The organism is Tepidimonas fonticaldi (assembly GCF_001675355.1).
Taxonomy (GTDB): Bacteria; Pseudomonadota; Gammaproteobacteria; order Burkholderiales; family Burkholderiaceae_C; genus Tepidimonas; species Tepidimonas fonticaldi.
Genome location: NZ_LZDH01000006.1, coordinates 1 through 56,023, shown reverse-complemented (window position 1 = coordinate 56,023; position 56,023 = coordinate 1). Strand labels below are relative to the sequence as shown.

54 protein-coding genes and 1 pseudogene (1 of these 55 cut by a window edge) are annotated in these 56,023 nt (G+C 71.1%); 28 read left to right on the top strand and 27 right to left on the bottom strand.

Going from position 1 to position 56,023, the window contains the following annotated elements:
• The 10 genes from A9O67_RS01410 to nagZ all read left to right on the top strand — a co-directional run.
• On the top strand, positions 1-406 hold the final stretch of the coding sequence (locus A9O67_RS01410) for a DegQ family serine endoprotease (protein WP_068606655.1). 1,085 nt of this gene lie to the left of the window's left edge; 406 of the gene's 1,491 nt are visible here — the last part of the coding sequence; its start codon lies beyond the left edge, outside the window; its stop codon occupies positions 404-406.
• A 99-nt stretch (positions 407-505) separates the two neighbouring features.
• A complete protein-coding gene (lepA, locus tag A9O67_RS01405; RefSeq protein WP_068606653.1) occupies positions 506-2,320 on the top strand; it encodes a translation elongation factor 4 in 1,815 nt (604 codons plus the stop codon).
• Positions 2,321-2,331: 11 nt separating this feature from the next.
• A complete protein-coding gene (gene lepB, locus A9O67_RS01400; protein ID WP_068606720.1) occupies positions 2,332-3,300 on the top strand; it encodes a signal peptidase I in 969 nt (322 codons plus the stop codon).
• Positions 3,301-3,378: 78 nt separating this feature from the next.
• Positions 3,379-3,723, top strand: coding sequence for a DUF4845 domain-containing protein (locus A9O67_RS01395; RefSeq protein WP_068606651.1), 345 nt, complete (start codon positions 3,379-3,381; stop codon positions 3,721-3,723).
• Positions 3,724-3,738: 15 nt separating this feature from the next.
• A complete protein-coding gene (rnc, locus tag A9O67_RS01390; protein WP_068606649.1) occupies positions 3,739-4,431 on the top strand; it encodes a ribonuclease III in 693 nt (230 codons plus the stop codon).
• A complete protein-coding gene (gene era / locus A9O67_RS01385) occupies positions 4,428-5,465 on the top strand; it encodes a GTPase Era (protein WP_068606647.1) in 1,038 nt (345 codons plus the stop codon). Before rnc ends, era begins: the two co-directional genes overlap by 4 nt.
• A 1-nt stretch (position 5,466) precedes the next feature.
• Positions 5,467-6,261 (top strand): DNA repair protein RecO, encoded by a 795-nt coding sequence (gene recO / locus A9O67_RS01380; RefSeq protein WP_068606646.1) that lies wholly within the window; start codon positions 5,467-5,469, stop codon positions 6,259-6,261.
• Complete coding sequence (locus A9O67_RS01375) at positions 6,258-7,046, top strand: pyridoxine 5'-phosphate synthase (RefSeq protein WP_068606644.1); 789 nt, start codon at positions 6,258-6,260, stop codon at positions 7,044-7,046. The genes recO and A9O67_RS01375 overlap by 4 nt, the downstream gene beginning before the upstream one ends.
• A gap of 4 nt (positions 7,047-7,050) precedes the next feature.
• Positions 7,051-7,446 carry a holo-ACP synthase gene (acpS, locus tag A9O67_RS01370; protein WP_068606642.1) on the top strand — a complete coding sequence of 132 codons (396 nt, stop codon included), beginning with the start codon at positions 7,051-7,053 and terminating at the stop codon, positions 7,444-7,446.
• Positions 7,443-8,528, top strand: a complete 1,086-nt coding sequence (nagZ, locus tag A9O67_RS01365) for a beta-N-acetylhexosaminidase (RefSeq protein WP_068606640.1) — start codon at positions 7,443-7,445, stop codon at positions 8,526-8,528. Before acpS ends, nagZ begins: the two co-directional genes overlap by 4 nt.
• A 32-nt stretch (positions 8,529-8,560) precedes the next feature.
• Here nagZ and A9O67_RS01360 read toward each other — a convergent pair whose 3' ends face one another.
• The 20 genes from A9O67_RS01360 to A9O67_RS01265 form a co-directional block, all read right to left on the bottom strand.
• Positions 8,561-9,406, bottom strand: coding sequence for a GGDEF domain-containing protein (locus tag A9O67_RS01360; protein WP_068606638.1), 846 nt, complete (start codon positions 9,404-9,406; stop codon positions 8,561-8,563).
• 44 nt (positions 9,407-9,450) lie between these two features.
• The gene (gene accD / locus A9O67_RS01355) at positions 9,451-10,320 is read right to left on the bottom strand and encodes an acetyl-CoA carboxylase, carboxyltransferase subunit beta (protein WP_068606637.1); all 870 of its coding nucleotides are present in this window, start codon (positions 10,318-10,320) and stop codon (positions 9,451-9,453) included.
• 63 nt (positions 10,321-10,383) lie between these two features.
• Positions 10,384-11,229, bottom strand: a complete 846-nt coding sequence (gene trpA, locus A9O67_RS01350; protein ID WP_068606635.1) for a tryptophan synthase subunit alpha — start codon at positions 11,227-11,229, stop codon at positions 10,384-10,386.
• On the bottom strand, positions 11,226-12,533 hold the full coding sequence (gene trpB, locus A9O67_RS01345; RefSeq protein ID WP_068606633.1) for a tryptophan synthase subunit beta: 1,308 nt from the start codon (positions 12,531-12,533) through the stop codon (positions 11,226-11,228). The genes trpA and trpB overlap by 4 nt, the downstream gene beginning before the upstream one ends.
• Before the next feature lie 49 nt (positions 12,534-12,582).
• Positions 12,583-13,266, bottom strand: coding sequence for a phosphoribosylanthranilate isomerase (locus tag A9O67_RS01340; RefSeq protein ID WP_068606631.1), 684 nt, complete (start codon positions 13,264-13,266; stop codon positions 12,583-12,585).
• Between the two features lie 46 nt (positions 13,267-13,312).
• Entirely contained in the window at positions 13,313-14,101 is a 789-nt protein-coding gene (gene truA / locus A9O67_RS01335; RefSeq protein ID WP_068606628.1) for a tRNA pseudouridine(38-40) synthase TruA, read from the bottom strand.
• Positions 14,102-14,137: 36 nt separating this feature from the next.
• Positions 14,138-16,582 (bottom strand): FimV/HubP family polar landmark protein, encoded by a 2,445-nt coding sequence (locus A9O67_RS01330; protein WP_231960165.1) that lies wholly within the window; start codon positions 16,580-16,582, stop codon positions 14,138-14,140.
• A 190-nt stretch (positions 16,583-16,772) separates the two neighbouring features.
• Complete coding sequence (gene asd / locus A9O67_RS01325; protein ID WP_068606626.1) at positions 16,773-17,891, bottom strand: aspartate-semialdehyde dehydrogenase; 1,119 nt, start codon at positions 17,889-17,891, stop codon at positions 16,773-16,775.
• 249 nt (positions 17,892-18,140) lie between these two features.
• A complete protein-coding gene (locus A9O67_RS01320; protein WP_068606624.1) occupies positions 18,141-18,863 on the bottom strand; it encodes a glutamine amidotransferase in 723 nt (240 codons plus the stop codon).
• A 14-nt stretch (positions 18,864-18,877) separates the two neighbouring features.
• Positions 18,878-19,948 carry a 3-isopropylmalate dehydrogenase gene (leuB, locus tag A9O67_RS01315; RefSeq protein ID WP_068606622.1) on the bottom strand — a complete coding sequence of 357 codons (1,071 nt, stop codon included), beginning with the start codon at positions 19,946-19,948 and terminating at the stop codon, positions 18,878-18,880.
• Between the two features lie 73 nt (positions 19,949-20,021).
• Positions 20,022-20,675 (bottom strand): 3-isopropylmalate dehydratase small subunit, encoded by a 654-nt coding sequence (gene leuD, locus A9O67_RS01310; protein WP_068606620.1) that lies wholly within the window; start codon positions 20,673-20,675, stop codon positions 20,022-20,024.
• Entirely contained in the window at positions 20,676-20,804 is a 129-nt protein-coding gene (locus tag A9O67_RS01305) for an entericidin A/B family lipoprotein (protein WP_068606618.1), read from the bottom strand.
• Between the two features lie 16 nt (positions 20,805-20,820).
• Positions 20,821-22,242, bottom strand: coding sequence for a 3-isopropylmalate dehydratase large subunit (gene leuC, locus A9O67_RS01300; RefSeq protein WP_068606616.1), 1,422 nt, complete (start codon positions 22,240-22,242; stop codon positions 20,821-20,823).
• Positions 22,243-22,354: 112 nt separating this feature from the next.
• Positions 22,355-23,665, bottom strand: a complete 1,311-nt coding sequence (gene gltA, locus A9O67_RS01295; protein WP_068606615.1) for a citrate synthase — start codon at positions 23,663-23,665, stop codon at positions 22,355-22,357.
• 27 nt (positions 23,666-23,692) lie between these two features.
• Positions 23,693-23,989, bottom strand: coding sequence for an FAD assembly factor SdhE (locus A9O67_RS01290; protein WP_068606613.1), 297 nt, complete (start codon positions 23,987-23,989; stop codon positions 23,693-23,695).
• Between the two features lie 25 nt (positions 23,990-24,014).
• Positions 24,015-24,716, bottom strand: coding sequence for a succinate dehydrogenase iron-sulfur subunit (locus A9O67_RS01285; RefSeq protein WP_068606612.1), 702 nt, complete (start codon positions 24,714-24,716; stop codon positions 24,015-24,017).
• A gap of 24 nt (positions 24,717-24,740) precedes the next feature.
• Positions 24,741-26,546 carry a succinate dehydrogenase flavoprotein subunit gene (gene sdhA / locus A9O67_RS01280; RefSeq protein WP_068606610.1) on the bottom strand — a complete coding sequence of 602 codons (1,806 nt, stop codon included), beginning with the start codon at positions 26,544-26,546 and terminating at the stop codon, positions 24,741-24,743.
• A gap of 3 nt (positions 26,547-26,549) precedes the next feature.
• Positions 26,550-26,915, bottom strand: a complete 366-nt coding sequence (gene sdhD, locus A9O67_RS01275) for a succinate dehydrogenase, hydrophobic membrane anchor protein (RefSeq protein WP_068606608.1) — start codon at positions 26,913-26,915, stop codon at positions 26,550-26,552.
• A gap of 25 nt (positions 26,916-26,940) precedes the next feature.
• Positions 26,941-27,372 carry a succinate dehydrogenase, cytochrome b556 subunit gene (gene sdhC, locus A9O67_RS01270; RefSeq protein WP_068606606.1) on the bottom strand — a complete coding sequence of 144 codons (432 nt, stop codon included), beginning with the start codon at positions 27,370-27,372 and terminating at the stop codon, positions 26,941-26,943.
• Between the two features lie 152 nt (positions 27,373-27,524).
• Entirely contained in the window at positions 27,525-28,343 is an 819-nt protein-coding gene (locus tag A9O67_RS01265) for a GntR family transcriptional regulator (protein WP_143969467.1), read from the bottom strand.
• Between the two features lie 104 nt (positions 28,344-28,447).
• Between A9O67_RS01265 and A9O67_RS01260 the strand changes: the two genes are divergently transcribed.
• From A9O67_RS01260 to trhP, 4 genes are all read left to right on the top strand, one after another.
• Positions 28,448-29,434, top strand: coding sequence for a malate dehydrogenase (locus A9O67_RS01260; RefSeq protein ID WP_068606604.1), 987 nt, complete (start codon positions 28,448-28,450; stop codon positions 29,432-29,434).
• Positions 29,435-29,451: 17 nt separating this feature from the next.
• Positions 29,452-30,465 (top strand): HpcH/HpaI aldolase/citrate lyase family protein, encoded by a 1,014-nt coding sequence (locus tag A9O67_RS01255; protein WP_068606602.1) that lies wholly within the window; start codon positions 29,452-29,454, stop codon positions 30,463-30,465.
• A 26-nt stretch (positions 30,466-30,491) separates the two neighbouring features.
• Positions 30,492-33,086 carry a bifunctional aconitate hydratase 2/2-methylisocitrate dehydratase gene (gene acnB, locus A9O67_RS01250; RefSeq protein ID WP_068606600.1) on the top strand — a complete coding sequence of 865 codons (2,595 nt, stop codon included), beginning with the start codon at positions 30,492-30,494 and terminating at the stop codon, positions 33,084-33,086.
• Between the two features lie 87 nt (positions 33,087-33,173).
• Positions 33,174-34,631, top strand: coding sequence for a prephenate-dependent tRNA uridine(34) hydroxylase TrhP (gene trhP, locus A9O67_RS01245; RefSeq protein ID WP_068606598.1), 1,458 nt, complete (start codon positions 33,174-33,176; stop codon positions 34,629-34,631).
• Between the two features lie 13 nt (positions 34,632-34,644).
• Here trhP and A9O67_RS01240 read toward each other — a convergent pair whose 3' ends face one another.
• The 3 genes from A9O67_RS01240 to thiD are packed head-to-tail and all read right to left on the bottom strand — an operon-like array spanning position 34,645 to position 37,779.
• The gene (locus tag A9O67_RS01240; protein ID WP_082955267.1) at positions 34,645-35,610 is read right to left on the bottom strand and encodes a cyanophycinase; all 966 of its coding nucleotides are present in this window, start codon (positions 35,608-35,610) and stop codon (positions 34,645-34,647) included.
• Between the two features lie 7 nt (positions 35,611-35,617).
• Positions 35,618-36,913 carry a glutamate-1-semialdehyde 2,1-aminomutase gene (gene hemL, locus A9O67_RS01235; protein ID WP_068606596.1) on the bottom strand — a complete coding sequence of 432 codons (1,296 nt, stop codon included), beginning with the start codon at positions 36,911-36,913 and terminating at the stop codon, positions 35,618-35,620.
• On the bottom strand, positions 36,910-37,779 hold the full coding sequence (thiD, locus tag A9O67_RS01230) for a bifunctional hydroxymethylpyrimidine kinase/phosphomethylpyrimidine kinase (RefSeq protein ID WP_068606595.1): 870 nt from the start codon (positions 37,777-37,779) through the stop codon (positions 36,910-36,912). The genes hemL and thiD overlap by 4 nt, the downstream gene beginning before the upstream one ends.
• A gap of 62 nt (positions 37,780-37,841) precedes the next feature.
• Here thiD and A9O67_RS01225 point away from each other — a divergent pair, with 62 nt between their 5' ends.
• The 6 genes and pseudogenes from A9O67_RS01225 (at position 37,842) to A9O67_RS01200 (ending at position 45,886) form a co-directional block, all read left to right on the top strand.
• On the top strand, positions 37,842-38,018 hold the full coding sequence (locus A9O67_RS01225; RefSeq protein ID WP_082955266.1) for a rubredoxin: 177 nt from the start codon (positions 37,842-37,844) through the stop codon (positions 38,016-38,018).
• Between the two features lie 28 nt (positions 38,019-38,046).
• A complete protein-coding gene (locus A9O67_RS01220; protein ID WP_068606591.1) occupies positions 38,047-38,454 on the top strand; it encodes a response regulator in 408 nt (135 codons plus the stop codon).
• A 20-nt stretch (positions 38,455-38,474) separates the two neighbouring features.
• Positions 38,475-38,867 carry a response regulator gene (locus A9O67_RS01215; RefSeq protein WP_068606588.1) on the top strand — a complete coding sequence of 131 codons (393 nt, stop codon included), beginning with the start codon at positions 38,475-38,477 and terminating at the stop codon, positions 38,865-38,867.
• The gene (locus tag A9O67_RS01210; RefSeq protein ID WP_068606586.1) at positions 38,851-39,429 is read left to right on the top strand and encodes a chemotaxis protein CheW; all 579 of its coding nucleotides are present in this window, start codon (positions 38,851-38,853) and stop codon (positions 39,427-39,429) included. The genes A9O67_RS01215 and A9O67_RS01210 overlap by 17 nt, the downstream gene beginning before the upstream one ends.
• A gap of 283 nt (positions 39,430-39,712) precedes the next feature.
• Positions 39,713-40,918 (top strand): annotated as a pseudogene (locus tag A9O67_RS01205) (methyl-accepting chemotaxis protein); the annotation flags it as partial.
• Between the two features lie 3 nt (positions 40,919-40,921).
• On the top strand, positions 40,922-45,886 hold the full coding sequence (locus tag A9O67_RS01200) for a hybrid sensor histidine kinase/response regulator (protein WP_068606584.1): 4,965 nt from the start codon (positions 40,922-40,924) through the stop codon (positions 45,884-45,886).
• Here A9O67_RS01200 and A9O67_RS01195 read toward each other — a convergent pair.
• Genes A9O67_RS01195 through A9O67_RS01185 form a run of 3 tightly spaced genes read right to left on the bottom strand, consistent with a single transcriptional unit; the run spans position 45,873 to position 48,039 of the window.
• Positions 45,873-47,372: a cryptochrome/photolyase family protein gene (locus A9O67_RS01195; RefSeq protein WP_068606582.1), complete on the bottom strand. Its 1,500-nt coding sequence runs from the start codon at positions 47,370-47,372 to the stop codon at positions 45,873-45,875. The two genes, A9O67_RS01200 and A9O67_RS01195, sit on opposite strands and share 14 nt — an antisense overlap.
• A gap of 5 nt (positions 47,373-47,377) precedes the next feature.
• Entirely contained in the window at positions 47,378-47,806 is a 429-nt protein-coding gene (locus tag A9O67_RS01190; RefSeq protein WP_068606580.1) for a putative toxin-antitoxin system toxin component, PIN family, read from the bottom strand.
• Positions 47,803-48,039: a CopG family transcriptional regulator gene (locus A9O67_RS01185; protein ID WP_068606578.1), complete on the bottom strand. Its 237-nt coding sequence runs from the start codon at positions 48,037-48,039 to the stop codon at positions 47,803-47,805. The genes A9O67_RS01190 and A9O67_RS01185 overlap by 4 nt, the downstream gene beginning before the upstream one ends.
• An 87-nt stretch (positions 48,040-48,126) precedes the next feature.
• Between A9O67_RS01185 and A9O67_RS01180 the strand changes: the two genes are divergently transcribed.
• The 8 genes from A9O67_RS01180 to A9O67_RS01145 all read left to right on the top strand — a co-directional run bounded on the left by A9O67_RS01180 (position 48,127) and on the right by A9O67_RS01145 (position 54,606).
• Complete coding sequence (locus A9O67_RS01180) at positions 48,127-48,870, top strand: YqgE/AlgH family protein (RefSeq protein ID WP_068606576.1); 744 nt, start codon at positions 48,127-48,129, stop codon at positions 48,868-48,870.
• Entirely contained in the window at positions 48,867-49,277 is a 411-nt protein-coding gene (gene ruvX / locus A9O67_RS01175; protein WP_068606574.1) for a Holliday junction resolvase RuvX, read from the top strand. The genes A9O67_RS01180 and ruvX overlap by 4 nt, the downstream gene beginning before the upstream one ends.
• Positions 49,274-49,837 (top strand): bifunctional pyr operon transcriptional regulator/uracil phosphoribosyltransferase PyrR, encoded by a 564-nt coding sequence (gene pyrR, locus A9O67_RS01170; protein ID WP_068606572.1) that lies wholly within the window; start codon positions 49,274-49,276, stop codon positions 49,835-49,837. Before ruvX ends, pyrR begins: the two co-directional genes overlap by 4 nt.
• A gap of 18 nt (positions 49,838-49,855) precedes the next feature.
• Positions 49,856-50,809, top strand: coding sequence for an aspartate carbamoyltransferase catalytic subunit (locus A9O67_RS01165; protein WP_068606570.1), 954 nt, complete (start codon positions 49,856-49,858; stop codon positions 50,807-50,809).
• Entirely contained in the window at positions 50,806-52,137 is a 1,332-nt protein-coding gene (locus tag A9O67_RS01160) for a dihydroorotase (RefSeq protein WP_068606568.1), read from the top strand. The genes A9O67_RS01165 and A9O67_RS01160 overlap by 4 nt, the downstream gene beginning before the upstream one ends.
• Positions 52,124-52,921: a lysophospholipid acyltransferase family protein gene (locus tag A9O67_RS01155; protein ID WP_068606566.1), complete on the top strand. Its 798-nt coding sequence runs from the start codon at positions 52,124-52,126 to the stop codon at positions 52,919-52,921. The genes A9O67_RS01160 and A9O67_RS01155 overlap by 14 nt, the downstream gene beginning before the upstream one ends.
• Before the next feature lie 132 nt (positions 52,922-53,053).
• Positions 53,054-53,581, top strand: a complete 528-nt coding sequence (locus A9O67_RS01150) for a DUF2889 domain-containing protein (RefSeq protein WP_231960164.1) — start codon at positions 53,054-53,056, stop codon at positions 53,579-53,581.
• The gene (locus A9O67_RS01145) at positions 53,578-54,606 is read left to right on the top strand and encodes a DUF475 domain-containing protein (protein WP_068606561.1); all 1,029 of its coding nucleotides are present in this window, start codon (positions 53,578-53,580) and stop codon (positions 54,604-54,606) included. The genes A9O67_RS01150 and A9O67_RS01145 overlap by 4 nt, the downstream gene beginning before the upstream one ends.
• A gap of 10 nt (positions 54,607-54,616) precedes the next feature.
• Here the strand turns inward: A9O67_RS01145 and A9O67_RS01140 are convergent, their stop codons facing one another.
• Positions 54,617-55,888, bottom strand: coding sequence for a M20/M25/M40 family metallo-hydrolase (locus A9O67_RS01140; protein WP_068606559.1), 1,272 nt, complete (start codon positions 55,886-55,888; stop codon positions 54,617-54,619).
• Positions 55,889-56,023: the final 135 nt, after the last annotated feature.

Genomic DNA, 56,023 nt, shown 5'->3' with positions numbered 1-56,023 from the left:
CAACACCAAGCCGGGCACCCGTGCCGCGGTCGAGGTGTGGCGGCGCGGGGCGACCAAGTCCCTCACCCTCACCGTGGGCACGTTCGAGGACGAGTCGGCCGCCGCCCCGGCGACGGAGGAGCCCAAGACCGCCAAGGCCGGCCCGCTGGGCTTGACCGTGCGCGAGCTGACCGCCGCCGAGCGGCGCGAGCTGAAGGTGGCCGGCGGCGTGCGCGTCGCCGAGGTGGCGGGCCCGGCCGCGACGGCGGGCCTGCGGCCGGGCGATGTCATCGTCGGGCTGGGCAACCAGACCATCGCCAGCGTGCGCGAATTCGAGCGCGCGGTGGCCGAGTGGCCCAAGGGCCGGCCGGTGAGCCTGCTCATCCGCCGCGGCGACTGGGCGCAGTGGGTGCTGGTGCGGCCCTGAGCGGTGCCGTCCGCGGCCACGGCCGCACTGAACGCCTACAATCGCGGCTTTGAACCGATCGGGCGCGCTGCTTGGGGAGCGCGCCCTTTTTCTGTGGCCATGAAGCACATCCGCAACTTTTCCATCATCGCGCACATCGACCACGGCAAGAGCACGCTGGCCGACCGCCTGATCGCGCGCTGCGGGGGCTTGAGCGAGCGCGAGATGACCGAGCAGGTGCTCGACTCCATGGATCTGGAGAAGGAGCGCGGCATCACGATCAAGGCGCAGACCGCGGCGCTGCAGTACACCGCGCGCGACGGGCAGGTCTACAACCTGAATCTGATCGACACGCCCGGCCACGTGGACTTCTCGTACGAGGTCAGCCGCTCGCTGTCGGCGTGCGAGGGCGCGTTGCTGGTGGTGGATGCGAGCCAGGGCGTCGAGGCGCAGACGGTGGCCAACTGCTACACCGCGCTGGACCTGGGGGTCGAGGTGCTGCCGGTCCTCAACAAGATGGACCTGCCGCAGGCCGACCCCGAGCGCGCCCAGCAGGAGATCGAGGACGTCATCGGCATCGATGCCTCCGAGGCCATCCCCTGCTCGGCCAAGACCGGCATGGGCATCGACGACATTCTGGAGGCGGTGGTGGCCAAGATCCCGCCGCCGCATGGCAATCCGGATGGCCCGCTGCGGGCGATGATCATCGACTCGTGGTTCGACAACTATGTCGGCGTGGTGATGCTGGTGCGGGTGGTGGATGGCTGCCTGAACCGGGGCGACCGCATCCGGCTGATGGCCACGGGCGCACAGTACCCGTGCGAGAAGGTGGGCGTCTTCACCCCCGCCAACCAGCCGCGCGAGCGCCTGCAGGCGGGCGAGGTGGGCTATGTCATCGCCGGCATCAAAGAACTGAAGTCGGCCAAGGTGGGCGACACCATCACCTCGTTCAAGACCGCCAGCGGCGCCAACCTGGCCGCGGCCACCGAGCCGCTGCCCGGCTTCAAGGAGGTGCAGCCGCAGGTGTTTGCCGGGCTGTACCCCACCGAGGCGAGCGAATACGACCAGTTGCGCGACGCGCTGGAAAAGCTCCAGCTCAACGACGCGTCGCTGCACTTCGAGCCGGAGGTGTCGCAGGCGCTGGGCTTTGGCTTTCGCTGCGGCTTCCTTGGCCTGCTGCACATGGAGATCGTGCAGGAGCGGCTGGAGCGCGAGTTCGACCAGGACCTGATCACGACCGCGCCGAGCGTGGTGTACCAGGTGGTCAAGGGCGACGGCGAGGTGCTGATGGTGGAAAACCCCTCTCGCATGCCCGAGCCGAGCAAGATCCAGGAGATCCGCGAGCCCATCGTCACCGTGCACATCTACCTGCCGCAGGACTATGTGGGCCCGGTGATGACGCTGTGCAACGGCAAGCGCGGTGTGCAGCTCAACATGGCCTACCACGGCAAGCAGGTCATGCTGACCTACGATCTGCCGCTGGCCGAGATCGTGCTGGACTTCTTCGACAAGCTCAAATCCGTCAGCCGCGGCTACGCGTCGATGGACTACGAGTTCAAGGAGTACCGCCCCTCGGACGTGGTGAAGGTGGACATCCTGCTCAATGGCGAGAAGGTGGACGCGCTGTCGATGATCGTGCACCGCAGCCAGTCGCAGTCGCGCGCGCGGGCGGTGGTCAGCAAGATGCGCGAGATCATCAGCCGCCAGCAGTTCGACGTCGCCATCCAGGCCGCCATCGGCGCCAACATCATCGCGCGCGAGACCGTCAAGGCGCTGCGCAAGAACGTGCTGGCCAAGTGCTACGGCGGCGACATCACCCGCAAGCGCAAGCTGCTGGAAAAACAAAAGGCCGGCAAGAAGCGCATGAAGCAGATCGGCACCGTCGAGGTGCCGCAGGAGGCGTTCCTCGCCATCCTGCAGGTGGAGGAGTCATGAACGACCAGACCATGGGCGCCCTGACGGGCGTCGTCCTGGCGGCATTCGCCGGCTACGGCATCGCGTGGTATGTGGGGGCCATCGATGGCAACTTCGCGCTGCTGCTGCTGTTGGCCGTGGTGGTGACGGGCGCCTACTGGGTGGCCGAGCGCTGGGTGTTCCTGCCGCGCCGGCGGGCCGCCGCCGAGCGCGCCGTGGCCGAGGCCCGCCGCCGCCGCGAAGAGTTGGCCCGCCAGGGCATCACCGCCGATCACGGCGACCCGGAGGAGGCCCTGCGGCGCCGGTTCCTGGCCCAGCCGTGGTGGCTGGACTGGACGGCGGGGCTGTTCCCCGTCATCCTGGCGGTGTTTTTGCTGCGCTCGTTTTTGTTCGAGCCGTTCAAGATCCCCTCCGGCTCCATGATCCCGACGCTGCGCGTGGGCGACCTGATCCTGGTCAACAAATACCACTACGGCATCCGCCTGCCGGTGGTCAACACCAAGGTCGTGGACAACCACAGCCCGCAGCGCGGCGATGTCATCGTCTTTCGCTACCCGCCCCAGCCCAGCCTGGACTACATCAAACGCGTCGTCGGCGTGCCGGGTGACGAGGTGGCGTATCTGAACAAGCGGCTGTTCATCAACGGGCAGCCGGTGCCGCGCACCGCCGAGGCGGACTTTTACGATGCCGAGGCGATGCGCTACCGCAAGCAGTTCGTCGAGGAGATCGGCGGGCGGCGGGTGCACACCCTGCTGGACGACGAGCGGCCGGCCTTCATCCCGGCGGCGGCCGATTTTCCGGGGCGCGAGCACTGCCGCTACACCGTCGAGGGTGTGACCTGCCGTGTGCCCGAGGGGCACTACTTCGTCATGGGCGACAACCGCGACAACTCGCTCGACTCGCGCTACTGGGGCTTCGTGCCGGAGCGCAACATCGTCGGCAAGGCGGTGTTCGTGTGGATGAACTTCGGCGATCTGGGGCGCATCGGCGCGTTCGAATGAACGAACCCGGTTCGATTGGCGCTATCATGGCTCCGACCGTCGCCAAGGGCGGCGTTTGACGTCTGCACGGGGGTGAGCATGAAGCGGGGTCAGCTCGGGGTGACCGTCATCGGGATGGTGTTTTTCGGGATCGTGGCGGCACTGCTGATCGTGCTGGCGGCCAAGGTCGTGCCCACGGTGACCGAGTACCTGGCGATCCAAAAGGCCGTCAACCGCGCTGCGCAAAGCGGCACCACCGTTGCCGAGATCCGCAACGCCTTCGAGCGGGCCAAGACCGCCGATTACTTCGAGGCCGTCAGCGGCAAGGATCTGGAGATCAGCAAGGACGGCGACCGCATCGTCGTCGAATTCGCTTACGACAAGGAAATCCACCTCTTCGGCCCGGCGTACCTGCTGCTCAAGTACCGGGGCCGCAATTCGTGATCCATGACTGATTCTTTGGCGCCGGGGCTGGAGGCGCTGCAGCGCCGTTTGGGGCACCGCTTCCGCCAACCCGATTTGCTCGTGCGGGCGTTGACGCACCGCAGTTATTCGGCCGACCACTACGAGCGGCTGGAGTTTTTGGGCGATGCCGTGCTCGGCTTGGCGGTGTCCACGCTGCTCGTCGAGCGCCTGCCGCAGCAGGCGGAGGGCGAGCTGTCGCGCGCGCGCGCCAGCCTCGTGCGGCAAGATGCCCTGCACCGCATCGCGCTGGACCTTGGCCTGCCGGCTCTGCTGCGCCTGGGCGAGGGGGAGCAGCGCTCGGGCGGGCGCGAGCGGGCCTCCATCCTGGCCGATGCGGCCGAGGCGGTGCTGGGCGCCCTGTATCTGGATGCGGGTTTCGAGGCGGCGCAGGCCGTGGCCCGCCGCTGGTACGAGGGCGTCGAGCTGCGGCCGGGCCTGGGCAAGGACGCCAAGACGGCGTTGCAGGAGTGGCTGCAGGCCCACCGTCGGCCGCTGCCCGTCTACGAGGTGGTCGCCATTCACGGGGAGGCGCATGCCCAGACCTTCGAGGTGGCGTGCCGCGTCGAGGGCGCGGCGCCCACCACCGGGCGGGGGGCCTCGCGCCGCGCGGCCGAGCAGGCCGCCGCTGCCGTGATGTTGGACCATCTGCACACCCACGGCCTGTCCAGCCGAGTCCTCCAGCCATGACACCACCGCCCCCCGGCGCGCCATCTGCGCCATCCGCGCCCCCCGACGACGACCTCGAGGCCATGCTGGCGCGCGCCTTGGGCCGAGCTGCCGACGTCCCCACCACGTCCGAAACGGCCGAGTCGGCGTCGGCCCCAGCCGCCGCGCCGACCGGCCCGCAGCGCTGCGGCTTCATCGCCATCGTCGGCAAGCCCAATGTGGGCAAGTCCACGCTGCTCAATGCCCTGGTGGGCCACAAGGTCAGCATCACCTCGCGCAAGGCGCAGACCACCCGCCACCGCATCACCGGCATCCGCACCGAGGGGGCGACGCAGTTCGTCTTCGTGGACACGCCGGGTTTTCAGACCCGGCACGGCAACGCGCTCAATCGCGCGCTCAACAAGACCGTGCTCGGCGCGGTGGCCGATGTGGACCTGCTGCTGTTCGTGGTCGAGGCGGGGCGCTTCGACCTGGCGGACGCCAAAGTGCTGGCGCTGCTGCCCCCCGGCGTGCCGGTGATCCTGGTGGCCAACAAGCTGGACCGCGTGCACCGCCGCGTGGAGATCGCGCCCTGGCTGCGCAGCATGCAGGACCGCCACCCGTTTGCCGAGTTCTTCCCCATGTGCGCCAAGCAGCCGCGCGATGTGCAGCGCCTGCTGGCGTTGTGCGAGCGCTACCTGCCCGAGCAGCCGTGGCTGTACGACGCGGACGACCTCACCGACCGCAGCGAGCGGTTTCTGGCCGGCGAGCTGGTGCGCGAAAAGCTCTTTCGTCTGACGGGGGACGAGCTGCCCTACACCTCGACGGTCGTCGTGGACCGCTTCGAGCAGGAGGGCGAGCTGCGCCGCATCGCCGCCACCATCATCGTCGAGCGCGAGGGCCACAAGGGCATGGTCATTGGGGAGGGGGGCGAGCGCCTCAAGCGCATCGGCACCGAGGCGCGCCAGGAGCTGGAGCGCCTGTGGGGCGGCAAGGTGTTCCTGGAGCTGTGGGTCAAGGTGCGCTCCGGCTGGTCCGACGACGAGGCCCGGGTGCGCGCCTACGGTTACGAGTGACGTGGCCACACGCCAGCGGGTGCGGGTGCACGACGAGCCCGCCTTCGTGCTCCACCGCCACGACTGGAGCGAGTCCAGCCTGATCCTGGAGCTGTTCACCCGCCACCACGGCCGCGTGGTGCTGGTGGGCAAGGGGGTCAAGCGGCCCACGTCGCAGTTTCGCGCCGTGCTGCTGCCCCTGGTGCCGTTACGTGTGGATTGGTCGGGCGAGGCGGAGGTGCGCACCCTCAAGGCCGCGCAGTATGCCGGCGGCCATGTGATGCCGGCGGGCGATGCGCTGCTGGCGGGCTACTACCTGAACGAGCTGATGCTGCGCCTGATGGCGCGCGACGATCCCCACCCCGCGCTGTTCGACCCGTATGCCGCGGCGGTGCAGGCCCTGGCCCGCGGGGCCGACGTGGCGGTGACGCTGCGCGCCTTCGAGCTGCTGCTGTTGTGCCAGTTGGGCTGGTTGCCCCATCTGGCGCAGGAGGGGCTGCGCCTGCTGCCGCTGGCGGCGGCGCAGTCCTACCGGCTGCTGCCGGAGGCCGGCCTGCAGCCCAGCGGGCCGGACGATGCCGGCAGCTTACCCGGTACGCACTGGCAGGCGGTGCAGGCCGCGCTGGACGCGCCCGACCCCTGGTCCGCCCTGTGGGCGCAAGCGCCGACCCTGAGTACGGCGGCGATGCGCGTCGGCCTCGCCGGCCTGCTGCACTACCATAGTGGGGTGCGGTCCTTCCGGACCCGCGAGCTCATGCGGGCGCTGCGCCGCATCGGGCCGCGTCCCGCCCCGCCGCTGAACGACCCCTCGCCATGAGCCACCCCTCCGCCCTCGGTGCATCCCGCACGGCACTGTCCGTCAACGTCAACAAGGTGGCGCTGCTGCGCAACAGCCGCCACCTGGGCATCCCCAGCGTGACGCGGGCGGCGACGCTGTGTTTGCAGGCAGGGGCCGATGGCATCACCGTGCACCCCCGCCCGGACGAGCGGCACATCCGCTGGCACGACGTGTTCGATCTCGCGCGCCTGCTGCGCGACTGGCCCGACCGCGAGTTCAACATCGAGGGCAACCCGTTCCACAACCTGCTCGACGTCGCGCGCGAGGTGGTGCAGCAGGGTCTGCCGCTGCACCAGCTCACCTTCGTGCCGGATGCGGTGGACCAGTTCACCAGCGACCACGGTTGGCGCTTTCCCGAGGACGCGCAGCGGCTGCGGCCCGTGATCGAGCAGGCGCAGGCGCTGGGCGCGCGGGTGAGCCTGTTCATGGACCCCGATCCGGCCCAGATGGCCGGCGCCCGGGCCGTGGGCGCCGACCGCGTGGAGCTCTACACCGAGCCCTACGCCGCTGCCTGGCCCGACGCCGCCGCGCGCGCCGCCCAGTTGCAGCGCTACCGCGACGCCGCCGTGGCCGCCCAGGCGGCCGGGCTGGGCGTCAACGCGGGGCACGACCTCAACCGCGACAACCTGACCGACTTTCTGCGCGCCGTGCCGGGCGTGGCCGAGGTCTCCATCGGCCACGCCCTGATCGCCGATGCGCTGGAGCTGGGCTACGCCGCCACCGTGCAGGACTACCGGCGCTGCATCGCGGCTGCTGCGGGCTGAGCCCATGATCTACGGCGTGGGCACCGATCTGTGCGATGTGCGCCGCATCGCCGCCGCCCTGGAGCGGCACGGCGATCGCTTTGCGCAGCGTGTGCTGGCCGAGGGCGAGCTGGCCCTGTGGCACGAGCGGCGCGCGCGCTGGCCCGAGCGGGGCGTGCGTTTCGTGGCGACGCGCTTTTCGGCCAAGGAGGCGTTCAGCAAGGCCATCGGCCTGGGCCTGCGCGCGCCCATGACCTGGCGCGACTGCGAGGTGATCCGGCGGCCGAGCGGTCAGCCCGCCTTCCGCCTGCACGGGGCGCTGCTGGCGTGGTGCACCGAGCGGCGATTGCGCGCCCACCTGAGCGTGACCGACGAATCCGACTATGCCGCCAGCTTCGTGGTGGTGGAGCAAGACCCATGACCCTGCATGCCCCCCTCGTCATCGACGTCGCCGGCACCCGCCTGACCGACGCCGACCGCGCCCGCCTGAGCCACCCGCTGGTCGGCGGGGCGATCCTGTTCGCGCGCAACTGGCGCGATCGGGCGCAGTTGCAGCGTCTGTGCGCCCAGATCAAGCGGGTGCGCCGCGACCTGCTCATCGCCGTGGACCACGAGGGCGGGCGCGTGCAGCGTTTTCGCACCGATGGCTTCACCCACCTGCCGCCGATGCGCGACTTCGGCCGCCTGTGGCGCGAGGCGCCCGAGACGCGCCCCGGCGAGGCCGCGCTGGCCGCCTGCAATGCGGCGACGGCCGCGGGCTATGTGCTCGGGGCCGAGCTGCGTGCCTGTGGCGTGGACTTGAGCTTTGCGCCGGTGCTGGACCTGGATTACGGGCGCAGCGAGGTGATCGGCGACCGCGCCTTCGACGGCGATGCCCGCGTCGTGACGGCGCTGGCGCAGGCCCTGATGCACGGGCTGCGCCTGGCCGGCATGGCCAACTGCGGCAAGCATTTTCCCGGTCACGGCTGGGCCGAGGCCGACTCGCACGTGGACCTGCCGGTGGACGATCGGCCGCAGGAGGCGATTCTGACCGACGACGCCGCGCCCTACGGGTGGCTGAGTGCGTCGCTGGCGGCCGTGATGCCCGCACACGTCGTGTACCCGCAGGTGGACGCGCGGCCGGCGGGATTCTCGCGCCGCTGGTTGCGCGACATCCTGCGCGAGGGGCTGGGCTTTACCGGCGCCGTGTTCAGCGACGACCTCAGCATGGCCGGTGCGCGCGTGCTGGACGGCCGCGACGTCACCCCCACCGAGGCGGCGCTGGCCGCGCTGGAGGCCGGCTGCGACTTGGTGCTGCTGTGCAACCAGAGCACCGTGGACGGCGGCGAGCCGATCGACGACCTGATCGAGGGCCTGAGCCGTGCCCTCATCGAGGGCCGCTGGGTGCCGGACGAAACCGCCGACGCCCGCCGGCGCGCGCTGCTGCCCACGGCCCCCGCGCCGGACTGGGACGCCCTGATGGCCGATCCCCGCTACCAGCACGCGCTGGAACTGCTGCCCTGACGGGGGCCGTGCTCGCCGGGGCGGCCGCCGCCTCAGGCCGGGACCGGATCGGCCCGGAACCCGCCGGCAGGATCGAGGCACACGACGCGGTTGCGCCCGCCGGCCTTGGCCTCGTACATGGCCGCATCGGCCCGGCGCAGCAGGTCCGACAGGGTGGTGTCGTCGTCCGTCGCCATGGCCAGGCCGACGCTGATGGTCGGGCGGATGGTTACGCCCGGCAGCGGGATGGCCAGTGCGGCGGTGGCCGAGCGCAGCCGCTCGGCCAGATCGCGCGCCTGGGCGAGCTGGGTGTCGGGCAGCACGAGCGCGAACTCCTCCCCGCCCAGGCGGCCAAAGCAATCGCCGGCGCGCACATGCTGCGCACAGGTCCCGACCACCGCCACCAGCACCTCGTCGCCGCCCAGGTGCCCGTGCTGGTCGTTGATGCGTTTGAAGTGGTCCAGGTCGATGATCAGCAGCGCCAGCGGCTCGCCGCTGCGGTGGCGCTGCTGGAGCAGCCGCGCGCCGGTCTCCAGCAGATAGCGGCGGTTGATGAGCCCGGTCAGCGCGTCGCGCGTGGCCTGCGAGTGCAGCTCCTGGATGAGCTGCTCGTTGCGCTGGCGCAGCTCGATCGCCTCGGTGATGCGGTTGGCCCAGCGGCGCTCCTCGCTCGGCGGCGGGTCGGCCCGTTTGAAGCGCCGGTACACCCACAGATAGTGCGCGATGATGAGCAGCTCGAGCACCAGCCAGCCCAGCGCCCACGGCGTGGGCACCCAGTGCGACAACAGCAGCGCCGTGATGATCGCCAGCACCGGCGCCACATACCGGTCGTGGCGATGCACATCCACGTACAGGTGCAACTGGGCCAGCCGCACACGGGCACGCGGATCGGCGACCATCCGGGGGGCTCGGCGCAAGGGGGCGAGGGGCCGACGCCGCGGCGTCAGGCCACCGCGTCGGCGCTCTGGCGCTGCAGCATCGCCAGGACGTTGGCCACGGTGCCGCGCAGCTCGCGCCGGTCGCAGATGAAGTCCACCGCGCCTTTGCTCTGCAGAAACTCCGCGCGCTGGAAGCCCTCCGGCAGCTTGACGCGCACGGTGTTTTCGATCACGCGCGGGCCGGCAAAGCCGATGAGCGCCTTGGGCTCGGCGATGACCACGTCGCCCATGAAGGCGAAGCCCGCCGACACGCCGCCCATGGTGGGGTCGGTGAGCACGCTGATGTAGGGCAGGCGCTTCTTGGCCAGCCGGGTCAGCGCCGCGTTGGTCTTGGCCATTTGCATCAGGGACAGCAGCCCTTCCTGCATGCGCGCGCCGCCCGTGGCGGTGAAGCAGATGAAGGGCACCTTCTGTTCGATGGCGTTTTCGACACCACGCACGAAGCGCTCGCCGACCACCGAGCCCATCGAGCCGCCCATGAAGTCGAACTCGAAGCAGGCCGCCACCACCGGCAGGGTGTGCACCGCGCCGCCCATGACGATCAGCGCGTCGGTCTCGCCGGTGGCCTCCAGCGCCTCTTTCAGGCGCTCGGGGTACTTGCGGCTGTCCTTGAACTTCAGCGCATCGACCGGCAGCACCTCCTGCCCGATCTCGTAGCGGCCCTCGGGGTCGAGGAAGGCGTCCAGCCGCGCGCGCGCGCCGATGCGGTGGTGGTGTGCGCAGTGCGGGCAGACGTTGAGGTTTTTCTCGAGGTCGGTCTTGTAGAGCACGGCCTCGCAGCTCGGGCACTTGATCCACAGACCCTCGGGGATGCTGCGCCGCTGGGCGCCCGCCGGGGCGATCTTGGGCGGCAGCAGTTTTTCCAGCCAGGACATGGCAACTCCTTGCAATGGCGGCACGGCAGGCCCGCAGGGCCCGCCACGCCGGGGCGAGGGCGATTATGCGACAGCCGCGGCGGACCGGGCGGGCAGGGCGTCCAGCGCCGTGCGGATCTCGCGCAGGAAGGCCGCGGCAACCTCGGGCGCACGCTCGGGCGGTTCGTTCTCGATCAACTGAATGAGGCGGGTGCCGATCACCACCGCATCGGCGCTGCGGCCCACGGCCTGGGCGCTGGCCGCATCGCGGATGCCGAAGCCGACCCCCACCGGGATGGACACATGCGCGCGAATGCGCGGCAGCATCGCCTCCACCGCCGCGGTGTCCAGGTGGCCGGCCCCCGTGACGCCCTTGAGCGAGACGTAGTACACATAGCCGCTGGCCAGCCGGCCGACTTGCGCCATGCGCGCGTCGGTACTGGTCGGCGCGAGCAGAAAGATCAGGTCCAGCCCGTGCGCGCGCAGCGTGGCGGCAAAGGCCTCGCATTCCTCGGGCGGGTAGTCCACCACCAGCACGCCGTCCACGCCCGCGGCGGCCGCCTCGCGCGCAAAGCTGCCAGCGCCGTGCCGGTGTTCCCAGGCCTCGATGGGGTTGGCGTAGCCCATCAGCACCACCGGCGTGGTGATGTCGCGGGTGCGGAAGTCGCGCACCATCTGCAGCACCTGCGCCAGGCCCACGCCCGCGGCCAGCGCGCGCTCGCCGGCGCGCTGGATCACGGGGCCGTCGGCCATCGGGTCCGAAAATGGCACGCCCAGCTCGATCACATCGGCCCCGGCGGCCACCAGGGCGTGCATCAGCCCGGGCGTCGCATCGGGTTGCGGAAAACCCGCGGTGACGAAGGGGATCAACGCCCGGCGCCCCTGGGCGCGCAGGCGGTCGAAGGTGGCGGCAAGGCAGTGCGGGCTCATCGGGCGGCTCCCGGCGTCAGGGTGAGGGGCTGCTCGGCGGTCTTGACGGTCTGTCCCCGGCAGCTCGGGCGGCAGTAGAAATCCGCCTGCGACAAATCGGCCACGGTGCCAATGTCCTTGTCGCCGCGTCCGGAGAGGTTGACCAGCAGCGACTGGTCGGGGCGCATCGCCGGCGCCAGCTTCATGGCGTAGGCCACGGCATGGCTGGACTCCAGCGCGGGGATGATGCCTTCGGTGCGGCACAGGCGATGGAAGGCCTCCAGCGCCTCGCCGTCAGTGACGCCCACGTATTCGGCGCGGCCGCTGTCCTTCAGCCAGGCGTGCTCGGGGCCGACGCCGGGGTAGTCCAGGCCGGCGCTGACGGAGTGCGTCTCGGTGATCTGGCCGTCGGCGTTTTGCAGCACGTAGGTGCGGTTGCCGTGCAGCACGCCAGGCACGCCGCGCTGCAGCGACGCAGCGTGGCGGCCGCTGTCCAGGCCGCTGCCGGCCGCTTCCACGCCGATCAGGCGCACCCGCTCGTGGGGGATGTAGGGGTAGAAGATGCCCATGGCGTTGCTGCCGCCGCCGACGCAGGCGATCACCGCGTCCGGCTGCGCCTGCGCGCCGTTGCCGGGCAGGCCCAGGTCGGCCAGCATCTCGGGCATCTGGCGCAGGCATTCCTCGCCGATCACGCTCTGGAAGTCGCGCACCATCATGGGGTAGGGGTGCGGCCCGGCGACGGTGCCGATGATGTAGAAGGTGTTTTCGACGTTCGTGACCCAGTCGCGCAGCGCCTCGTTGAGCGCGTCCTTCAGCGTCTTGCTGCCGGACTCCACCGGCACCACGGTGGCGCCGAGCAGCTTCATGCGGTAGACGTTGGGGCTTTGGCGCTTGACGTCCTCGCTGCCCATGTAGACCACGCATTCCAGCCCGTAGCGCGCGCAGATGGTCGCGGTGGCCACGCCGTGCTGGCCGGCACCGGTCTCGGCGATCACGCGCGGCTTGCCCATGCGCCGCGCCAGCATCGCCTGGCCGACGACGTTGTTGATCTTGTGCGCGCCGGTGTGGTTGAGGTCCTCGCGCTTGAGGAAGATTTGCGCCCCGCCCAGCTCGCGGCTCAGGCGCTGGGCGTGGTAGATGGGCGAGGGGCGGCCGACGAAGTGCGCCAGCTCGTAGCGGAATTCGCGCTGGAAGTCGGGATCCTGGCGGTAGCGGTCGTAGGCGGTGCGCAGCTCGGCGATGGCATGCGTCAGCGTCTCGCTGACGAAGCTGCCGCCGTACGGGCCGAAGTGGCCCTGGGCGTCGGGATAGGCGTAAGCGGACATGGGGCTCCAATCCTGGGGGCGGACGGTAACCCGCGCGCGGCGGGGCCCGTCAGGGGTGGGGAGGGTCGGTCGGCGTCAGATCGGCGCGGCGCACCGCGGCGATGAACGCCTCGACGCGGGCCGGATCCTTGATGCCCTTGGCGGCTTCGACGCCGGAGGAGACGTCAACCGCCCACGGGCGCACCAAACGGACGCCATCGGTCACATTTGCGGGTGTGAGTCCACCAGACAAAACGACCCGATCGGCGGCGTTGAGTCGAGGGTGTGACCACGGGAAGGCTGTCCAGTCGAAGGGTTGTCCGCCACCGCCATAGCCGGGGACGTGCGCATCGATCAGCACGGCCCGCGCGGCGGCAAAACGCTGCGCGTATTCTAGGAGATCGAAGCCGGCGGCGCCAGCGCCGACCGGGACGCGCGCGGCCCGCATCCAGGGCCGGGGGCCGGCCAGGGCCGCGCATTGGTCCGGCGTTTCGTCGCCGTGGAACTGCAGCAGCGCGTTCGGTACCGCCTCCAGACCGGCGGCCACCTCGTCCGCCGTGGCGTTGACGAACAGCAGCACCGGCGTGACGAAGGCGGGCAGGCGGCGCGCCAGTTCGGCGGCGCGCCGGACGCTGACGTGGCGAGGGCTGGCCGAATAGAGCACGAAGCCGATCGCGTCCGCGCCGGCAGCGGCGGCGTGGTCCACATCGGCTTCGCGCGTCAGGCCGCAGATTTTGATGCGGGTGCGTCGCATGGCGGGGCGGGATGGGGCGCGCAGGTGCGGCCCGGGTGGGGGGCGTTCACAGGGGCAGCCAGTCGAAGGCCGGGGTGTGCCGCGGCAGCCCGAGGTCGGCATCGTACACGGGGCCCAGAAAGTACAGCCCGTCCGGTGCGAAGGTCGGCGCGGCGATCTCGCGGTTGCGCGCATCGCGCACGGTCGCCATCCAATCGGGTGGGCGCAACCCCTGGCCGACGGCGATCAGGCACCCCATGATGTTGCGGATCATGTGGTGCAAAAAGGCGTTGGCCTCGAAATCGAAGCGCCAGTAGGGACCGCGGCGGCCGATGTCGATGCGGTACAGGTGCTTGACGGGCGACAGCGCCTGGCACTGCGCGGCGCGAAACGAGCTGAAGTCGTGCTCGCCGAGCAGGTGGTGCGCGGCGCGTTGCATGGGCTCGAGCGCCAGCGGGCGAAACACCCAGCCCACGCGCCCGGCTTCGACGCTGGGGCGCACGGGCGACTCCAGCAGCACATAGGCATAGCGGCGCGAGCGGGCGCTGTTGCGGGCGTGGAAGGTGGCGGCCACGGGCAGTGCCCACTGCACCGCGATGTCGTCGGGCAGATAGCGGTTGGTGCCCCGCACCCACGAGTTCATGGCCCGCTCGACCGGGGCATCGAAATGCACTACCTGGTTCAGGCCGTGCACCCCCGCATCGGTGCGGCCGGCGCACAGGGTGGCGATGGTGGGCACGTCGGCAAAGGTGGCCAGCGCCCGCTCCAGCCGGTCCTGCACGGTTTGCCCTCCGGGCTGGCTTTGCCAGCCCTGGTAGGCAGTGCCCAGATAGCTCACCCCCAGCGCTATGCGCATCGCTCGATCGCTGCCGTGCTCGCGTGGCGGGCGGCGTCAGGCCAGCTGCGCCAGGAAGGCGCGGGCGCGTTCCTGCAGCTCGCCGCTGGCCTCGGCGACGACTTCCTCGGCCAGGGTGCGCGCACCGTCCACGTCGCCGATGGCCTCGAACTCGCGCGCCAGCGACAGCTTGGTTTCCAGCGGGTCGTTTTCCCCGAGTCCCTCGGTGATCTCCAGGCTCGACAGGTCGTCGGCCGGCGCCTCGTCGGCGGGCGCGGCCGCGCTGGCTGGCTCCGCGCGGGGTGGTTCGTCCGTGGGCAGATCGAGCGACAGGCCATCCAGCTCTGGCGGCAGTCCCGGCGCGGCGGCCCCGGTTGGCGGGGGCGATGCGTCGTCGGGTTCCGGTGTCGGGGCTTCTGCGGTCAGGTCGAGGTCGAAGTCCAGGTCGTCCGCGGGCGGGGCGGCGGCGGTGGCCGGCGCGCTGGCGGGTTCGGCCGCCGAGGTGTCGAAGGTCAGGTCCAGCTCGGGCACGATGTCGGCGTCCGGCGTGGCTGTGCCCGCCAAGCCAGCGGCCCCGGCTGCCATCGTTCCCGCCGCGGCCGCTGCGCCGCCGGCACCCGCGGGGCGGTAGAGCGGATTGTCGGGGTCGAGGGTCATGCCCAGCTCGCAGGCGCGCTGCCACTCGGGGCCCTGGCCCTGGGTCAGGGCGTGCAGCTCGCGCGCGGCGGCCTCGAAGCGGGCCGCATCCGGCCGCTGCGCATAAATCTCCAGCAGCTTGAGCCGCACCGGCAGCCGGTCGGGGTGCAGTCGCAGCGCCTCGAGCAGGATTTCTTCGGCCTGCTGGTCGCGGCCGTAGGCCAGGTACACATCGGCCTCGGCCACGGGGTCGACATCGCCACCGGCGTCGAGCTGGCTGGGCGAGTACATCATCGACGACACCGGGGCCTCGTCGTCGGTGTCCACGGTTTGGCCCACCGCATCGACATGCGGTTCGGCCGGCTGATCGTTGCCCGCCTGCCGCTGGCGTTGCCGCACGCGCCACCACGCCAGCACGGCCAACAGCACGGCCACACCACCGGCCGCCGGAAGGGTCAGCGGATGGGCCAGCAGGGTGCCCACCACGCCGGCTTCGGGCGGGGTGGGGGCCGGTGCCGGCACAGGTGCGGGGGGGGGCGGGGCCGCCGGCGCAGGGGGGGCGGGGGGTTCCGCCGGCGGGGCGGGCGGTGCCGGTGGCGACGCGGGCACCTGGGGGCCGGCTCCGTCGCCCGCGGTGGCCGCCGTGGCCGCGCCGGTCGCAGGGGCCGTGGTGGGTGCGCTGGCTGGGGCCGACGCCGCCTGGCGCAGTTGCTCCAGCTCTTGCAGGTTGCGGTTCAGCTCGGCGACGCGCTGCTCGGTCTCGCCGCGCTGGCGTGCTTCGGCGATCTGGGCCTCGGCCGGTGCCGGGGCACCGGGCTTGGTCAGGGTGAGCTTGTCCTGGGCGCTGGCTTGCGGTTTGTCTTCGGCCACGGCCGCCTGCACGGCGCCGGTCGCCGTGCGCGAGGCCGGGGGCGCCTCCTGCGCCGGGGCGGCGGCAGCCAGACGCCGGCGGTATTCGTTGAAGTCCCGCGTCTGCGCGGCGACGATGCGGCGCGCTTCTTGCGGATCGACGGCGGCCGCCCCCGCAGTGTCCGGCAGATCGATGACCGCGCCCGCGCGCACCAGGTTGATGTTGTTGCGGATGAAGGCCTGGGGATTGGCACGCAGCAGCGCGACGAGCATCTGCTCCAGCGTGACGTCGGCCGGCTTGTGCTCCGCGGCGATGCGACCGGCCGTTTCCCCCGGTTTGACGGTGATTTGCTTGGGCGCGGTGGCGGTCTGGGCGGCGGGCCGGTCGGTCGGCGCAGCGCGCGGGGGCGTGCCGGGGGCCGCCGCCGACGGCTGGGCAGGGGGCACCGGTTGCGCCGGCCGCACGTCTGTCACGATGGGGGCGGCCGGGGTAGGGGGCGCGGCCGTGACGGCCGGTGCCACCGGGGTGGGCGGGCGCAGGTTGGGCGGATCGAACAGCAGGGTGTAGCTGCGCAGCAGTTCGCCGCCCGCCCAGCGGGCCTGCACCACCAGATCGAGGAAAGGCTCGGACACCGGACGGGCGCTGCGCACCACGATGACCGTGCGCCCGTCCGTGCGCCGCTGCACCTCCAGCGACACGTCCTGCAGCAGGGCGTTGAATTCCAGATTGGCGGCGCGAAAACGCTCCGCCGGTGCAATGCCGACCTGCAGGCTGACGGCCTCGGCGTCGGTGATGGCGGGCACCTCGATTTCGGCGCGCAGCGGCTCGCCCAGTTGCGACTGGACCGCCACGCGACCCAGCGCCAGGGCCCACGCATTGCCCGCCAGGGTCGAGGCCAGTGCCGCCGCCAAGGCGATGCCCCGCCAAGCACCGCCCGCACACCACCCCCCGCCGCCAGCCGGGCGGCCGACGGTCGGCAGGGATGGCGGGCGCGGGGAGGAGCGGGGTTTCGGCACAGGGATCCTTTGTGGGCGCATCACGGAAGCGGCGTCAAAACACCTTAGCATCAATGTGTTACGGCGACAAGCTGACGGCGTGCCGCAACCGCCGCGCGCCACCCGTCGCCCTCCCGCCGATCCGCAGGGCGTTGCAGTCGAGCAACGCCCTGTGGGCCAGGCGCACCGGGATGCCCCGACTATACCGCCGTCAGGCCCCGAGCAGGATGCGCAGCATGCGGCGCAGCGGCTCGGCCGCGCCCCACAGCAGCTGGTCGCCGATCACGAAGGCCGAGACGTACTCCGGCCCCATGTTGAGCTTGCGCACGCGGCCCACGCCCACCTGCAGTCCGCCGGTGATGGCCGCCGGGGTCAGCTCCTTGACGGTGAGGGCGCGGTCGTTCGGCACCCACTTGACCCAGGGGTTGCCGCTCTTGATGATGGCCTCGATCTCCTCCAGCGGCAGGTCGCGCTTGAGCTTGAGCGTCAGCGCCAGGCTGTGGCAGCGCATGGCGCCGATGCGCACGCACAGGCCATCGACGGGGATGGTCTGCTCGGTGCCCAGGATCTTGTTGACCTCCGCCTGGCCCTTCCACTCCTCCTTGGACTGGCCGTTGGGCAGCTGCACGTCGATCCAGGGGATGAGGCTGCCGGCCAGCGGCGCGCCGAAGAACTCGGTCGGCACGTCCTCGCGGATCGCCTGCGCGACTTTGCGATCGATCTCCAGGATCGCCGAGGCGGGGTCGGCCAGCAGGTCAGCCACCGCGCCGTGGATCACGCCCATGCCCTTGAGCAGCTCGCGCATGTTGTTGGCGCCGGCGCCGCTGGCGGCCTGGTAGGTCATGGAGCTGACCCACTCCACCAGGTTCTCGCGGAACAGGCCGCCCAGCCCCATCAGCAGGATGGAGTTGGTGCAGTTGCCGCCGATCCAGTTGCGGCCACCGGCGGCCAGCGCCTTGCGGATGACGTGCGCGTTGACCGGGTCGAGGACGATGACCGCGTCCGGCTCCATGCGCAGCGCGCTGGCCGCGTCGATCCAGTGCCCCTGCCAGCCGGCGGCGCGCAGCTTGGGGAACACTTCCTTGGTGTAGTCGCCGCCCTGGCAGGTGATGACGATGTCGCACTCGGCCAGCGCGGCCAGGTCGTGCGCGTCGCGCAGCGTCTTGTGCGCCTTGGCCTGCGCCGGGGCGGGGCCGCCGGCGTTGGAGGTCGAGAAGAAGATCGGCTCGATCAGGTCGAAGTCGCCTTCGGCGATCATGCGGTCCATCAGGACCGAGCCGACCATGCCGCGCCAGCCGACCAGGCCGACCTTGTTGCCAACGTTGCTCATCGCGTGTGCCCTTTCAGTAGAGGAAGTGGGGGAAACCCTTCTGCTGCCCGGCTCGTCTGGCCGGTATGGGCGCACGACGAACCAGGCTGGAATCAGCCGGTAATGGTGGTCGTGGTTTTGGTGGTGGCGCGCGCGCCCACCGCGGCCGGGGCGGCAGCGGGGTTCAGCTGGAACGGGCAGGGCGCGGGCATGATGGACCGATTCTACCGGATGCGACCTGATGCCACGCTGACAACCCGCGCCGGCCGGTCAGCGGGCCGCGCGGGCGGCCGCCCAATCGGCAAATGCCGGCAGCAGCGCGGCGGCGTGGGGGGTGGGTTGCAGGGCGTCGCGCACGCTGGCCGGATCCATGCCGTGTTGGCGCAGCGTCTCGGCCAGGTGGTCCACATAGGCTTGCACGGCGGGCAGCGAAAACTCGGGGTGGAACTGCACGCCCCAGGCACACGGGCCGACCCGAAACGCCGCGTGCGGCTCCTGCGCATGGTGGGCCAGAGCCACGGCCGTCGAGGGCAGCCGCACCACGCTTTGCAGATGCACCATGGGGGCGGCAAAACGCGCAGGCAGTGCCCCGAACAGCGGGTCCGTCTGCGCGGCCGGATACCGTTCGACGTTCACCGTCCCCACGTCCGGCCCTTGCGGGCGGTAGCCGACCTCGCCCCCCAGGGCGTGCGCCAACAGTTGGTGGCCGTAGCAGATGCCCAGCACGGGACATTCGGCGGCCACGGCGTCGCGCAGCCACGCGGCCAGGGCCTCGCTCCACGCCGCACGCTCCGACACCATGGCGTGCGAGCCGGTGACGATTGCGCCCGCCATGGCATCGGGCGCGGGCGGCAGGCCCGCACGGGCATCATGGACCTGCACGGGAAGCGGACCGCCCGCCAGCCCGGCGGCGATCCAGTCCTCGAAATCGCCGTGCGTGCGGGCCAGATCCGCCAAGGTCTCGCCCGCCTTGATGATCCAGATCGGCTTCATGTCACCCCCGGCGGTCACCCCAGCGCCCGCACCACCGCGTCGCCCATCGCCGCGGTGCCGACGACGGCGCAGCCGTCGCTGGCGATGTCGGCGGTGCGCAGGCCGTCGGCCAGCACCTTCTGCACCGCGGCCTCGATGCGGTCGGCCGCTTCGGGCTGCTTGAGCGAGTAGCGCAGCATCATCGCCGCCGACAGGATGGTGGCCAGCGGGTTGGCCACGCCCTTGCCGGCGATGTCGGGCGCGCTGCCGTGGCTGGGCTCGTACAGCCCCTGGCCGCGCTCGTTGAGACTGGCCGACGGCAGCATACCGATCGAGCCGGTCAGCATCGCCGCCTCGTCCGACAGGATGTCGCCAAACATGTTGCCGGTGACGATGACGTCGAACTTCTTGGGCGCCTTGACCAGCTGCATCGCGGCGTTGTCCACGTACATGTGGTCGAGCTCGACGTCGGGGTAGTCGCGGTGCACCTCGGTGACGACGTCTTTCCAGAACTGGAAGGTCTCCAGCACGTTGGCCTTGTCGACGCTGGTGACCTTGCGGCGGCGCTGGCGCGCGGCCTCGAACGCCACGCGCGCGATGCGCTCAATCTCCGGGCGGCTGTAGCGCATGGTGTCGAACGCCTCCTCCGCGCTAGCGAACGGCCCGTCCGGCGCGCTGCGGCGGCCGCGCGGCTGGCCGAAGTAGATGTCGCCGGTCAGCTCGCGGATGATCAGGATGTCCAAGCCCGCCACCAGCTCGGGCTTGAGGCTGGAGGCGTGCGTCAGCTGCGGGTAGCAGATCGCCGGGCGGAAGTTGGCGAACAGCCCGAGCGCCTTGCGCAGGCCCAGGATGGCCTGCTCCGGCCGCAGCGCGCGCGGCAGCGTGTCGTACTTCCAGTCGCCCACGGCGCCGAACAGCACCGCGTCCGCCTGCTGCGCGAGCTTGAGCGTCGCCTCCGGCAGCGGATGGCCGGCGGCCTCGTAGGCGGCGCCGCCCACCGGGGCGGTCTCCATCTCCAGCGGCGGGGCCAGCGCCTTGAGCACCTTGACGGCCTCGGCGACGATCTCGGGCCCGATGCCGTCACCGGGCAGGATGGCGATCTTCATGGATGTCCTGATGTCATGGGGAAGGCGCGGCCGGGGGCAGGCCCTGCCGCGCGGGGGAGCATGGGGCGCCCGGTCAGCCAGCGAAGGTGCGCGCCAGCCACGGGAAGCGGGCCAGCCGCTCGGCCTCGAAGGCGCGGATCTTGTCGGCGTGGCGCAGCGTCAGGCCGATGTCGTCCAGCCCGTTGAGCAGGCAGTAGCGGCGGAACGGCTGCACCTCGAACGGGATCTCGGCGCCGTCGGGCTGTACGATGACCTGGCGCTCCAGGTCGATCGTCAGCTCGTAGCCGGGGAAGGCGTGCACCTCGTGGAACAGGCGGTCGACCGTGGCCTCTGGCAGCACGATCGGCAGCAGGCCGTTCTTGAAGCAGTTGTTGAAGAAGATGTCGGCGAAGCTCGGCGCGATCAGCGCACGGAAGCCATACTGCTGGATCGCCCACGGCGCGTGCTCGCGGCTGGAGCCGCAGCCGAAGTTCTTGCGCGCCAGCAGGATGCTGGCCCCCTGGTAGCGCGGCTGGTTGAGCACGAAGTCCGGGTTGGGCTTGCGCTGGCTTTCCGGTACGCCGGGCTGGCCCGGCTGGTCCAGATAGCGCCACTCGTCGAACAGGTTGGGGCCGAAGCCGGTCTTGCGAATCGACTTCAGAAACTGCTTCGGGATGATGGCGTCGGTGTCGACGTTTTCCCGGTCGATGGGCGCGACGAGCCCTTTGTGGATGGTGAAGCGCTCCATTTACTTCTTGCCAGCGTCCTGGATGACCTGGCCACCTTTCTGGATGTCCTTGCCGAGCCCCTGAACCGTGTTGCAGCCCGCAAGCAGCAGGCCCAGACAGGCGAGGGTGCAGCACAGCGCGCGTTTCATGGTGAGCTCCTGGGGGTTAGACGATCTGGCGTACGTCGACGAAGTGGCCGTGGATGGCGGCTGCCGCCGCCATGGCCGGGCTGACCAGGTGCGTGCGCCCGCCCGCGCCCTGGCGGCCTTCGAAGTTGCGGTTGCTGGTCGAGGCGCAGCGCTCGCCGGGCTCCAGCCGGTCGGCGTTCATGGCCAGGCACATCGAGCAGCCGGGCTCGCGCCACTCGAAGCCCGCGGCGCGGAAAATCTCGTGCAGTCCCTCGCGCTCGGCCTGCTCCTTGACCTGACCCGATCCGGGCACGACCATCGCGAGCTTGACGTTGCGCGCCACCTTCTGGCCGAGTTTGCGTACCACGGCCGCCGCTTCGCGCATGTCCTCGATGCGGCTGTTGGTACACGAGCCGATGAACACCTTGTCCACGGCGATGTCGGTCAGGGGTTTGCCCGGTTGCAGGCCCATGTACTGCAGGGCGCGCTCCATGGCGCTGCGCTTGACGGGGTCCTTCTCCTTGTCGGGATCGGGCACGCGCTCGGTCACGGGCAGCACCATCTCGGGCGAGGTGCCCCAGGTGACCTGAGGCAGGATCTGGGCGGCATCCAGCTCGACCACGGCGTCCCAATGGGCATCGGGGTCGGAGTGCAGGGTGCGCCAATGGGCGACGGCCTGATCCCACTCCACCCCGCTGGGGGCCATGGGCCGACCGCGCACGTACTCGAGGGTCTTGTCGTCCACCGCCACCAGGCCGGCGCGCGCGCCCGCCTCGATGGCCATGTTGCAGACCGTCATGCGGCCTTCCATGCTCAGCGCGCGGATGGCGCTGCCACCAAACTCGATGGTGTAGCCGGTGCCGCCGGCGGTACCGATGCGGCCGATGATGGCCAGCACGATGTCCTTGGCCGTGCAGCCGCGCGGCAGCGTCCCCTCCACGCGGATCAGCATGTTGCGGGCCTTTTTGGCCAGCAGCGTCTGCGTGGCCAGCACATGCTCGACCTCGCTGGTGCCAATGCCATGCGCCAGCGCACCGAACGCGCCGTGGGTGCTGGTGTGGCTGTCGCCGCACACCACCGTCATGCCGGGCAGGGTGGCGCCGTTTTCCGGCCCGATGACGTGCACGATGCCCTGCCGCTTGCTCAGGAACGGAAAATACGCCGCCGCCCCGAACTCGCGGATGTTGGCATCCAGCGTGACGATCTGCTCCTTGCTGATCGGGTCAGCGATGCCGTCGTAGCCGTGCTCCCAGCCGGTGGTGGGGGTGTTGTGGTCGGCGGTGGCGACCACCGACGACACGCGCCACGGCTTGCGGCCGGCCACGCGCAGTCCCTCGAAGGCCTGCGGGCTGGTCACCTCGTGCACCAGATGGCGGTCGATGTAGAGGATGGCGGTGCCGTCCTCCTCGGTGTGGACGACGTGCTCGTCCCAGATCTTGTCGTAAAGGGTGCGTCCCATGGCGGAGGGGATAGGCGTGGGCGGCCTGCCATTGTAGGCCTAGACCGCGACGAACGGGGCGCGTCGACGGCGGTGCCGGGGACCATCCCGCGGGCACCGCCGCCCGGGTCGATCAGCGCTGGGCGATCGGCACGACGTCGCGCTTGGCCGCACCGGTGAAGAGCTGGCGCGGACGGCCGATCTTGTACTCGGGGTCCGAGATCATCTCGTTGAGCTGGGCGATCCAGCCCACCGTGCGCGCCAGCGCGAAGATGCCGGTGAACAGATTGACCGGGATGCCGATGGCACGCTGCACGATGCCCGAGTAGAAGTCCACGTTCGGGTACAACTTGCGCTGCACGAAGTAGTCGTCTTCCAGCGCGATCTTCTCCAGCGTCTTGGCCAGCTTGAACAGCGGGTCGTTCTCCAGGCCCAGCTCGCCCAGCACCTCGTTGCAGGTCTCCTGCATCAGCTTGGCGCGCGGGTCGTAGTTTTTGTAGACGCGGTGGCCGAAGCCCATCAGGCGCACGCCCGAGTTCTTGTCCTTGACCTTGGCGATGAATTCACCGATCTTGTCCACGCCGCCCATGGCCTGGATTTCTTCCAGCATGTTCAGGCAGGCCTCGTTGGCGCCGCCGTGGGCCGGGCCCCACAGGCAGGCCACGCCCGCGGCGATGGCCGCAAACGGGTTGGTGCCGGAGCTGCCGCACAGGCGCACGGTGGAGGTGGAGGCGTTTTGCTCGTGGTCCGCGTGCAGGATGAAGATGCGGTCCATCGCGCGCTCGAGCACCGGGTTGACTTTGTACTCCTCGCACGGCGTGCCGAACATCATGCGCAGGAAGTTGCCCGCGTAGCTCAGGTCGTTGCGCGGATACATGTACGGCTGGCCGATGCCGTACTTGTAGGCCATGGCGACCAGGGTGGGCAGCTTGGCGATCAGGCGGATGGCCGCGATCTCGCGGTGCTGCGGGTTGTTGATGTCGGTGCTGTCGTGGTAGAAGGCCGACATGGCGCCGACCAGGCCCGTGAGCACCGCCATCGGGTGCGCATCGCGCCGGAAGCCACGCAGGAAGAACTGCATCTGCTCGTTGACCATGGTGTGCATGGTCACGCGCTTGCTGAAGTCGGCTTTTTGGTGTTCGTTGGGCAGCTCACCGTACAGCAGCAGGTAGCAGGTCTCGAGGTAGTCGCACTGCGTGGCGAGCTGCTCGATGGGGTAGCCGCGGTAGAGCAGCTCGCCCTTGTCGCCGTCGATGTAGGTGATGGACGATTGGCACGACGCCGTGGACAGGAACCCGGGGTCGTAGGTGAACATGCCGGTCTGGGCGTAGAGCTTGCGGATGTCGATCACGTCCGGACCCACGGTGCCGGAGTAGATCGGCAGCTCGACGCTGGGCGCGCCGTTGGAAAACGACAGCGTGGCTTTGTGGTCTTGCAGTTTCATGCGGATTCCTTGGGTCTAGCGGGGGAGCTACGGGGATGACGGCGCGTCGGCCCGCGGCGGGGTGCGCAGCAGGGCCAGCACGTCGACGACCTCGGGGGTCGCCAGCGCGCCGTCGGGCTCGCGGCGGCGCAGCAACAGGTCGAGCAGATCGTTGTCGCTCAGGTCCATCAGCGCTTCCAGGCCGCGGGCCTGCCGCACCGTGAGGGCCTCGCCGTGCCGATCGAAGAAGCGCTCGATGAACAGATCGTTTTCGAGCAGACCGCGGCGGCAACGCCAGCGCAGCTTGCTGAGCTGGCGTTCGTCGAGCCGTGCGCGGTCGTCCATGGCCGGGTTCGTGAGCGCGGGGCGGTCAGACGGCGCGGCGCACCATCAGTTCCTTGATCTTGCCGATGGCCTTGGTGGGGTTGAGGCCCTTGGGGCACACATCGACGCAGTTCATGATGGTGTGGCAGCGGAACAGCCGGTACGGGTCTTCCAGGTTGTCCAGGCGCTCGCTGGTGGCCTGGTCGCGGCTGTCGGCGATGAAGCGGTAGGCCTGCAGCAGGCCCGCCGGGCCGACGAACTTGTCCGGGTTCCACCAGAAGCTCGGACAGCTGGTGGAGCAGCTGGCGCACAGGATGCACTCGTACAGGCCGTTGAGCTCTTCGCGCTCTTCGGGCGACTGCAGGCGCTCCTTTTCGGGCGGCTGGGTCTCGTTGATCAGGTACGGCTTGATCGAGTGGTACTGCTTGAAGAACAGCGTCATGTCCACGATCAGGTCGCGCACCACGGGCAGGCCCGGCAGGGGCTTCAGCACGATCGTGTCCGGCAGCGTGCGTAGGTTGGTCAGGCACGCTAGCCCGTTCTTGCCGTTGATGTTCATCGCATCCGAGCCGCAGACACCCTCGCGGCACGAGCGGCGAAACGCCAGCGTCGGGTCGATTTCCTTGAGCTTGATCAGCGCGTCCAGCAGCATGCGCTCGGTGGTCAGTTCCACCTCCAGCGTTTGCATGTAGGGCTTGGCGTCCTTGTCCGGGTCGTAGCGGTAGATCTTGAAGATGCGTTTGGCCATGGAAAAACCTCCGGCGTGGGGACGTCAGAACGTGCGGACCTTGGGCGGAATCGACTCGACCGTCAGCGGCTTGAGGTTGACCGGCTTGTAGGTCAGGGAGTTGTCGGCGCTGTGCCACAGGGTGTGTTTCATCCACACCTTGTCGTTGCGGCCCAGCGGGCACTCGGCGTCGTCCGGGCCGCGCTCGTAGTCCTTGACGGTGTGCGCGCCGCGGCATTCCTGGCGGGCGGCGGCGGACGTCATCGTGGCCTGGGCGGCTTCGATGAGGTTTTCGACCTCCAGCGCCTCCACGCGCGCCGTGTTGAACACCTTGGACTTGTCCTTGAGCACGATGGCGCCGACGCGCTCGCGCAGCGCGTTGATCTTGCGCACCCCCTCGTCCATGCTGGCCTGGGTGCGGAAGACGCCCGCGTGCTGCTGCATGGTGGCACGGATGTCGTTGGCCACGGCCTGCGCATACTCGCCGTCGGTGCGCGATTCCAGGCGGCTGAGCCGCTCCAGCGTGCGATCGGCGGCGTCCTTGGGCAGGTCCTTGTGCTCGCGGCCGCGGTCGAGGTGGGCCACGATGTGGTTGCCGGCCGCGCGGCCGAACACCAGCAGGTCCAGCAGCGAGTTGGTGCCGAGGCGGTTGGCGCCGTGCACCGACACGCACGAGCACTCGCCGACCGCGTACAGGCCGTTCACCACCTTCTGGCCGCCCTGGCCGTCCGGCACGACGACCTGGCCGTTGATGTTGGTCGGGATGCCGCCCATCTGGTAGTGGATGGTTGGCACCACGGGGATCGGCTCCTTGGTGATGTCGACGTTGGCGAAGTTGATGCCGATCTCGTACACCGACGGCAGGCGCTTGTGGATCGTCTCCGGGCCCAGGTGGTCGAGCTTGAGCAGGATGTAGTCCTTGTTCGGCCCGCAGCCGCGGCCTTCCTTGATCTCCTGGTCCATGCAGCGGCTGACGAAGTCGCGCGGCGCCAGGTCCTTCAGCGTCGGCGCGTAGCGTTCCATGAAGCGCTCGCCATTGCTGTTGAGCAGGATCGCGCCTTCGCCGCGGCAGCCCTCGGTCAGCAGCACGCCGGCGCCGGCCACGCCGGTCGGGTGGAACTGCCAGAACTCCATGTCCTGCAGCGGGATGCCGGCGCGCGCGGCCATGCCCAGCCCGTCGCCGGTGTTGATGAAGGCGTTGGTGCTGGCGGCGTAGATGCGCCCGGCGCCACCGGTGGCCAGCAGCGTGGCCTTGGCCTCCAGGATGTAGACGTCGCCGGTCTCCATCTCGAGTGCCGTCACGCCCACCACGTCGCCGTCGGCGTCGCGGATCAGGTCCAGCGCCATCCACTCGACGAAGAACGTGGTGCGCGCGGCGACGTTCTGCTGATACAGCGTGTGCAGCATCGCGTGGCCGGTGCGGTCGGCGGCGGCGCAGGCGCGCTGCACGGGCTTCTCGCCGTAGTTGGCGGTGTGGCCGCCGAACGGGCGCTGGTAGATGGTGCCGTCCGGGTTGCGGTCGAACGGCATGCCCATGTGCTCCAGCTCGTAGACGACCTTGGGCGCCTCGCGGCACATGAACTCGATGGCGTCCTGGTCACCGAGCCAGTCCGAGCCCTTGACGGTATCGTAGAAGTGGTAGTGCCAGTTGTCCTCGGACATGTTGCCCAGCGACGCGCCGATGCCGCCCTGCGCGGCGACCGTGTGCGAGCGCGTCGGGAACACCTTGGACAGCACCGCGACGTTGAGGCCGGCGCGCGCCAGTTGCAGCGACGCGCGCATGCCGGAGCCACCGGCGCCGACGATCACCACGTCGAAGCGCCGGCGGGGAAGGTTCGCAGTCAGGGTCATGGCTTACAGCCTCCAAAGCACTTGAAACGCCCAGCCCGTGCAACCGACCAGCCAGACGAGGGTGAACACATGCAGGGCCAGGCGCAGGCCCACGGGTTTGACGTAGTCCATCCAGATGTCGCGCACACCCACCCAGGCGTGCCACACCAACGCGATCACCACGGCGAAGGTGAGGAACTTCATCCACTGCGCCGCAAAGATGCCGGCCCAGGTTTCGTACCCGATGGGGCCGGAGGTGAAGATGACCTGCGCCAGCAGGACCACGGTGAAGAGGGCCATGAGCACCGCCGTGACGCGCTGGACCATCCAGTCGCGCAGGCCGTAGTGGGCGCCGGTGACGACGCGCTTGGAGCCGTAGTTGACCGCCATTTGTCGTTACTCCGTCAGGGGGGAATCAGTACAGGCCGAACAGTTTGGCGCCCAGCACGACCGTCAGGCCCAGGCTCAGCGCCAGCGTGACGATGGCCGACGAGCGGCCGTAGGCCTTGTCCACCTTGTGGGTGGCGTCCATGATGAGGTGGCGCACGCCGGCGCAGAAGTGGTGCAGATAGGCCCAGATCAGCGCCAGCGCCACCAGCTTGACGAACCAGCCGGGCACGAACCCGATCCCCGCGGAGAACGCCGCCGTGAAGCTGCCGTAGGACAGCTCCGACGACAGCGAGGTGTCCATCATCCAGACCACGAACGGCAGCAGCAAAAACATCAGGGCGCCGCTGACACGGTGCAGGATCGACACCCAGCCCGCCGGCGGCAGGCGGTACGTCGTCAGGTCCTTGAAGGCGTTGATGTTGCGGAACTCGGGCCGCGCAGGGCGCAAGGGCGTCATGGGGTTTTCTCCTGGGGGTCAGAACGTGCCACCATGGTCGGCAAGGCCGTTGGCGGCCATGACGGCGAACTCGTTATGGTTCATCGGGTCGCTGACGGGGAACTGTTACATTCTATTGCAATGCAGCATGACGAAGGGGTGGCGGGAAGGGGCTAGCTGAGCTCGTTGCGGTAGTGGTGCCGGTCGGTGCGATACAGGCCGCGGCGCAGCTCCATCGGCACACCGTTGTAGGTGTAGGCCAGGCGCTCCACGCTCAGCAGCGGGGTGCCGGCGGGGACCTGCAGGCGCTCGGCAGCCGTCTCGCTGGCGGCGACCGCCTTGATGCGTTCTTCGGCGCGCACCATGCGCACGCCAAATTGCGTCTCGAACAGGGCATACATGGGGCCGGCGTGCTCGGATAGCGTCTCCAGCGTCAGGCCGCGAAAGGCGCTGCCCGGCAGCCAGAGGTCCTCCAGAATCGTCGGGGTGCCCTGGAAGGACAGCACGCGGCTGACTTGCACCACCGCATCCCCCGCGCGCAGTTGCAAGGCGGCGGCCACCTCGGCGCTGGCGCGCATGCGCCGGCAGCCCAGCACCTCGCGCTTCGCGGGGCCTTCGCTGTCCAGCGTGCCCACATCGGGGTGCAGGCGCAGAAAGCGGTACTGGATGTGCTGCTCGGCGTGGGTGGCGACGAAGGTGCCTTTGCCTTGCCGGCGCACCAGCAGGTTGTCGGCGGCCAGCTCGTCGATGGCTTTGCGCACCGTGCCCTGGCTGACCTTGAAGCGCGCGGCCAGCTCGATTTCGCTGGGAATCAGGTCGCCGGGTTTCCACTCGCCGGCCTGCAGGCTGTGCAGGATGAGCGTCTTGATCTGCTGATAGAGCGGGCTGAAGGCGGGCGTGGAGGTGCCGGCGGCAGGCGCGGCCGCGACGGCCGAGCCCTCCGCGCCCAGGGCGGGGGTCGGGGGGCGGGCGGACAGGCCGTCGGGTTTCATGACCGCAATCATATCTTATATAAGACATAAGACAAATTGACGCCCCCGGGTTTACCAGAGTACACTCGCGGGGTTCATCCCCACGTTCCCCATTGGAGATTTCCATGAGCAAAAAGCCCGTCCGGGTGGCCGTCACCGGTGCCGCCGGCCAGATTGGTTATGCGCTGCTGTTTCGCATCGCCTCCGGCGAGATGCTGGGCAAAGACCAGCCGGTGATTCTGCAGTTGCTCGAGATTCCCGACGAGAAGGCGCAAAAGGCCCTCAAGGGCGTGATGATGGAGCTGGAGGACTGCGCCTTCCCGCTGCTGGCGGGCATGGAGGCGCACAGCGACCCGATGGGCGCGTTCAAGGACACCGACTACGCGCTGCTGGTCGGCGCGCGTCCGCGCGGCCCGGGCATGGAGCGCAAGGACCTGCTGGCCGCCAATGCACAAATCTTCACGGTGCAGGGCAAGGCCCTCAACGCCGTGGCGTCGCGCAACGTCAAGGTGCTGGTGGTGGGCAACCCGGCCAACACCAACGCCTACATCGCCATGAAGTCGGCCCCGGACCTGCCGGCGAAGAACTTCACCGCCATGCTGCGCCTGGACCACAACCGGGCGCTGTCGCAGATCGCCGCCAAGACCGGCAAGCCCGTCTCCAGCATCGAAAAGCTGTGCGTGTGGGGCAACCACTCGCCGACGATGTACGCCGACTACCGCTTCGCCACCATCGAGGGCCAGTCGGTCAAGGCGATGATCAACGACGAGGACTGGAACCGCAACGTCTTCCTGCCCACCGTCGGCAAGCGCGGCGCGGCCATCATCGAGGCGCGCGGCCTGTCGTCGGCCGCTTCGGCCGCCAACGCCGCCATCGACCACATGCGCGACTGGGCGCTGGGCACGAACGGCAAGTGGGTGACCATGGGCATCCCGTCGCAGGGCTGGTACGGCATTCCGCAGGACGTGATGTTCGGCTTCCCGGTCACCTGCGCCAATGGCGAGTACACGGTGGTCGAAGGCCTGCCGATCGACGAGTTCAGCCAGCAGTGCCTGAACAAGACGCTGGCCGAGCTGGAAGAAGAGCGCCAGGGCGTCGCGCACCTGATCTGACCGGGACGGACGCGCGCATGCCCACGCCCCCGTCGGCCTCCTCGCGCCATCCGCGCGAGGTCTTGCTCGGGGCCCAGGCCGGGGCCGTCTGGCTGCCCGCCTGCGACCACTATGCGGGCGTCGAGGCGCGCATGCGCAAGAGCCTGGCCCTGCAGGCCGAGTGGTCCGCGCGCCACGGGACGTGTCTGTTCGACGTCACGCTGGATTGCGAGGACGGCGCCCCGGTGGGGGGCGAGGCCGATCACGCCGCGCTGGTGGTCGAACTGGTGCGCGGGCTGGACTGGGCCGCGCCGGTGCCGCCGCGCGTGGGCGTGCGGGTGCATCCGGTGGGCCATCCGGCGTTCGAGGCCGACGTGGCCGCCATCGTCGGCGCCGTCGGCGCGCGCCTGACGCACCTGATGATCCCGAAGGTCGAGTCGGTGGCCGACGTGGCGCGCGCCGTGGCAGCGGTCGATGCGGCCGGCGCGCCCGCGCTGCCGCTGCATGTGCTGATCGAGTCGCCGGCGGCGGTGCATCGGGCGTTCGACATCGCCGCGCAGCCGCGCGTGGCGTCGCTGAGCTTCGGGCTGATGGACTTCGTCTCGGCGCACGGCGGGGCGATCCCCGCCGCGGCGATGACGGTGCAGGGCCAGTTCGAGCACCCGCTGGTCTGTCGCGCCAAGCTGGAGATCGCCAGCGCCGCACACGCGCACGGCAAGGTGCCGTCGCACTGCGTGGTCACCGAGTTCCGCGACCGCGACGCGGTGCGGCGCGCCGCCGAGCGTGCCGCCGGGGCCTTTGGCTACACGCGCATGTGGAGCATCCACCCCGACCAGATCGAGCCCATCGTCGCGGCGTTTCGGCCGCGGCCCGATGAGGTCGAGCAGGCCGCCGAGATCATCGACCGCGCCGCCGCGGCCGATTGGGCGCCGATATCCCACCAGGGTCATTTGCACGACCGCGCGTCTTTCCGCTACTTTTGGCAGGTGCTGGAGCGGGCCCACGCCACCGGCGTGGCGCTGCCCGAGACGGTGCGCGGCCACTTTCGATGAGATTTCCACCGACTGGAGCACACACCATGTTGCAAGCCTATCGTGACCATGTGGCCGAGCGCGCCGCGCTGGGCATCCCGCCGCTGCCGCTGAATGCGCAGCAGACGGCCGACCTGATCGAGCTGATCAAGAACCCGCCCGCGGGCGAGGATCCGCAGTTTCTGCTGGACCTGCTGACGCACCGCGTGCCTCCGGGGGTGGACGACGCGGCCAAGGTCAAGGCGTCGTTCCTGGCGGCCGTGGCCCATGGCGACATCCAGGTCGGGCTGATCAGCAAGGCCAAGGCGACCGAGCTGCTGGGCACGATGGTGGGCGGCTACAACGTCAAGCCGCTGATCGACCTGCTGGACGACGCCGAGGTGGCGCCGATCGCGGCCGAGGGCCTGAAGAAGACGCTGCTGATGTTCGACGCCTTCCACGACGTGGCCGAGAAGGTGCAGGCCGGCAACGCGCACGCGCGCGCCGTCATGCAGAGCTGGGCGGATGCGGAGTGGTTCCTCTCGCGCCCGGAGGTGCCCAAGAAGATCACCGTCACCGCCTTCAAGGTGCCCGGCGAGACCAACACCGACGACCTGTCGCCCGCGCCGGACGCCTGGAGCCGCCCGGACATCCCGCTGCACTACCTGGCGATGCTCAAGAACAAGCGCCCCGATGCGCCGTTCGAGCCGGAGGAGGACGGCAAGCGCGGCCCGATCGGCGTGATCGAGCGCCTGAAGCAGAAGGGGCACCTCGTGGCCTACGTCGGCGATGTGGTGGGCACGGGTTCCAGCCGCAAGTCGGCCACCAACAGCGTCATCTGGGCCACCGGCCACGACATCCCCTATGTGCCGAACAAGCGCTATGGCGGCGTGACGCTGGGCGGCAAGATCGCGCCGATCTTCTTCAACACGCAGGAAGACTCGGGTTCCCTGCCGATCGAGGTGGACGTCAGCAAGATCGAGTTCGGTGACGTCATCGACATCTATCCCTACGACGGCAAGATCGAGAAGAACGGCGAGGTCATCGCCACCTTCCAGCTCAAGAGCGAGGTGCTGCTGGACGAGGTGCGCGCGGGCGGCCGCATCAACCTGATCATCGGCCGCGGCCTGACGGGCAAGGCGCGCGAGTTCCTGGGGCTGCCGGCCTCCACGGTGTTTCGCCTGCCCAAGGCCCCGGTGGACACCGGCAAGGGCTACACGCTGGCGCAGAAGATGGTCGGCCGCGCCTGCGGGCTGCCGGAAGGCAAGGGCATCCGCCCCGGCACCTACTGCGAGCCGAAGATGACCACTGTCGGCAGCCAGGACACCACCGGCCCGATGACGCGCGACGAGCTGAAGGACCTGGCCTGCCTGGGCTTCTCGGCGGATCTCGTGATGCAGTCGTTCTGCCACACCGCGGCGTATCCGAAGCCGGTGGACGTCAAGATGCACCGCGAGCTGCCGGCCTTCATCAGCAGCCGCGGCGGCGTCAGCCTGCGCCCGGGCGACGGCGTCATCCACTCGTGGCTCAACCGCATGCTGTTGCCGGATACGGTGGGCACGGGCGGCGACAGCCACACGCGCTTCCCGATCGGCATCAGCTTCCCGGCCGGCTCCGGGCTGGTGGCGTTCGCCGCCGCCACCGGCGTCATGCCGCTGGACATGCCCGAAAGCGTGCTGGTGCGCTTCAAGGGCCAGATGCAGCCCGGCATCACGCTGCGCGACCTGGTGCACGCGATTCCGCTCTACGCCATCAAGCAGGGCCTGCTGACGGTGGAGAAGAAGGGCAAGAAGAACATCTTCTCCGGCCGCATCCTGGAGATCGAGGGCCTGCCCGATCTGAAGGTGGAGCAGGCGTTCGAGCTGTCCGACGCCTCGGCCGAGCGCTCGGCGGCGGGCTGCACGATCAAGCTCAACAAGGAACCGATCATCGAGTACCTGCAGAGCAACATCGTGCTGCTCAAGAACATGATCGCCGACGGCTACCAGGACGCCCGCACGCTGGCCCGCCGCATCAAGGCGATGGAGGCCTGGCTGGCCAAGCCGGAGCTGCTGGAGGCCGACCCCGACGCCGAATACGCCGCCGTGATCGAGATCGACCTCAACGAGATCAAGGAGCCCATCCTGTGCTGCCCCAACGATCCGGACGACGCCAAGTTCCTGTCCGAGGTGCAGAACACCCCGATCGATGAGGCCTTCATCGGCTCGTGCATGACCAACATCGGCCACTTCCGCGCGGCAGCCAAGCTGCTGCACGGCCAGCGCGACATCCCGGTGCGTCTGTGGGTGGCGCCGCCGACCAAGATGGACCAGAACGAGCTGATCAAGGAAGGCCACTACGCCGCCTTCGGCACGGCCGGTGCGCGCACCGAGATGCCCGGCTGCAGCCTGTGCATGGGCAACCAGGCGCAGGTACGCGAGGGCGCGACGGTGGTCTCCACCAGCACGCGCAACTTCCCCAACCGCCTGGGCAAGAACACCAATGTGTTCCTGGCCTCGGCCGAGCTGGCGGCCATCGCGTCCCGCCTGGGGCGCCTGCCCACCCCGGCCGAGTACCACGCCGAGATGGGCGTGATCAACCAGAAGGCCGGCGAGGTGTACCGCTACATGAACTTCGACCAGATCGAGGAATACGCGGAAACCGCCAAGGCCGTGACGGTCTGACCCCGCGGCGTGTGCCCTGCCGAACGGCCCCCTCGGGGGCCGTTTTTCGTGTGTCCCCCGCTCGGCGGCGTGCCGCTACCATTACGCATGACTTTGCGCATTCCCGAACTGCTGCTGCCCGCCGGCTCGCTGGCGCACCTGCGCGCCGCGTTCGACTTCGGCGCCGATGCCGTTTACGCCGGCCAGCCGCGCTATTCGCTGCGCGCGCGCAACAACGAATTCCGCCTGGAGCAGATCGCCCAGGGCATTGCCGAGGCGCACGCGCGCGGCAAGCGCTTCTTCGTCACCAGCAACCTGATCGCGCACAACGACAAGGTGCGCACCTACCTGCGCGATTTGGCGCCGGTGGTGGCGCTGCGGCCGGATGCGCTGATCATGGCCGACGCGGGCCTGATCATGCTGGTGCGCGAGGAGATGGAGCGCGGCCGCTGGCCCGAGGTGCCGATCCACCTGTCGGTGCAGGCCAACACGACCAACTGGGCAGCGGTGAAGTTCTGGCAGCGCGCCGGGGTGTCGCGCATCATCCTGAGCCGGGAGCTGAGCCTGGAGGAGATCGCGCAGATCCGCGACGCCTGCCCGGACGTGGAGCTGGAGGTGTTCGTGCACGGGGCGCTGTGCATCGCCTACTCCGGGCGCTGCCTGCTGAGCGGCTACTTCAACCGGCGCGACCCCAACCAGGGCACGTGCACCAACGCCTGCCGCTGGGGCTACCGCACGCACGCGGCCGGCGAGACCGACGCCGGCGACGTGCAGCCGCTGGGCGCTGTGGGCTGTGGCGCCGGATGCCGCAGCGCGGCGGGCGCGGACGGCGAGGGCGAGGCCGGCCGCTTGGGCGCCGACTTCGACTTTGCGCGCGAGCAGGCGCAGGCCGAGGCGCAGTGGGAGCCGGCGCCGTCCACCACCGGCGACGGGCGGCGCCACCCGCTCGCGGACCGCGTCTGGCTGTTGGAGGAGGCCTCGCGCCCCGGCGAGCTGATGCCGGTGATGGAGGACGAGCACGGCACCTACATCCTCAACAGCCGCGACCTGCGCGCGGTGGAGTATGTGGAGCGGCTGGTGCGCATCGGTGTCGATTCGCTCAAGATCGAGGGCCGCACCAAGAGCGCCTACTATGTGGCGCGCACGGCGCAGGTGTACCGGCGCGCGATCGACGAAGCGGTGGCGGGTCGGCCGTTCGACCCCAGCCTGTTGGCGGAGTTGGAAGGCTTGTCCAACCGCGGCTACACCAGCGGCCTGCTGGAGCGCCGGCCGGCGCAGGACTATCAAAACTACGCCAGCGGCCACTCCGCGCCCACCCGCAGTCAGTATGTGGGTGACGTCGTCGGCGTGCGTGCCGACGGCTGGGCCGAGGTGGAGACCAAAAACCGCTTTGCCGTGGGCGACCGGTTGGAGGTGATCCACCCGCGCGGCAACCGCGTCGTGACGCTGGCGGCGATGCAGGACGCCGAGGGGCGCGCGATCGAGGTTGCGGCCGGTAATCCGCTGCGCGTGTGGGTGCCGCTGGAGGGGCCGGCCGACGGCGCCCTGCTGGCCCGTTTGCTCTGATGGGGCGCGCGCCTCAGCCTCGGATGGGGCCGGGGCGCACCAGCAGCTCCAGCGCCTGCCGCAGGGCCGGGGGCGGGGCGGGCGTGTCGGGGTCGGTGTCCACCACCTCGTAGCGCGTGCCGGCGGGCAGCAGGTGCACCCGCACGTCCAGCAGCGTCAGCGGCTCCTCGGGGTCCACCTCGCGCACGTTGGAGCGCATTTGCCGGCCGTCCACCAGGGTCACGGCACCGTTGCCCAGGACTTCGATGGACCGTCCGCGCTCGATCACCAACGCCGTGTCCTCGTCGATGCCCACCCCCAGCAGGTCCGGCCGCAGGGCGAGCGCCGACAGCAGCCGCCCGAGGCGGTGCCGTTCGTTGAAATGCTGGTCGATGATGGCGCTGGCGAGCAGCCCCAGGCCGATGTCGAGCGACACCGCGTCGCGGTACGGCCGCAGCGTGGGCTCGCCGATGGCCAGCATTTGCCGCGACAGCGCCGCCGCCCCCGCGCTGGTGCCGCCGATGCAGCAGCCGCGCACATGGAAGGCCAGGTGCAGGGCGCGCGCGGCCTGCGACTCCCAAAGCACGGACATCAGCCGCCGCTGGTCCCCGCCGCTGATGTAGACGCCGTCGGCGTCCAGAATGCGCTGCACCGCCGCGGGGTCGTTGGCTTCTTCCGCCGTGCGGAAGTCGATGGGCTCGACCCGCTGCGCGCCCAGCTCGGCAAAGACGCTGCGGTAGCCCTCCCAGGCGCCGGCCGGATCGCCGCTGGCCGCGGTGAGCAGGAGCAGCCGTGCCTGCGGGCCGCCGCTGAGCTCGATGAAACGGCGCAGGATCAGGCGGTCGCGCTGGCGGTCCTCGGCCCCGCCGACCGCGATCAGATGCCCGTAGCGGCGGCGGGCCGGGGTGGCGTACCCGGCGCCGGGCAGGCCCATCAGCCCGGTCAGTCCCGCAGCCAGACCGCCCGCCAGGCCCAACACACAGTCGCGACGGGTGGGCATGCGTGGCTTACAGGGTGGCCAAAACGGCGCGCGCGGCCTGCAGCGTCGCCTCGATCTCGGCCTCGCCGTGCGCGGCGCTGACGAAGCCGGCCTCGTACAGCGCCGGGGCGAAGTAGACGCCGCGCTCCAGCATCCCGTGGAAGAAGCGGTTGAAGCGCGGCGCGTCGCTGGCCATCACCTGGGCGTAGTTCTGCGGCAGCTGCGGCAGCAGGAAGAAGCCGAACATGCCGCCTTCGCTGTCGACGCTGAACGGCACGCCGGCGCGGTCGGCCTCGGCCTTGAGGCCCTCGACCAGCGCGCGCGTGCGCGCCGCGAGCTGCTCGAAGAAGCCCGGGCGCTGGATGAGGCGCAGCGTGGCCAGCCCGCAGGCGGTGGCCACCGGGTTGCCCGACAGCGTGCCGGCCTGGTAGACCGGCCCGAGCGGGGCCAGCTGCTCCATCACCGCGCGCTTGCCGCCGAAGGCCGCCAGCGGCATGCCGCCGCCGATGACCTTGCCCATCACCGTCATGTCCGGCTCGAAGCCCGGGATCAGGCGCGCGTAGAGGCTTTGCGCGCCGCCCAGCGCGACGCGAAAACCGGTCATCACCTCGTCGAACACCAGCAGCGCGCCGTGCTGCGTGCACAGCTCGCGGCAGCGGCGCATGAACGGCACGCTGGCACGCACGAAGTTCATGTTGCCGGCGATCGGCTCGATCATCAGCGCGGCGATCTGCGGCCCGTGCTCGGCGAACGCCGCCTCCAGCTGCGCGACGTTGTTGTATTCGAGCACCAGCGTGTGCTGCACCACCTCCGGCGGCACACCGGCGCTGGTGGGGTGGCCGAAAGTGGCCAGCCCGGAGCCGGCCTTGACCAGCAGCGCATCCGCATGGCCGTGGTAGCAGCCCTCGAACTTGATGATCTTGGGCCGGCCGGTGGCGCCGCGCGCCAGGCGGATCGCGCTCATGCCGGCCTCGGTGCCGGAGCTGACCAGGCGCACCATCTCCAGGCTCGGCAGCAGGCGGATGATTTCTTCGGCCAACTCGATCTCGCGCTCGGTGGGCGCGCCGAACGAAAAGCCGTCGCGCACGGCGGCCTGCACCGCCTCGAGCACCTCGGGGTGGCCGTGGCCGAGGATCATCGGCCCCCAGGAGCCGATGTAGTCGATGTAGCGCCGCCCGTCGGCGTCCCAGAAGCAGGGGCCCTCGGCGCGGGTGATGAAGCGCGGCGTGCCGCCGACGGCGCGGAAGGCGCGCACCGGCGAATTGACGCCGCCGGGGATGACGGCCTTGGCACGGTCGAACAAGAGTTGATTGCGGTCGGTCATGGTGAGGGAGAGGATTCGTCCGGGGCGTCGGCGCTGTCGTCGTCGGCCCAGAACAGTCGGTCGGGCACGGCGTGGCCCATGCCGGGCTGAAAGCCATTGGCCAGCGCCTGGTCCAGGTAGCCCAGCGCCTCGGCGCCGGCTTGCGAGAGCTCGCTGCCGTGTGCCAGCAGCGCGGTCAGGGCGGCGGAGAGCGTGTCCCCGGCCCCGATGAAGGTGGCGTCGATGCGCTCGAACTCGGCGTGGGCGAGCACGACCTCGGGCGAGGCCAGGTGGTTGTCGATGCGCTCGCCGCGCGCCTGGCCAGTGACCAGGGTGTAGGGCACGCCGTGCACCGCGGCGGCGCGGGCGATGTCGCGCGGGCCGGGCGGGCGCTCGTCGTCCCAATCGGGCAGCAGCCAGCGCGCCAGGGTGTGGTGGTTGCCCACCAGCACATCGGTCTGGGGCAGCACCAGGGCCTCGCAGGCTTCCAGGTAGGCCTCGCGCTCGCCGTCGGTCCACCAGGCCAGCTCGGGCAGGTAGGTGACCACGGGCAGTTCGTCGTAGTCGCTCAGGATGGCGCCGATGGCGGCCAGTCCGGCCGGGCTGCCGGCAAAGCCGACCTTGATCGCCGCCACGGACACGTCTTCCAGCACGGCGCGGGCTTGATCGTCGATCCAGTCGGCCTCCAGCGCATAGTGGCCGTGCAGGTGGCGCGTGTCGCGCAGCCACACGCAGGTGGCCACCGGCAGCACATGGCACGACGCACTGGCGATGGCGGTCTGGTCGGCCGCCAGTCCGCCGGCGCCGCTCGGGTCGCTGGCATTGAAGCACAGCACGCAGGGCGGGCGGGCCGGCGCTTCGCTGGCAGCGGTCGGGGTCTCGGGCATGGGGCGCGGGGGCCGTGGCTACAATGGGCCCATTCTACTTGGACGTGTCTGACCCACCTGCCATGACCACCCCGAACCGTACCTGGATGTGCCTGATCTGCGGCTGGATTTACGACGAGGCGGCGGGCGACCCCGAGCATGGCATCGCGCCTGGCACCCGCTGGGAGGACGTGCCGGTCAACTGGACCTGCCCGGAATGCGGCGCGCGCAAGGAAGATTTCGAGATGGTGCAGATCTGACACCCCGCCCCCGACGCCCGCACCGGCCATGGACCCCCGCCCTGCCGCGACTCGCAAGGTGCTGGTGGTCGATGACAGCCTGACGGTGCGGCGCAGCGCCGAGCGCGCCTTGCGCGGCGGGGGGCACGAGGTGTTGCTGGCGGCCGACGGCTTCGAGGCCTTGGCGCTGATCCACGACTTTGCGCCGGATCTGGTGTTCTGCGACATTCTGATGCCGCGGCTGGACGGCTACCAGACCTGCGCCATCATCAAGCGCCACCCCCGCTTTGCGGCCGTGCCGGTGGTGATGCTGTCCTCGCGCGACGGGGTGTTCGACATCGCGCGCGCGCGCCTGGCCGGCGCCAGCGATCATCTGGCCAAGCCGTTCATGGCCGAGGGGCTGCTGGAGGCGGTGGCGCGCTACGCCCCCTCCGGCGCGGTGGCCGAGGCGCCGTAGCGGGCGGCGGAGCGGCGGCCGTGAAGGACATCCTGGTGGTCGACGACTCGCGCACCGAGCAGGTGTATCTGCGCAACCTGCTCACGCGCCACGGCTACCAGGTGCGCAGCGCCTACGATGCCGAGCAGGCGTGGCGCGCGCTCGAGGCCCAGCGGCCCGACCTGATCCTGATGGATGTGGTCATGCCGGGGACCAACGGCTTTGCGCTTACCCGCACGATTGCCCGCCACCCGGCCTATGCCGATGTGCCCATCGTCATCTGCTCCAGCAAGCGGCAAGAGACCGACCGCGTCTGGGGCCTGCGGCAGGGCGCGCGCGACTATCTCACCAAGCCGCTCGATCCGGCCGTGCTGCTCGGCAAGATCGAGGCGATCCTGGCGGACGGCGGAGACGGCGATGGCGGCGTTGGCTGAGCACCCGGCGCAGGGGCCGCATGGCCTGACGGCGTTTCAGGCCGACCTGGCCCGGCGGCTCGCGGCCGCCGTGCGCGAGCCGGTGCGCCCCGGCTGGATGGCCTTGAGTTGGCGGGGCGTCGAGGTGCTGCTGCCGCTCACCGATGCCAGCGAGATCGTATCCCCCCTGCCGGTGCAGCCGCTGCCCCACGCCCGGCCGTGGGTGCGGGGTGTCGCCGGGGTGCGCGGGGCGGTGGTCGCCCTCATCGACTGGGTGGCGGCGCTCGGTCTGCCGCCAGCCGGTGGCGCAGTCGGGCCGGACCGGCCCGCGCCGACCCATTGGCTGATCCTGGCCCCGGCCACCGGCTTGCCCCTGGCGCTGTGCGTGGACCGGCTGCCGGGGCTGCGCGGCCCCGCACCCCTGACGCCGGCGGCTGCGCCCGCCCCATGGCGCAAGGCCTGGCGGGACGCCGATGGCCGGGTGGTTCCCCAAATGGACGCCGCCCTGATCCGCGACCGCATCGCCCCAGCGGGGCTGCACCAGCCCGCCTGGGCACCGCCACCGAGGACCGACCATGTTTGATGCCCTGCGCCAGCGCGCCGCCCCTTCCCGCGCCCCGGTCGTGGACGATGTGCCGTCCGGGCTCGACTCCACGCTGGGCGAGGCGGGCTCCACCCTGGGGGACTCCACCTACGCCCGTCCCTCCGCCGCCGCGCGCGGGGACCGAGCCGCCCGTCCGCCCGCGGCCCCGGCCGGTGCCGCTCGCCCGCGCGCCACCGCAGCCGCGCCCATCGAGGCCCCTGAAGCCGACGGGGCCGGCGGGCCGGCCTTGTGGCTGGCGGGGCTGGGCACGCTGGCCATGGCCGTGTCCGCCATCGCCCCGGCGTTTGCGGGCGACGCGCTGCCGCTGCCGCTCGCGTGGTGGCCCGCGTTGACCGCGGGGGGTGGCGCGCTCGCCGTTGCGGGTCTCGCAATGGCCTGGCGCGCGCAGCGGATCCGGGTGCGCCAGCGGGAGGCCGAGCTGGAGCGCACGCGGGCCCAGGCGCTGGAGCAGCAGCGCGAGGCCAAGCGGGTCAACGACGCCACCCAGGCCGCCATCCTGCGCCTGATGAACGAACTGCAGGCGGTGGCGGAGGGCGATCTGACCCAGCAGGCATCGGTGACGGAGGACATCACCGGCGCCATCGCCGACTCGGTCAACTACACCGTGGAGGAACTGCGCACCCTCGTGGCCCAGGTGCAGGCCGCTGCGCAGCGCGTCGCCGAGACCACGGCGCGCGTGGAAAACACCTCCATCGAACTGCTGGCCGCGTCCACCGAGCAGTTGCGCGAGATCCGCGAAACCGGCCAGTCCGTGCTCGACATGTCTGGCCGCATCACCGAGGTGGCCGCGCAGGCGCAGGCGTCGGCCGACGCGGCGCGGCAGGCCCGGGCCGCCGCCGAGTCGGGCGCGCGCGCCGTGCAGGAGACCATCGGCGGCATGAGCACGATCCGCGAGCAGATCCAGGACACCGCCCGGCGCATCAAGCGGCTGGGCGAGTCCTCGCAGGAGATCGGGGAAATCACCGACCTGATCGCCGACATCACCGAACAGACCAATGTGCTGGCGCTCAACGCCGCCATCCAGGCCGCCAGCGCGGGCGAGGCGGGGCGGGGCTTTTCGGTCGTGGCCGAGGAGGTGCAGCGGCTGGCCGAGCGCAGCGCCGACGCCACGCGCCAGATCGCCGCGCTGGTGCGCGCCATCCAGGCCGACACGCAGGACGCCGTGCTGGCGATGGAGCGCTCCACGCGCGAGGTCGTCGAAGGTGCGCGGCTGTCCGACAACGCCGGCGCGGCGCTGGCCGAAATCGACCGCCTGTCGCGGCAGGCGGCGGAGCTGGTCGAACAAATCGCCGGCTCCGCCGGTCGCGAGGCGGCGCTGGCCGGGCAGACGGCGACCAGCATCCAGCACATCCTGGGCGTCACCGAGCAGACCGGCGAGGGCACGCGCTCCACGGTGCAGCAGGTGCGCGAGCTGGCCCGCGTGGCGGACGAGCTGCGCCAGTCGGTGGCCCGCTTCAAGATTCGCTGAGACGTGGCCGAGCGCGACGACGCCCCGCCATCACCGCCCATCGCCGTGGGCGGGCCGGGGACCGATCCGGGGCCGCTGGCGTGGCTTCGGGAGGCGCTGGAGCACACGCTGGACGCCACCCTGGCCGCGGTGCGGCAGTATGTGGCGGCGCACGAGCGCTCCCGCGCGGGCGATCTGGCTGCGGTGGACGACAGCGAGCTGCGCTGGCAGGTCCAGGCCCTGCACCAGGCCGCCGGCGTGCTGGACATGGTGGAGTTGCCGGCCGAGGCCCGCACCGTCGCGGCCCTGCAGGCCGTGTTGGAGCGGCTGGTGCAGCGCCCGCTGGCGGCAGAGGCCGCCGTCCTACCGCTGGTCGAGCGCGGCGTGTGGGCGCTGCGCGATCAACTGCAGCGCCACCTGCGCCAGCAGGGGCTGCCGGGGCTGACGCTGTTCCCCACGTACCGGGATTGGCAGCAGTGGGCGCAGGGCCGCCCGCACCCGGCCGACCTGTGGGGGGCATCCCTGCCACCGGCGGTGGAACCGCCCCCGGGCCCGACCGTCGCGCCAGGGCCGCGCGTGCGCACCCACCTGGAGCGGCTGGCCCTGCCGCTGTTGCGCGAGGGGCGCCCCAGCGCGGCCGCGGCCTTGGCCCGGCTGGCCGGTGGTGTGTCGCGGGCGGTGGACGATGGGGCGCAGCGGCGGTTCTGGCTGATCGCCGCTGCGGTGTTCGAGGGGCTGGCCGCCCAGCGGCTGCCGCTGGACGTGTGGGCCAAGCGGGCGCTGGCCGCGCTGCTGCGCCAACTGGCGGCCGAGGGGGGCGACGGGGCACCGAGCGCCGACGAGGCCGCATCGGCCCGCTGGGACGCCGCCGCGCGCGAGTGGTTGTATCTGGCGGCGCGCATCGATCCGGCCCCGGACGACGCGTTGCCGCACGCCGCCGTGCTGTGGCGCGCGATGGGCTGGCAGGCCCCGTTGCGGTGGGACCCCGAGCAGCGGGTGCTCGGTGCCGTGGACCCGCAAACCGTCGCCCGCGTTCAGGCCGCCGCGGCCGATGTGCAGCGCCGCTGGGAGGCGGCCGATGCCCAGGGTGGCACCACGCCGCCGACCGCCGCCGTGGCGGCCCTGGCCGATGCCTTGGCCGACGGGCCCGATCCCTGGCCGGCCCTGGCCGACGCCTGGCGGGCCTGGGCCGCACACCCCGAGGCGGCCGGCGCACCGTCGAGCGAACCCGTGCTCGCGCTGCTGGGTTTGCAGGCGGAGCTGGAGTCCGTCGATCCCCTGGACCCGGCACAGGCCGGCCGGCTGCGCACCCTGGCGGACCGGCTGCGTGCCGCTGCGTCAGGACAGGCGCTGCCCCCACCGCCACCGTGGTTGAGCGAGCGCTACCGCGTCTGGAGCGAGCGCGAGGGCGCCCGGCGCCTGGCGGCCGAGTGGCGCCACGAACTGGCCGCGCTCGAAGCCGCTTTCGAGGCCCTGTGGCGCCAGGGCGATGCCGAGGCATGGACCGGCCTGCGGGCGGTGCCCCAGCGTCTACAGCGGCTGCGCGGCCATGCGGCGCTGATGAACATGCCCGCCGTGGCCGACGCCTTGACCATCATGGACAAGGCTGTGACCGAATGGCTGGCGCAGGGCGCCTTGCCCGCCCCGGCCGAGCGACAGGCGCAGGTCGAGCGCCTGGGGGCCAACCTCGCCGCCCTGGGGGCTTGGATCGACGTGTGGGAGCGCGAGGCGGCGCTGGCGGCGCAGACCTTCCGCTTCGATGCCGAGGCCGGGGTGTTGCGCGCGGTGCAGGCCGCCGCCACGGCCGTGCGCGCCGAACCGGCGGCCGCCGACGCGAGCGCCGAGGCCCCTGCCGTCACCGATGCCGAGTCCGACGCTCCCGACATCGACGAGCGGGCGATCTTTCTGGCCGAGGCGCGCGACCTGCTGGCCGGCATGGCCACGGCGCTCGACGCCCTGCGTGCCGCTCCCGGCGACCAGGCGGCCCTGGCGCGGCTGCGGCGGCTGTTTCACACGCTCAAGGGCAGCGCGCGGCTGGTCGGGCTGACGGCGCTCGGCGAGGCCGCCTGGCAGGCCGAGCGGCGGTTGAACACCTGGCTGGCCGAAGCGCGGCCGCTGGCGCCCGCCGAGCGGGACGCGATCGCCGCAGCACACGCCTGCCTGGTGCCGTGGGTGGACGCCTGGGCGCATGGCGGCCCACCGGCCGACGAGGCGCGGCGCCTTGCCGAGGTCGAAGCTGCGCTGCAGCGCGCCGAACCCGAAGCGGCGCAGCCCCCCGCCACGACCGAGCCGGCGCCTATTCCGGTGCCTATGCCGGCGCCGATCCACATCGGCCCGTTGGTGCTGGATCCGGAGCTGTACCAGGTCTTTTTGCAGGAGGCGGATGCGCATTCCCTGGCGCTGGAGCAAACGCTGGACGATTGGGCCGACGGGGTGGGCGGCGCCGGCGCGGCCGGCGACGTGCAGGCCGCGGCCGAGCGGGCCCATGCGCTGGCCGGGCAGGCCGCCACCATCGGGCATGCCCCGCTGGCCGCGCTCGCGCGTGCGCTGGAGGAGGCGCTGCTGCGCGCCGCCACCCACCCCGCGCCGCTGGCGAACGACCGGGCCGTCGTGGCGCGCGCCGCCCGCGAGCTGCGCGGGCTGCTGCACCAACTGGCCGCGGGCTGCTACCGCGAACCCGCGGCCGACACCTTGAGTGCCTTGGCCGACTGGCCGCCGGCGCCGACCAATATTGCTCCCGACACCCCGGCGGTGCTCGACGACTTTCGGGCGGAAGTTGCCGACCTGCTGCCGCGCCTGTCGGCCGCGCTGGCCCGGTGGGCCGACCGGGGCGACGGCGCCGCCCAGGCGGAGCTGCTGCGCTTGCTGCACACCGCCAAAGGTGGCGCGCGCCTGGCCGGTCTGGCGGCGCTGGCGGAGCAGGCACACGCGCTGGAGGCCCAGGTGCTGGCCGTGCCCGCCGACGGCCCCGTGCCGGCTGCCCTGCGTCGGGTCCTGGGTGCCTGGATGGCCCAGGCCGAACAGGCGGGCTGCGGCGACTCGGCCGAACCTCCGCCCGCTGTCCCGGCCCCGCGGTCCCCGCTTTCCGCATCTGCCCCGCCCCCTCCGTCCCCCGCGCCGGGGGAGCCCGAGCCGGTGCTGCGCGTGCGGGCGGACCTGATCGAGCGGCTGCTGGCGGGTGTGACGGACCAACTGGCCAACCGCCAGCGTCTCGGCGGGGAGCTGGGGGCGCTGCGTCGCTCGCTGCGCGACATGGCGGCCAACGTCGAGCGGCTGCGCCAGCAATGGCGCGAGTTGCAGCGCCAGACCGAATCCCAGACGCCGGCCCGCGTTTCCGGCCCCGTGCCGGACGGCTTCGATGCCCTGGAGCTGGACCGCTACACCCGCGTGCAGGAGCTGACCCGTTTGTTGGCCGAATCCATCGACGACGTGGCCACCGTGCAGCACCAGATGCAGCGCGCGGTAGCCGCCGCCGAAGGGCATCTGGCCGCGCAGGAGCGCCAGGCCCGCGTCGGACAGCGCGCGCTGCTGGAGGCCCGGCTCGTGCCCTTCGACAGCATGGCCGAGCGCCTGGCCCGCGGTCTGCGGCAAGCCGCCGAGGCCCGCGGCCGCACCGTCGAGTGGCACCTGGAGGGCGGTGCCGCGGTGTTGGACCGCGCCGTGCTCGAACGGCTGGTGCCCGTGCTGGAACACCTGTTGCGCAATGCGGTGGTGCACGGCATCGAGTCGCCCGAGGCTCGGGTCGCCGCGGGCAAGCCGCCCGCGGGACGCATCGCCATTGCGTTGCAGGTGCAGGGGCAGGACCTGAGCCTGACGCTGACCGACGACGGCGCCGGGCTGGATCTGGAGGGACTGCGCCGTCGTGCCGTGGCGGCCGGTCTGCACCCGGCGGATGCGCCGTTCACGCGCGGCGACGCGGTGCGCTGTGCGCTGGCGCCGGGCATCAGCACGGCAACCCAGGTGGACGAGTGGGCGGGGCGCGGCATCGGGCTGGATGCGGTGCGCAGCGAGCTGCTCGCGCTGGGGGGGCGGATCGAGGGCTTCGAGCCCGCCGGGGGCGGGACCGGCTGGCATCTGGTGGTCCCGCTGACGACGGCGATCACCGCCGTGGTGCTGGTGCGGGTGGACGACCGGGTGATCGGCCTGCCCGTGCCCTGGGTGGAGGCGGTGCGCCGCGTCCATGGGCCGGAGCTGACCGCGGCCGAGCTGGCCGGGCAGTGGCGCGAGGGGGCGGCGCTGATGCCCTTGTTCTGGCTGGGGGCGCTGCTGGGCGTGTCGCCGCGCCCGTCCCCGCGTGCCGATCGCCGCGGCATCCCCGTGCTGGAGTGCCACAGCGCGGGCCGCCGGGTCGCGCTGCGCGTGGACGCCGTGCTGGGGCGCCAGACGGTCGTGCTGCGCCCGCTGCCGCCGTTGCTGGCGCGCCAGCCCGGGCTGGCCGGTGCCAGCGTGCTGCCCGACGGTGGTGTGGTGCTGATCTACCATCCGCTGGCGCTGATGGCCGAGTATGGCGAGGGGGCGCGCCAATGGGCGGCCGACGCGGGGGGCACCCCGGCAGTCCAGGCCGCACGCAGCGGGTCGCCCCCTGCCGTGGCCCCCCTGGTGCTGGTGGTGGACGACTCCATCACCGTGCGGCGTGTCACCCAGCGCCTGCTGCGCCGCGCCGGCTATCGGGTGGCGCTGGCGGGCGACGGGGTCCAGGCGCTGGAGCGCCTGCGCGAGGAGGCGCCGGTCGTCGTGCTGTGCGACATCGAGATGCCGCGCATGGACGGCTTCGAGCTGGTGCGGGCCTTGCGCAACGATCCGCGCTGGACCGATTTGCCGGTGGTGATGGTCACCTCCCGCCTGGCCGACAAGCACCGCGCCCACGCCGAATCGCTGGGCGTCAACCACTACCTGGGCAAGCCCTATGCCGAGGACGAGCTGCTCGCGCTCGTCGCGGCCTATGCGCGGCTGGCGCCGCCGGGCGGGCGCGGGCTCAGCCCTTCCTGACCACGGCGTAGCGCTCCAGCGTGCGGGCGCGCGCTTCGGTATGGTCCACGATCGGCTTGGGGTAGTCGCGCCCCAGCACCACCCCGGCGGCCTGCAGATCGGCCGGTTTGGCCAGCCAGGGCGCGTGCAGCGCCTCGGTCGGCAGCGCGGCCAGCTCGGGCAGGTAGCGGCGGATGAATTTGCCCTGCGGATCGAACTTCTGGCTCTGGTTGACCGGGTTGAAGATGCGAAAGTACGGCTGCGCGTCGCAGCCGCTGGAAGCCGCCCACTGCCAGCCGCCGTTGTTGGCCGCCAGATCGAAGTCGATCAGGTGATCCGCAAAGTACTGCTCGCCCCAGCGCCAGTCCAGCCCCAGGTCCTTGGTCAGAAAGCTGGCCACCACCATGCGCAGGCGGTTGTGCATGTAGCCCGTGCGGTTGAGCTGGTGCATCGCCGCGTCCACCAGCGGGTAGCCGGTGCGCCCCTCGCGCCAGGCGGCGAACAGCGCCTCGGCGTGTTTGCCGCGCTCCCAGCGGATGGCGTCGTACTCCGGCTTGAAGGCGCGGCCTTCGCCGACCTGCGGAAAATTGGCCAGGATTTGGTGGTAGAAGTCGCGCCAGATCAGCTCGTACAGCCATGCGGTCGCGCCCGCCAGCCCCTGCCGGTGCAGCCCGTGGGCCAGGCCCGCCGCGGTCCGAATGCTCAGGGTGCCAAAGCGCAGGTGCACGCTCAGGTAGCTGGGCCCCTTGACCGCCGGGAAATCGCGCGCCTGGTGGTAGTGCTCGATGCGGGTGGCGAAATCCTCCAACAATGCGCGGGCACCGCGGCTGCCGGTGCGCACCTTCAGCTCGCGCAGATTGGTGCGCGCAAAGCCCAGGCTTTCCAGCGGCGGCACGCCCGGCGGCAGATCGGCCGGGCAGGGCGCCAGCGCGTCGGCGTAGCGCTCCACCGGGTAGGCCTTGAGCTGAAAGTCGGTCAGCGCCCTGAGCCACGCATTGCGGTACGGCGTGAACACCGTGAACGGCCGGCCGTTGCCCGTCAGCACCTCGTGCCGCTCGAAGATCACATGGTCCTTGAAGGTCTGCAGCACCGCCCCCCCGTGTGCCAGTGCGCCCAGCACCTGGGCGTCGCGCGCGCGGGCATAGGGCTCGTCGTCATGGTTGGCAAACACCGCTTGCGCGCCAAGCTGGGCCGCCAGGCGCGGGATGACCTCGGCGGCCGCGCCGTGGCGCACGATCAGCCCCACGCCCTCCACCCCGTTGGAGCGCCCCAGGGCACGCAGTTGCTCGTCCAGGTCGATCAGGCTTTCGTGGATGAACTCCACACGGCGGTCCGCCGCCAGGCCACGCGCCAGCAGCGGCTGCAAAATCGCCGTGTCGAATACGAACACACACCACACCCGGCGACAGTGCTTGAGCGCGTGGTAGAGCGCGGCGTTGTCCTCGGCCCGCAGGTCACGGCGAAACCACATCAGGCCGGTGTCGTAGTGTTTGGGGGCGGTGGGCATGCCAGTCAGGGGTTGATCAGCGGCAGACAGTCAGCCGGGCTGATGATGGTGCTGCCCGGGCGCGGGTGGACGTGCAGCAGCCGGTCCCCGGTGACCAGTGCCGCGGTGGGCTCCATCGCCAGCAAGGCCCACAAATGGGCATCCCCTGGGTCGGGTGTCGTATGCAGGCGATCGTCCGGAGGGTCTCGCCACAGGGCGTTGGCAACGATCTCGGTCAAGATCGTGTCGATCTCGGCTTCGGTCAACCCATGGACTCGGCGCAGCTTGGGCCGCAGCAGGACGCACCGGTATTCGTCCAGCAGCGCGGGCGACAGCAAAAATGGCAGGCGCCCGGCCAGCATCGCATCCAGGACCTGGGCGGTCGGGCTGTTTCGATCCCCCGTGATCAGCCCCGCCGCCAAGACGTTGGTGTCGATGATGAAACACCGGCTCATGCGCCGCGGATTCGCCGGGTTTCCTCGACGGACAGCGCTAGTGTGTCGGCCTCCGCCAGCCCCGCTCGCTGACGGGCCTGCGCCACCAAGGCGCGTGCGCTGTGCACCGGCTTGATGCCCCGCATCACCAGGCTTTCTTCGATGATTTTGTTGATCGAGCGCCCTTGACGAACGGCAGCCTCCTTGAGGGCCTGGTGCAGACCGTCGTCCAGCGTGATGGTCAGTCGGCTCATGGCGAATGCAGCGGTGGGGGAGCTGGCAATCTAGCACAGGCGCACCAAGTCACCAACACCGCCGAGGCCGGCCACTAAAATCGGCCCATGTCCGCAGACGACGCCCCCGTCAACTTGACGCATCACTTTTTGATCGCCATGCCCGGGCTGAATGACGAGCTGTTCGGCCGCAGCGTGGTGTATGTGTGCGAGCACACGCCCAAGGGGGCGCTGGGGTTGATCGTCAACAAGCCCAGCGGCATCACGATCGACGACTTGTTCCAGCGGCTGGACCTGCCGCTGGGTCGCCCGGACTGGGCGGGGATGCCGGTGCTGCGGGGCGGGCCGCTGCAGACCGAGCGCGGCTTTGTGCTGCACGAGGACATGGGCGAGCCGCTGCCGCTGATGGTGGCGCAGCCCCCCCGCGCGGTCGCCGACACCCCGGCGCCGGCGTCGGCCGTGCCCGCGTTGCTGCAGGCCGCGGGCGCCGCGCCTGCGGTGGATGCGCCGGCTTCTTCCGCTGCGGAGGGGGCTGCGTCGCCCAGCGGGCGCCCCACGGTCTACGCCTCGTCGCTCAAGGTGGCGGGCAGCGGTCTGGAGCTGACCACGTCGCGCGACGTGCTGGAAGCCGTCTCCGCCGGGGCGGGGCCGCGCCAGATCCTGATCACGCTGGGCTATGCCTCGTGGGGCGAGGGGCAGTTGGAGTCGGAGCTGGGCGACAACGCCTGGCTGACGGTGCCGGCCGATCCGGCTCTGCTGTTCGAGGTGCCGCTGGAGGAGCGCTACGAGCGCGCCATGGCCTTGCTGGGCGTGCAGCCGTGGATGCTGGCGCCGGGTGCGGGGCGGGCATGACCACCTGGGGGGCGGTGCCCGCGGGCGCGCAGACCTTTTTGGCCTTCGACTGGGGCGAGCGGCGGGTGGGTGTGGCCAGCGGCAACGCCATCACCCGCACGGCCACGCCGTTGCCCACGGTGCAGGCGCAGGGCGACGCCCGCTGGCAGCGCCTGGTCGCCGTCATCCGCGAGTGGCGGCCCGACGCCCTTGTGGTGGGGGTGCCCTGCCACCCGGACGGCACCCCGCACGAGCAGACGCAGCGCGCCCGGCGCTTTGCGCGGCAGTTGCACGGCCGCAGCGGCTTGCCGGTGGTGGAGGTGGACGAGCGCTACAGCAGCACCGAGGCACACGCCCTGGGGGCCGACGATGCCGACGCGGGCGCGGCCTGCATCATCCTGGAACAATTTTTGAGGAGCCTGCCATGACCGCCGATCCCGCCCCCGCCGCCGCGGGCGCCGCCGGTGTCCTGCCGTTGGACGCCGAGGCCCTGTATGCCGAGCTGCGCCGCGCCGTCCAGGCCCTGCTGGCCAGCGGGCCGCAGCCCACGCACCTGGTGGGCGTCGTCTCGGGCGGGGCGTGGCTGGCTGCCCGGCTGCACCGCGAGCTGGGCCTGCCCGGCGCGCCCGGCGTCATCGCCGCCACGCTGCACCGCGACGACTACGCCCAGCGCGGCCTGGCCACGGCGGCCGCACAGACCCACCTGCCTTTCGAGGTGGAGGGCGCGCATGTGCTGCTGATCGACGACGTGCTCTACACCGGGCGCACCCTGCGCGCGGTGCTCAATGAACTGTTCGACTACGGCCGGCCGGCCAGCGTGCGGCTGGCGGTGTTGGTGGACCGTGGCGGGCGCGAGTTGCCGGTGGCCGCCGACGCCGCGGCCGTGCGGCTGCCGCTGCCCGCGCACCAGTCCTTCGAGCTGGTGCAGGATGCGGACGGGCGTTTTGGCTTCGTGCTGCTGGACCGCGCCGCCTCCCGCCTGGGCTGAACCCCGGAGCCCCCTGCCATGAAAAACCCCCAACTCAACCGCCATGGCGAGCTGATCCACCTGCTGTCCACGGAGGGGCTGCCGCGCGCCATCCTGACCCAGATCCTGGACACGGCGGCGCAGTTCGTCAGCGTCAACGACCGCGAGGTCAAGAAGGTGCCGCTGCTGCGCGGCAAGAGCGTGTTCAACCTCTTCTTCGAGAACAGCACGCGCACCCGCACGACCTTCGAGATCGCCGCCACGCGCCTGTCGGCCGACGTGTTCAACCTGGACATCGCGCGCTCCTCCACCGCCAAGGGCGAGACGCTGCTGGACACCATCGCCAACCTCTCGGCGATGGCGGCCGACATCTTCGTCGTGCGTCACAGCGAATCTGGCGCGCCCTACCTGATTGCCCAGCACGTCGCGCCGCATGTGCATGTCATCAACGCCGGCGACGGGCGCCACGCGCACCCCACGCAGGGGCTGCTGGACATGTACACCATCCGGCACTACAAAAAGGACTTCACCCAGCTCTCGGTGGCCATCGTGGGCGACGTGCTGCACTCGCGGGTGGCGCGCTCCGACATCCACGCGCTGACGACGTTGGGCTGCCCGGACGTGCGGGTGGTCGGCCCGCGCACCCTGGTGCCCAGCGACCTGTCGCACCTGGGCGTGCGTGTCTGCCATTCGCTGGAGGAGGGCATTCGCGACTGCGACGTGGTGATCGCCCTGCGGCTGCAGAACGAGCGCATGAGCGGCGCGCTGCTGCCCTCCAGCCAGGAGTTCCACCAAAGCTTCGGCCTGACGCCGGAGCGGCTGCGCTGGGCCAAGCCGGACGCCATCGTCATGCACCCCGGGCCCGTCAACCGGGGGGTGGAGATCGACTCCAGCGTCGTGGACGGCGCGCAGAGCGTGGTGCTGCCGCAGGTCACCTTCGGCATCGCGGTGCGCATGGCGGTCATGGGCATCATCGCGGGGAACGAGGCATGAAGATACTCATCCGACAGGGCCGGGTCATCGACCCCGCCAGCGGCATCGACCGCGTGACCGACGTCGCCATCGCCGCGGGCCGCATCATCGGCATTGGCAGCGCGCCGGCCGACTTCGCGCCCAACCGCGTGATCGACGCCAGCGGCTGCTGGGTGCTGCCGGGGCTGGTCGATCTGAGCGTGCGCCTGCGCGAGCCGGGCCAGGAACACGCCGGCATGCTGGAGAGCGAGACCGCGGCGGCCGTGGCCGGTGGTGTCACCAGTCTGGTCTGCCCGCCCGACACCGACCCCGTGCTGGATGAGCCGGGCCTGGTGGACATGCTCAAGGCGCGCGCCGAAAAGCTGCACCGCGCGCGGTTGTTCCCGCTGGGTGCATTGACGCGCGGTCTGCAGGGCGAGGTGCTGGCCGAGATGGTGCAGCTCACCGAGCGGGGCTGCGTGGGCTTTGGCCAGGCGGACCGGCCGATCGTCAACACCCAGGTGCTGCAGCGCGCCTTCCAGTACGCGGCCACCTTTGGCTACACGCTGTGGCTGCGGCCGGAGGAGCCGTGGCTGTCCAAAGGCGTGATGGCCAGCGGGCCGCTGGCGACGCGCCTGGGCCTGTCCGGCGTGTCGGCGGCGTCGGAGGTGGTCGCGCTGCACACGCTGTTCGAGCTGCTGCGCGGTGTGGCCGCCGCGGCGGGGGCGGCTGCGGCGACACCGCCCGTGCGCTTGCATGTGTGCCGGCTGAGTACCGCGGCCGGCGTGGCCCTGGTGCGCCAAGCCAAGGCCGAAGGCCTGCCCGTGACCGCCGACGTCAGCGTGCACAACCTGCTGCTCACCGACACCGACATCGGCTACTACGACACCCGGCTGCGCCTGCAGCCGCCGGTGCGTCAGCAACGCGACCGCGACGCCCTGCGCCAGGCGCTGGCCGACGGCACCATCGATGCGCTGGTGTCGGACCACAACCCCGTGTCGGCCGATGCCAAGGCGGTGCCGTTTGCCGAGGCCGAACCCGGCGCCACCGCCGTGGAGCTGCTGGCGGGCCTGGCCCTCAAGTGGGCCGAGCAGGATGGCGTGCCGGCGGTCCGCGCCGCCGAGGTGCTGACGGCCGGGCCGGCGCGCGTGCTGGGCGCGCGGCTGGGGACCCTGCAGGCCAGCGTCGGCCGCCTGGCCGTGGGCGGCGTGGCCGATGTGTGCGTGCTGGATCCGGCGGCCACCTGGCGCGTGGACCCCGCCCGGCTGCGCAGCCAGGGCCGCCACACGCCGTTCGAGGGCCACGCGCTGCCCGCGAGCGTGCGGGCCACGCTGGTCGGCGGGCATGTGGCCTTCGATGCCGCGGCCTGAGACGGGCCCGGCGCGGCGCGGCCGCGGGGTGCGCGCGCTGTGGCGCGGCGCCCGTCTGCTCGCCCATGTGGTTGGGGGGCTGTGGACGGTCTGGCGGCATTTTCCGCAGTGGGACGAGGCCGCCCGTGCCGCCCGCATCCAGGCGTGGTCCGCGCGCGCGCTGGCCATTCTGGGCGTGGCGCTGCGGGTGGACGGCGTGCCGCCTGCCCGCGGTCCGCTGCTCGTCGTATCCAACCATGTGTCGTGGCTGGACATCCTGGCGATCGACGCGGCGTGGCCGTGCCGCTTCGTCTCCAAGGCCGACGTGCGGCACTGGCCCCTGCTGGGCCGGCTGGTCGCGGGGGCCGGCACGCTCTTCATCGAGCGCGACCGCAAGCGCGATGCCCTGCGGGTGGTGCACCACTTGGCCGAGCGGCTGCAGGCGGGCGATGTGCTGGCCGTGTTCCCGGAGGGCACCACCAGCGACGGCCGCTCCGTGCTGCCCTTTCACGCCAACCTGCTGCAGGCGGCGGTGGCCACGGGTGCCCCGGTCCAACCCTTGGGCCTGGCCTACCGGCCCATGGGGGCGGCGGCGGATGCCCTCGCCCGCCACGACGCCCCGGTGTATGTGGGTGATGCGACGCTGCTCGCCTCCGTCTGGCGCGTGCTCACCGCCACCGATCTGGCCGTCCACCTGCGTTGGGGGGAGCCCCAAACGGCGGACGGGCGCGACCGCCGCACCTGGGCTGCCGATTTGCGCGCCCATGTCGCCGTGCTGGCGGGACTGCCGCCGCCGGCCGACTGACCCGCGTCACCCAACCGACAGCACCCCCGCCGCGCGTTTCGTGACAATCGGGGGACAATTGCGCTTTTACCCATCCGGGTACCCGAAGGAGCCGTCACCTTGCCACTGCCACCCCCTGCTGCCCGCCAGCCCATGCACACCCGCCGCGTCGAGTTCCGCGGTTACCGGCGCGACGACGGTCTGTGGGACATCGAGGCGGAGCTGACCGACGTCAAGCCCTACGGATTCGAAATCGAGGGCGAGGGCGCCTGGTCGCCCGGCCAGCCCATCCACCACATGCACCTGCGCGTGACGCTGGACGACGCATGGACCATCCGCGACATCGCCGTCGCGATGGATGCCCATCCGCACGCGCCGTGTCCGCAGACCATGGCACCCTTGCGCGGCCTCATCGGTGAGCGCATGGGGCGCGGCTGGCGCAAGATCATCGAACAGCGCATGGGGGGCGAGCGCGGCTGCACCCATCTGCGCGACTTGCTGGTGCAACTGGCCACGGCCGCCTTCCAGACGCGGGCGCCGGACGCCTTTGCGCCAGGGGATGACGGGAGCCCCCCGCCGCACCTGGGCACGTGCCTGACCTGGGCGTTCGACAGCCCGGTCGTCCAGCGGCGCTACCCCTTGTTTTACCGACCGCGCGCGTCGCAGGAGGCCGTCTCGTGATCCGGGATTTCCGTTTTTCGCTGGTGTTTTCGGCCGTCTGCCTGGGGCTGGCGGCGTGGTGGGGGCTGCAGTCCCCCATGGGGCTGTGGACGGCCTTGTGGCTGACCGCGGTGCTGGCCATTCTGGAGGTGAGCCTCTCCTTCGACAACGCGGTCGTCAACGCCGGGGTGCTGCGCTACATGAGTCCGCTGTGGCGGCAGCTCTTCCTCACCATCGGCATCCTGATCGCGGTCTTTGGCATGCGGCTGGTGTTTCCCATCATCATCGTCGCGGTGTCGGCCGACATCGGCTGGGGCGAGACGGTGCGCCTGGCGCTGCAGCAGCCGGACGAGTACTCGCGCGTGCTCACGGGGGTCTATCCGGTCATCTCGGCCTTTGGCGGGATGTTCCTGCTGCTGGTGTTCCTCAATTTCCTGTTCGATCGCAACAAGGAGACGCACTGGCTCGGGCCGCTGGAGCGGCGCATGGTGCGGGCCGCCAAGTTCGACGAGATCAGCGTCTTCATCGCGCTGGTGGTGGTGTTTTCCACCCGCTGGTGGGTGCCGGAGGCGGAGCAGACCCGGGTGTTCGTCGCCGGCATCGCGGGCATCCTGCTTTATCTGGCCGTGGATGCCGTGGGTGCGCTCTTCGAGTCGGAGGAGGCGGGCGACGCCGCCGTCGCCGCCATGCACCGCTCGGGATTTGCCAGCTTTTTGTATCTGGAGGTGCTCGACGCCTCGTTCTCGTTCGACGGGGTGATCGGGGCGTTTGCCATCACCAAGGATGTCGTCATCATCATGCTGGGGCTGGCCATCGGCGCCATCTTCGTGCGCTCGATGACCGTGTACCTGGTCAACCGCGGCACGCTGGAGGCCTATGTCTACCTGGAGCACGGCGCCCACTATGCGATCGGCGCGCTGGCGGCGATCATGATCCTGGGCACCGTCGCCCACGTCCCCGAGGTGGTCACCGGCCTGATCGGGGTGGGCTTCATCGCGGCGGCGGTCGCCTCGTCGGTGCGCGAGCGGCGACGCCAGAGCGGTTGACGGCCGGCCGTCAGCCCTCCAGCAGGTCGGCCAGCGCCCGCGCCACCACCCGGGTGGCGCGCCGCAGGTCTTCCAGCACCAGGTGCTCGTCGGCCCGTTTGGCGTTGGACTCGCGCACCGTGCGCGGCCCCGCGCCGTAGATCACGCCGGGGATGCCGCGCTCCACATACAGCCGCACATCGGTGTAGAGCGGCGTGCCGACGGCGGGGATGGCCTCGCCCAGCACGGCCTGCGCATGGCGCTGCAGCGCCTGCACCAGCGGGCGGGCACCGGGCAGCGGGCGCATGGCGCGTGCCAGCAGCAGCCGGCGTACCGTCACCGTCAACGCCCGGCCGCCGCGCGGCGGCGCAAAACTGGCGGCCGCCTGGGCGATCGTGCGGCGCAGCGCGGCTTCCACCTCGGCCGGGTCTTCCTCCGGGATCATGCGGCGGTCCAGCTTGAACACCACCTTGCCGGGCACGACATTGGTGTTGGTGCCCCCTTCGATGCGGCCGATGTTCAAGTACGGGTGGGTGATGCCCTCCACCCCCGAGCGCACCGCCAGGTACTCGGCATTGAGCCGATAGAGCGCCTGCAGGATGTGCACGGCGCCCTGCAGCGCGTCCGTGCCGGTGTCGGGGATGGCGGCGTGCGCCATCTCGCCCTCCACCGTCACTTCGAGCTGCAGGCAGCCGTTGTGCGCCGTGACCACCTGGTAGCTGAAGCCGGCGGCCATCATCAGGTCGGGGCGGGTCAGGCCGCGCTCCAGCAGCCAGCCCGGTCCCAGCTCGCCGCCAAACTCCTCGTCGTAGGTGAAGTGCAGCTCCACCGTGCCGCGCCTCGGGCGGGCGACGGCCTCCAGTGCCCGCACCGCATAGACGTAGGTGGCAAAGTCGCTCTTGCTCACCGCCGCCGCGCGGCCGTAGAGTTTGCCGTCCACGATCTCGCCGCCATACGGATCGTGCGTCCAGCCATCGCCCGGGGGGACCACGTCGCCGTGGGCGTTGAGCGCGATCACCGGGTGGCGCGCCGCCTCGCCGTCGCCGTAGGGCCGGCGCACGATCAGGTTGGTGATCGAGGTCAGCCCGGCGGCCTGGACCACCTCCGCGGGTACCGGGTGGCGCTCCACCGCCCAGCCCAGGGTCTCCAGGGCCGCGGCGGTCACTTCGGCATGGCGGGCGTTGTCGCCGGGCGGGGTGTCGGTGGGCACGCGCACCAGCGTTTGCAAAAAGCGCACCTGTTCGTCGAAGTGCGCCTCGATCCAGGCGTCCAGCGCAGCGTGGTCCACGGGGGGGCGGGTCATGGCAGTGGGGTGGCAAAGCGAGGGGTAGGGGGCGGGGGCGGTCAGGCCAATTCGGCCGCCAGATCGCGCAGCAGGCGCGCAAAGGCCTGCACCGCCAGCTCGATGTCGTCGCTGGTGGTGGACTCCAGCGGGGTG

Coding starts and splice junctions, on each gene's coding strand:
- nagZ (WP_068606640.1), top strand. CDS start 7,443: ATGACCCTGCATGCCCCCCTCGTCATCGACGTCGCCGGCACCCGCCTG.
- A9O67_RS01285 (WP_068606612.1), bottom strand. CDS start 24,716: ATGGCCAAACGCATCTTCAAGATCTACCGCTACGACCCGGACAAGGAC.
- trpA (WP_068606635.1), bottom strand. CDS start 11,229: ATGAGCCCGCACTGCCTTGCCGCCACCTTCGACCGCCTGCGCGCCCAG.
- A9O67_RS01165 (WP_068606570.1), top strand. CDS start 49,856: ATGAAAAACCCCCAACTCAACCGCCATGGCGAGCTGATCCACCTGCTG.
- sdhA (WP_068606610.1), bottom strand. CDS start 26,546: ATGACCCTGACTGCGAACCTTCCCCGCCGGCGCTTCGACGTGGTGATC.
- A9O67_RS01150 (WP_231960164.1), top strand. CDS start 53,054: ATGCACACCCGCCGCGTCGAGTTCCGCGGTTACCGGCGCGACGACGGT.
- leuB (WP_068606622.1), bottom strand. CDS start 19,948: ATGAAGATCGCCATCCTGCCCGGTGACGGCATCGGGCCCGAGATCGTC.
- A9O67_RS01305 (WP_068606618.1), bottom strand. CDS start 20,804: ATGAAACGCGCGCTGTGCTGCACCCTCGCCTGTCTGGGCCTGCTGCTT.
- A9O67_RS01220 (WP_068606591.1), top strand. CDS start 38,047: ATGGACCCCCGCCCTGCCGCGACTCGCAAGGTGCTGGTGGTCGATGAC.
- A9O67_RS01190 (WP_068606580.1), bottom strand. CDS start 47,806: ATGAGCCGGTGTTTCATCATCGACACCAACGTCTTGGCGGCGGGGCTG.
- A9O67_RS01290 (WP_068606613.1), bottom strand. CDS start 23,989: ATGGACGACCGCGCACGGCTCGACGAACGCCAGCTCAGCAAGCTGCGC.
- ruvX (WP_068606574.1), top strand. CDS start 48,867: ATGACCACCTGGGGGGCGGTGCCCGCGGGCGCGCAGACCTTTTTGGCC.
- acpS (WP_068606642.1), top strand. CDS start 7,051: ATGATCTACGGCGTGGGCACCGATCTGTGCGATGTGCGCCGCATCGCC.
- sdhC (WP_068606606.1), bottom strand. CDS start 27,372: ATGACGCCCTTGCGCCCTGCGCGGCCCGAGTTCCGCAACATCAACGCC.
- leuD (WP_068606620.1), bottom strand. CDS start 20,675: ATGGAGCGCTTCACCATCCACAAAGGGCTCGTCGCGCCCATCGACCGG.
- A9O67_RS01260 (WP_068606604.1), top strand. CDS start 28,448: ATGAGCAAAAAGCCCGTCCGGGTGGCCGTCACCGGTGCCGCCGGCCAG.
- A9O67_RS01265 (WP_143969467.1), bottom strand. CDS start 28,343: ATGAAACCCGACGGCCTGTCCGCCCGCCCCCCGACCCCCGCCCTGGGC.
- era (WP_068606647.1), top strand. CDS start 4,428: ATGACACCACCGCCCCCCGGCGCGCCATCTGCGCCATCCGCGCCCCCC.
- asd (WP_068606626.1), bottom strand. CDS start 17,891: ATGAGCAACGTTGGCAACAAGGTCGGCCTGGTCGGCTGGCGCGGCATG.
- A9O67_RS01375 (WP_068606644.1), top strand. CDS start 6,258: ATGAGCCACCCCTCCGCCCTCGGTGCATCCCGCACGGCACTGTCCGTC.
- lepB (WP_068606720.1), top strand. CDS start 2,332: ATGGGCGCCCTGACGGGCGTCGTCCTGGCGGCATTCGCCGGCTACGGC.
- gltA (WP_068606615.1), bottom strand. CDS start 23,665: ATGAAACTGCAAGACCACAAAGCCACGCTGTCGTTTTCCAACGGCGCG.
- A9O67_RS01155 (WP_068606566.1), top strand. CDS start 52,124: ATGCCGCGGCCTGAGACGGGCCCGGCGCGGCGCGGCCGCGGGGTGCGC.
- A9O67_RS01180 (WP_068606576.1), top strand. CDS start 48,127: ATGTCCGCAGACGACGCCCCCGTCAACTTGACGCATCACTTTTTGATC.
- A9O67_RS01140 (WP_068606559.1), bottom strand. CDS start 55,888: ATGACCCGCCCCCCCGTGGACCACGCTGCGCTGGACGCCTGGATCGAG.
- acnB (WP_068606600.1), top strand. CDS start 30,492: ATGTTGCAAGCCTATCGTGACCATGTGGCCGAGCGCGCCGCGCTGGGC.
- hemL (WP_068606596.1), bottom strand. CDS start 36,913: ATGACCGACCGCAATCAACTCTTGTTCGACCGTGCCAAGGCCGTCATC.
- sdhD (WP_068606608.1), bottom strand. CDS start 26,915: ATGGCGGTCAACTACGGCTCCAAGCGCGTCGTCACCGGCGCCCACTAC.
- A9O67_RS01185 (WP_068606578.1), bottom strand. CDS start 48,039: ATGAGCCGACTGACCATCACGCTGGACGACGGTCTGCACCAGGCCCTC.
- pyrR (WP_068606572.1), top strand. CDS start 49,274: ATGACCGCCGATCCCGCCCCCGCCGCCGCGGGCGCCGCCGGTGTCCTG.
- lepA (WP_068606653.1), top strand. CDS start 506: ATGAAGCACATCCGCAACTTTTCCATCATCGCGCACATCGACCACGGC.
- A9O67_RS01320 (WP_068606624.1), bottom strand. CDS start 18,863: ATGAAGCCGATCTGGATCATCAAGGCGGGCGAGACCTTGGCGGATCTG.
- trpB (WP_068606633.1), bottom strand. CDS start 12,533: ATGTCCGCTTACGCCTATCCCGACGCCCAGGGCCACTTCGGCCCGTAC.
- thiD (WP_068606595.1), bottom strand. CDS start 37,779: ATGCCCGAGACCCCGACCGCTGCCAGCGAAGCGCCGGCCCGCCCGCCC.
- truA (WP_068606628.1), bottom strand. CDS start 14,101: ATGCGCATAGCGCTGGGGGTGAGCTATCTGGGCACTGCCTACCAGGGC.
- accD (WP_068606637.1), bottom strand. CDS start 10,320: ATGTCCTGGCTGGAAAAACTGCTGCCGCCCAAGATCGCCCCGGCGGGC.
- A9O67_RS01240 (WP_082955267.1), bottom strand. CDS start 35,610: ATGCCCACCCGTCGCGACTGTGTGTTGGGCCTGGCGGGCGGTCTGGCT.
- A9O67_RS01160 (WP_068606568.1), top strand. CDS start 50,806: ATGAAGATACTCATCCGACAGGGCCGGGTCATCGACCCCGCCAGCGGC.
- A9O67_RS01360 (WP_068606638.1), bottom strand. CDS start 9,406: ATGGTCGCCGATCCGCGTGCCCGTGTGCGGCTGGCCCAGTTGCACCTG.
- trhP (WP_068606598.1), top strand. CDS start 33,174: ATGACTTTGCGCATTCCCGAACTGCTGCTGCCCGCCGGCTCGCTGGCG.
- leuC (WP_068606616.1), bottom strand. CDS start 22,242: ATGGGACGCACCCTTTACGACAAGATCTGGGACGAGCACGTCGTCCAC.
- A9O67_RS01195 (WP_068606582.1), bottom strand. CDS start 47,372: ATGCCCACCGCCCCCAAACACTACGACACCGGCCTGATGTGGTTTCGC.
- A9O67_RS01340 (WP_068606631.1), bottom strand. CDS start 13,266: ATGCGACGCACCCGCATCAAAATCTGCGGCCTGACGCGCGAAGCCGAT.
- A9O67_RS01225 (WP_082955266.1), top strand. CDS start 37,842: ATGACCACCCCGAACCGTACCTGGATGTGCCTGATCTGCGGCTGGATT.
- A9O67_RS01255 (WP_068606602.1), top strand. CDS start 29,452: ATGCCCACGCCCCCGTCGGCCTCCTCGCGCCATCCGCGCGAGGTCTTG.
- A9O67_RS01395 (WP_068606651.1), top strand. CDS start 3,379: ATGAAGCGGGGTCAGCTCGGGGTGACCGTCATCGGGATGGTGTTTTTC.
- A9O67_RS01210 (WP_068606586.1), top strand. CDS start 38,851: ATGGCGGCGTTGGCTGAGCACCCGGCGCAGGGGCCGCATGGCCTGACG.